We start from the raw sequence: 43,042 nt of genomic DNA, 5'->3' as shown, positions 1-43,042 counted from the left end.
CTGTTGTCCCAAGTTCTGCACAGCTTCCTTGGCCTTCGTCCATTGTCACGAGACTCGGCTCCCTCTTTTCCCCTTCGCAGGTCCTTTTTGACGACGCGGCAGGATTCACTTGATGTTGCGGCCTGGGTTGTCGCTCGCCCGGTCTCTGACCGGTACTTTTGTCGATGCGCTTTTACACACAGATTTCACCATGCGCAAGCATCCTAGCTACAAGGGTGGCTTGGCCCCTCCCTTGGTTGGACTTTCACCAACTAGATAATGCGTGCCTCTGGGCACGCCAACAAAAAAAGCACACACCGCGCTTTACGCTACGGAGTGTGCTTCACCCATCTATTACAGATGTATACAGTCAATCTATGAAATTGTAACGCTATCAGCTCTTGTAACAGCCTACATGCTACTACTTCTGATTAAAGCATACATCCGAGTTCAGGACAATGCCTTGCTTGTAGAGTTATTAACAAATTGCTGACTGCACCAGCACTGCACCATGAGCTACACTTCACTGTACTGTCCTGACGCGTTTATTCAGCAAAGCGCTATTACCCTACATAACCCGACTCTGATTCGTGCTGTCGCAAATCGACTACGGTGCAACGTTCAAGATCGGGAAGCTGAACTTCCTGCCCACTGCCCGAGGCTGCGCTCATTACCGCCAGTTCAATTCCTCCACAGGGCTGAAGTCGCTCCACGATAGGCACAGTGAGATCCTGGGAGACATGATCAATCACAGTTACCTTTACTGGAGAGCTTACAATCCATGAACGAATTTTGAACATTCGGATAAGCCATTCTACCTGATGCTCGTGGTTGGAAGTCATGATAATATAATGTTCACGCTGGCTGCCGGCTTTCTGATCTTCATCAGAAGCCTTCAGGAAGGTCGAATGCCATATATAAAGCAGTCGGACCGCGACAGCAGCCATACCGTACGCGAGCACAATCCATAACAGCTGCAGTGTCATGGAAGCCACCTCCTCCTATGCGACAATATATGCTCTGAGGTAAGGAGGTGTTACAATTCAGCTCCGCGTAGTACCCTAATTACAGGGTAACCCAACCATATTTGATAGAGTTAATAACCGCTTGCGTGCGATCATCGACCTCCATCTTTTGCAGAATACTGCTGACATGGTTCTTCACCGTCTTCTCACTGATGAAGAGGAATTCGCCGATCATCTTGTTGCTCTTGCCTTCTGCCATGAGTCGTAGCACTTCTGCCTCACGACGTGTAAGCGGGTTGTTGTCGCCAGCGACGAATTTCACGCCTGCTTCCTTGGTGTTCCCTTCCGCCATTGCGCCAGTCTCGTTCAGGTAGGTCATGCGCCGCAGCTGCATGATCAGCTTACCGGTTACCTTAGGGTGGATAAAGGCGTAGCCTTCATGCACCGAACGAATAGCGTTAATTAGGGACTCTGCCTCCATATCCTTCAGGAGATAGCCATTGGCTCCTTTGCGAAGCGTCTCAAATACATAGCTCTCATCATCATGAATGGACAGAATGATAACTTTGATATCCGGGAATAGCTCGCGAAGCTTCTCGGTCGCCTCAACACCGTTCTCAAGCGGCATGTTAATATCCATGAGCACGATATCTGGCTTTTCCTCATTGCAGAATTCCAGCACCTGAATACCGTCACCGCACTCGCCGATGACCTCAATGTCCTCCTCCATATTTAGGATACGTTTTAAGCCTTCACGAAATAGCTGATGATCATCAGCTAGTAGCACCTTGATTGCTGTAGTCTGGATGTTCTGATTTTCCATGTGTTACTCCTTTCCCTTCTCTACGTTGGTAGGGATATGAATGACGATCTTGGTCCCCTGATTCTCAGCAGATTCGATCTCCATTCTCCCTTCTAGCAATTCAACCCTTTCACGCATGCCAATCAGTCCAAAGTGGTTATGATCTTTGCCTTTTTGTTCAAATAGCTCTGGCTTGAACCCTAGTCCGTTGTCCTGCACAACAATTTTGACCAATTGTGCCTGATATGTAATTTCGACTAGTACGTGGGTTGGATATGCGTGTTTGGCAGCATTGGTGAGGCCTTCTTGGACCAAACGGTAAATGGCCGCTTCCATCGCAGAAGAAAGACGGTGTTCCTTGCCCCTTGTCTCAAAGATGGCTCTGATCTTGGTCTTGTCCTCAAAATCCTGAACATATTTCCGGAGAGTAGGGATCAAGCCCAGATCATCCAGTGCCATAGGACGTAAATTGAATATGACTTTACGCATCTCTTCCAAGCTGGAACGAACCTGCCTCTTTAGATCTACTATTTCGTCCTGGACCATCTTAAATTCCTGCTTGGCAAGCATTCTTTCTACAATTTCCGTCCTAAGAACTAGATGAGCGAGCAACTGTGCGGGTCCATCATGAATTTCACGTGAGATCCGTTTGCGTTCTTCTTCCTGGGCCAGAATAATTTTCAAACCAATGAGTTGCCGATTCTTGGCAGACTCAATAATCCTGGTAACCTGCCCTAATTCCCCAGACAGGTATTCCAGTACGACGCCCATTTGGGAACCAATCGTCTCGGCACGCTCTACAGAAGCTTCGACGTTCTTCACCCGTTTTTGGAGATCATCTCGTCGGGCCTTGAGATACATCTCCTTCTCACGGTAGATCATCACATCCAGCTGCAGCTGAGTGGCCTTCTCATAGGCCGTCTTGATGTCTTCTTCTGAATACCGAACAAAGTCCCGGCTGACCTCCGTCAGCCGGATTCGCGAGCGTCGGTAATTCATTTCCAGCTGATCCACTTTTTCAAGTGTCTCTGCCGTTTCCTTCAGAACAGCCTTAAGCTCTTGATTTAACGAGACCAGCTCTCCGCGAGCCGCGTCCATAATTTCGAACATTTGATACTTGCTGTTCTCCATAACCTGGAGGGCGTTTTTAATTACGCGGTCTATGACATCGGCTTGAAAATCCACGAATTTAATCTCCAATCCTAGCTTATCAGGTATATATCATACCATATCATGATTGGATGGTGACGGTCTTAGTGTTTTGTTCCCATTTTACAGTCAGTCCAAGCTGCTCAGAAACTAAACGAAGAGGGACTAAAGTCCTACCATCTAGCACAATTGGAACTACATCGGTAGTTTTGCTTTTTCCATTAACTACATATTTCTTCTGTCCTACAGTCAGATCGATCAGTACTCCACCACGGATGACTGTGATTCGTTGTGCGGACGAATTCCACTGTGCCTGCCCACCGAAGGCATCAAGCACATACTTGATTGGCACATAAGTGGAGCCCCCCCGCTGGATTGGAGCCGAATCGATGGATACCTGTTGCCCATTCACGGTCATGGATCTCTGTCCAATGGACATTTGAGCCGTACCTGTCTTGAGTCCTGCAGTTCCCACCGCTCCAGGTGCATTCAAAGTAATATTGTCAAAGGCCACCGTGCCCGTCTTGGCGCGCTCATCTTGGCCTTCTTCCACATTTACAACATACAGACGCTTCAGCTTGGCAGGATAAGCAATTCCTGAACCACTCAGATCCACACTTATCGTCTTCCAGCCTTCCCAATCAATGACTTTGGCAAGATCCAGATATACAGTCTGCCCGTTGGCATCCTGTACTTCTGCGCGGAGCCAGTTCAGGCTCATATCTCCCATGACATCCAGCGTCATCCCTGTGGCGCCTGATGTAATCGTTTTGCCAGAGGTACCATTCAACTGTGCGTAGGCATACATTTTACCACTGCCAGCAGTCATATCGTATTGTAGCTCAAGTACCTTGGAGCTCGACTTCTCGCCACTTCCCGGAACGATGGATACACTTCCTGTCACGCCTGCTGCATTGGTGGTAAAGTCAATTGGATAATTTACATTCTCAAAATTCTCCCAAGTTCCACTACTGCCGCCTGATGTCAGGACGACTACTGCACTGAAGCCGTCATAACGTCCAATGGCATAGCCTGTCTGAGTCCCAGCATCTACAGAAGATACCGTAAGCTGATCACCCTTCACACTGCCTTTGAAGCCGACGAATTCCCACTTCAGCGCATCAGCAGCAATCTGGACACTTTGGCCGCTTGTCGTCTTCGCTGTGACAGGCACTGCAATGGCAGCACCAGCCTTAAGCTCTCCTGTACCGCTGCCTGCTGTCAGCGAGGAGATTTCTTCAGCTCCCATTACCGTTACCTTCATGGCGGCACTTGCTGAGCCGCTTGTTGCCGTGAGCGTTGCGGTGCCAGGCTTCACGCCTTTGATCACGCCTCCGCCCGTAGCCAAAATATCAGAGTTGCTAGACTTCCAGCTCACATTGGTAGCAGCTACATCGTAAGGGTTGTAGTACGTGTCATAGCCTTTGAGACTATAGCTGCCGGTCTGACCAATCAGCAGTGTCCTGGTTCCTCCCACCGTGAAGCCCTTGAGAGTGCCCTTTGGTGCCTCGGTATATACACCCAGTCCATTCACGATGCTTCGCTGCTGCTTTCCGTATTCGGTATCAAAGGTCAGCGCTGCCGAGGTGTCACCAAGCGGACGAGTGACCATAGTTGTAGAGCCCCCACCATCAAGGTTGAGCCCTTTCCATACACCAATATCCACCATAAAGGATTGCAGCTCACTCAGGGACATGCCTGTGCTGCTATTATTTTTCTCTACGGCAATCAGGTACACATAGCGCTGATCCTTGGAGTATCCTAGTGCTGTGCGCGCGCGGGTACCACCAATACTTGATACACTGCGGGAAAACGAGGACTTCTTGCCTTCATTCACAAGGATGGTGTGTCCACCAATCATCGTCTGTAGCGTTGAGGGATCTACCAGTTTGCCTGATGATTTGATCTTGAGTTGATAGTTGGTGCTAACACTCTGTCCGACAGCCAAGTGCTGACGCACATACTCAGCAGCCTTACCATGGGTCCGTAGAATATATCCACCTTCAGGTACTGTCACAGGCAAAGCCGAATTCTCGGAAATCTGCGTGATGACTCCGTTCTCGACCAGCACCTCTGTTGGCGTCGTGGAGCTGTTGGTAGGCCGCTCCAGCGCTTTCCATGCGGATGTATAAATAAACATGGTGTTCGAATGGCTGTAGCTACTGCCAGAGGTCTCTGGCGTGTAGGCCACCTTATTAATACCGCTAAGCGGGAAGGATGACCCATCCTGTGCAGTCAAGGTGCCTTCAAAGGTAAACTGCTCAATCATTAGCTTGTTGTCTTTGCCAGCAGCAAACGCATACATGCCCGAAATATCCGACGGAGTGGACATCAGCTCACCATCAGATACCTGACCACCAATCGGCGCACCTTCACGTGAGGTATTAAAATAATCCCCGTTAATTCCTGCTACAGCCCCTGTCTCCTTGGCCATGCCCTCTGTGCTTTGTCTGGTTGTGAATTGACCGTTCTTACCTGTCATCACGTCAAGCTTAACGTATGGATTATTCATATCCACCCGGACGACATCAGCTAGAGCCGTTCCGGAGGAAGTCTTGTATTTGTATTTCATCAAAATAGCCCCAGAGGTAATGATCTCTTCGCCAGTCTTCACCGCTGAAGCCGCACTGACAGTAGAGCCGCTAAGCTCAATCAGCGGGTTGACCCCAGTCATTCCCGCAACGGGACTAACCCACAATATGCCTGCTATGGATACGATCGCTATGTTCTTGATCGTTCTCTTTCCTGACCATCTCGTGTTACCTCGTTGTAAAGCCATATAGATATAAACGCTCCCATCTTATCCTGATTTTAGCCCTTTCATTCATCTCTATCATACAAGATTTCGCTCTCTTAATTATAGACTGTAGATTATTAGAAAAGTTACGGAAAACTTCTATTTTTTGATTAGTCATTGCTAGTTCTTTCTTTATTTTCTTGCAGGTTTCTGAAACTTCAAAAGCAAGACAATTGACAAACGCCCAATCCTCCTTCTATAATCACCTTGAACCAATGAGTTCAATACATACTGATTAGTTCAAGCATGAACAACGAATAGCTCCTGCATTCGATTCAGTTAGGAATAAAGAAGACTAGGGGGACAACAATCATGAAAAAACATCGCATGGCCTGGCTTGGTGTTGCTGCCATCAGCCTGATGGTTGCAGGCTGCTCCAGTACAACCTCTGATGGAGTAGAGAGCAGCAATGTGCGAACAACGATAGTGGGACTTGAACAGGTAACAGAGGAGCCACTGAATACTGCATATGATCTCTCCGGGACGCTGCAAGCTTTTGAGGAGCGTGCACTATCCTTCGAGTACGGAGGCAGAGTAGCTGATGCTTCATTTGAAGCAGGTAGTCCCATCCAGCAAGGCGCTGTACTAGCATCCATCGCAGAGGCCGATTACCGACTACAGCTAGAGCAGGCTGACGCAGCCATTATGGAGGCCGAGGGAGCATTATCCAGCGCAGAAGCCGGCATTCAGACTGCTGCAGCTTCGAGATCCTCTGCGGAGGCACGTGTAGCCAATGCTACAGCCAGTGTACGCAAGGTCAAGAATGGTGCACGTACACAGGAAAAAGCCCAAGCCGAGGCGGTAGCTGAGCAGGCCAAACGTGCCTATGAGCAGGCCAAACTACAAAAGGAGCGAATCCGCCAGCTTCTGCAGGCAGGTGCAGCTTCAACAGCTGACTTTGAGGCGGCTGAGCTGGGTGAGATTAACGCCCAAAAAGATTGGGAGAGAGCGCAAAGCTCACTGTCACTTATTTTGGAGGGTGCGACCAGCGAGGATATCGATGCTGCTAATGCCGTGCTACAGGAGGCAAAGGCAGGACTAGGTGTAGCGGATGCTTCCTACCAGCAGGCACTGGCGGCCAAGACTCAGGCGTCCGCAGCCTATGAGAAGGCTATGACTGCGAGGAAGCAAGCAGAGCTGGCCCTCTCCCGTACAGCCTTAAAGGCCCCCTTCCATGGCGTAGTGCTGGAAAAGCTGATTCAGCCAGGTGAGTTGATGCAGGCTGGTCAACCCGTGTACCGTGTAGGCAATATTGATCAGCTCAAGCTGCTCCTGCCTGTGCCAGATTCGGAGATCCAGCAGTGGAGTAAAGGTCAGTCCGTAGAGGTCAGTCTGTACGACAGCACTAGAACAGCCAAGGTATCCCAGATCTCAGCCGCCACCAATAACGGAACCGGAACAATTAATGTTGAATTGCTTATTTCCAATCCCGAGCATGATTGGCTCCCGGGTCAGGTGGTGAAGGCTGCCTCCCAGACATCAGGACAGAAGGGAATTCTCCTCCCTGCCGAAGCTGTCATCAGCACAGGCGACCAGCCTTATGTATTCAAGAGTGAGAATGGAACTGCCGTCAAGACACCAGTTACGCTAGGTAGCCAAATGATCAACAACCAGCTGTCGATTGTCTCTGGACTGCAGGATGGAGATCTAATCGTCACCAAAGGAGCGACCAAGGTGTTCGAGGGGGACAGCCTGAATGAGGCGGAAGGAGCAACCCCATGATTGAATACTTTGTAAAGAAACGAAAAATCACCCTGCTATTCTTCGCCATAGCTACCCTTGTTGGTTTTATCAGCTTTGCAAGTCTACCCAAGCAGGAAATGCCGGATGTTACCGTCCAACAGGCCCTCGTTACTACCATTTATCCGGGGGCATCTCCGCAGAAGGTGGAGCAGAGCGTGACCAAGGTACTTGAGAAGAAGATCAAGGAGGTCGCGGATGTCAAGACAATCCGCTCTACCTCCGGGAATGGATACTCCAGTATTATTGTCGAATCACAAAAGGATGCCGTTCCTGCAGAGGTCTGGGATGAGATGCGCAAAAAGGTACAGGATGCCAGCGCTGACCTACCATCAGATGCAGAGGTACCCGAAATTGATGATCAATTAACTCAGGCCTTCATCGGGTCCTACGCCCTGACTAGCGAGTCCAGAGAAGCACTGTTGACCATGAAGGATACCATGCTTATTTGGGAGGACCAGCTTCGTACTGTAGAAGGAGTATCCAAGGTGACGATCTCTGGCATTCCCGACCAGGAAGTACGTATTGAGATAGACACGCAGAAGCTGGCTCAGTACCAGCTCTCTTGGGCGCAGGTAATGCAGGCCATCCAGGGCCATATGGACCGAGTGCCCACAGGCAATCTTGACTATGATCAGCGCAACTATCAGGTAGTAATCCGCGACACGACAGACCCGGAAAGACTAAATGCTGTTCAGATTGCTCGCTCCGAGAGTGGGTCACCTGTATATTTGCGGGATATAGGGAACTCTACCCTGTCCTTTGATAAAGATGAGCAATTATCCTACGTGGATGGTAAGGCTGCCATTACGGTACAGATTCATGCCAAGAACGGCACAGACATTCCATCCATGAATGAGCGAGTAGAGCACAAGCTTAATGAACTGACCTCCTCTCTGCCTGAAAATATAACCTTTGAGACCGTATTCGCGCAGCGAGATAAGGTAGCGGACATTTTTGCCGATCTCACCAAGGAGACTATCATTGCCATTGCGGCAGTCGTCCTCATTTGTACAATGGGGCTTCATCTGCTGACCTCCTCCTTCGTCGCCATGGCGATTCCGATCTCGATTGCGATTGCCATGATTTTTGTTCCGATGCTCGGTGTCACCTTGAATCAAATTTCGGTCGTAGGACTGATTATTGTTCTGGGCATTCTGGTAGACGATGCGGTTGTTGTCAATGACAATATCGAGCGACGATTGACGGAGCTTGGGGAAAGCCCCAAGGAGGCAGCGCTTAATGGTACCAAGGAAGTATCCGTATCCATTCTGACTGCTACACTGGCAACCATATCTGCCTTTGCCCCATTACTCTTCCTGAAGGGAGACGTCGGTGCTTTCATTAAGCCCATTCCTATCGTCATTTCACTCGCAATGCTGGCATCCATGCTCATGTCCTTTACCATTATCCCGATCTTCCGGGAATGGTATGAGAAGCGCCGGAAGCGTGTCGAACTGAATGGAAAGCCTAAGCCGGCAGGTCTGCTCGGCAGACAAATTCAAGCGCTGAATCAACTGTACTCCGGGAAATTGATGCCGAAGGTTGTCCAGCGTCCCCTGTTGACTGGCCTAGCGGGCTTATTAGTGGGTACAGCTGCCTATGGATTGGTTCTATTCACACCAATAGAGCTGTTCCCGGAGTCAGAGGACCCACATATGGCGATTAATCTGACCATGCCAGTCGGCACCTCATTATCGGAGACACATCGCATTGTGAAGGAAGCAGCTGAGTGGGTGCAGGAGCAGCCAGAGGCGAGTAAGGTAACCTTTACCGCTGGCGGAAATGCGCCTATTGCCTACAGTGACCTTACAGGAGGCGGCAATATTAACGATGGTAATGTATATGCTCAGATAGCCGTTTTGGGAAATGAGGATTCGTTTGACCTGAAGACAACTCCTCAAGCCTGGCGGGATCAGCTTCAAGACAAATATCCAGACATTCGAGTCAGCACCTACGTGCCTCGACTGGGTCTGCCTGTCGGCAAGCCGATCGCTGTGAGAGTATCCGGAAGTGATATGCAGCAGTTGCAGCAGTTGGCTCAACAGGTCAAGGAAGCAATAGCTACCATACCCGGAACGATAAATATCGTAGATGATACCGGGGAGGACCGCCATGCGCTGGAATTCGAAGTGAATGAGCAAGCCATGGATAAGTACATGGTAAGCTACAAGGACCTTACCAGCACCATGATGCTATTAAATGAAGGTCTACCTGTCAGCAAACTGGATAAGGGCAGCGAGCTGATTGACATCAAGCTGTATTTGATACAGCCCCAAGCTGACCCGAACGTACTATTTCAGCAATTGACTGTTCACAACGCGGCAGGCACCCCTATTCCATTAGCTCAGCTTGCCGAAGCCAAGCCAGCGTTTGCTACCCAGCAGATCAAACACTATAATATGGAAAGAACGATTACGGTTGAAGCAGATTTAACGGGTCGTACAGCCACGGAGGTTTCCAACGATGTGAACCAGAAGTTGGCAGCTATCTCCTTCCCTGACGGCTATAAGTGGCAGCTCGGTGGAGAGACCTCGACGCAAAATGAAATATTTGCCGATCTGGGAACGCTGTCTATTATCGTCCTATTCTTAATCATCATTCTGATTACTATGCAGTTCAATTCATTGTCCGTGCCACTCATCATTATGACGACTGTATATCTGGCAGCAGCTGGAGGAATTATTGGCTTGGCCATTACTGGCATGCCAATCGGCTTCATGAGCATTATGGGCGTAATTACACTGGCTGGAATGGTCGTTCGTAACGGTATTGTTATGATTGAGTTTATTGAGGAAGAGCTTCATCGAGGCACTCCACTGGAGCAGGCCGTCATCGCCTCGGCAGCAGCTCGCTTCCGTCCTATTCTGCTAACGTCATTGACGGCTATTGTCGGAATGATGCCTATTGCCTGGCTGGGAAGCTTGCTCTTCCGCCCATTGGCCTATACAGTCATGTTCGGCCTGTTATTCTCTACAGTGCTGACCCTATTCGTAGTTCCTTCCCTGTACCTGATCGTAGCCCGTCTGAAGCAACGGTGGAAGGTCTCACGCAAGCTCAAGGCATCTGACCAAGCGTAGTAAGGTTGGTGCAGCAGAACTAATGCGGTAGGATCAGTGCAATAGACCACAAGAACGTGAGCTTGGGTCAGGTCTATATGTCAGATCACTAATCTACAGGAGGTACCGCATTGGATAGTAAAAGAGAAGATATCATCCAAGCAGCGATTTCTTTATTTTCCAAAAAGGGATTTGCAGCCGCGTCAGTGGAGGAGATCGCCAGAGAGAGCGGGATGGCCAAAGCCTCCTTCTATAAATATTTCCAAGGAAAGCATGAGTTACCGCTCGTTATTCTGGACCAATTCGCCACAGAAGTTAAACATGGTATCAGAGCTATTCATAGTCAAAATAACTTAGATGCACGAGAGAAATTGTTTCGGATAGTGAAGCTGTACCTCGATCAAATCATAGCCAACAAAGTTCATTTAATGGTTCACATTGATCCATTCTCCATGGCTGACGGATGCGCTATGGACGAGGCAACCCAGAGATTGCATAAGAATCTGCTGGAGTGGCTGCATATTAATTTGTTAGAAGTATTCGGCTCTGAACTTAAAGATAACGTGTGGGACATCAGTTTCATTCTGATGAGTCTCGTGTTTGAATCCATTCGATTTTTTGGCGATCTGATGGATGATCAGACAAGTGAACGATTGGCCTTGTTTGCATTTTATGTGCTGGAGATCTTAATAGAAGGCATGAAAACAGGTCATATTGAGCCCTACACACTATGGGGAAACAAGGGCTGGTATGAAACCCCGGGAGCGGACAATCCCTTGCATGATGGTCGTGAAATCGCCGCGATCTTCGATCAGCTTGCTGACGAGATTCGCCAGAGTCGATTGTCACCAGCCGAAAAGGATGATTATGCAGAGATTTTGGAGCAGATTAAAAAGGAAACCCGTGCTGAATCCCCTTCTTCACCCTTGTTAAAGGCCTTAATTGCATACCTGGAGAACTATGAAAAGCTGGTGAAATACTGTTCCCGGCTACGCGATCTCTTGTTACCAGAGCAGCCTTAACAGATCCATTAGCAATTTCTATTCAATATAGCTTGAACTAGAGATGTTAAAAGGTCAAATCAAGAAAGTTCAGATCAAGGGTTCAGATCAAGGTAACACTCGACCCTATCAGCTTGTACCCATTTCAATAGAATAAGGGACACCCTCTTCATCAATTGATTTGACGAAAGGGTGTCCCTTTTTCATTTCATATAATATAGCTCTATGCTACTTATAGATATGGTGTTACAGACCAGCTTGCGACTTCAGGAGCTCCGCTTTATCTACGCGCTCCCATGGAACATCCAGATCTGTCCGGCCAAAGTGACCATATGCAGCAGTTTGTTTATAGATTGGACGTCTCAGATCCAGCATGCGAATGATGCCAGCTGGGCGAAGGTCAAAGTTATTGCGAACAAGCTCAACGAGCTTTTCCTCACTAATTTTACCTGTTCCGTAAGTATCCACGTTAATGGAGACCGGTGTGGCCACTCCAATGGCATAAGCCAATTGAATTTCGACCTTGTCGGCCAATCCAGCAGCAACCAGGTTCTTGGCAACATATCGCGCTGCATAAGCTGCAGAGCGGTCTACCTTCGTTGGGTCTTTACCTGAGAAAGCACCGCCGCCATGACGTGCATAACCACCATAAGTATCCACGATAATTTTACGCCCAGTTAAGCCAGCATCGCCTTGTGGTCCGCCGATAACGAAGCGTCCTGTTGGGTTAATGTAGTATTTTGTCTCTCCATCTAGCAGTTCAGCAGGCACTACAGGCAGAATGACCTTTTCTTTGATATCCTGTTGAATTTGCTCCAGCGTAATTTCCTCAGCATGTTGGGTAGATACTACAATCGTATCAATACGCACTGGCTTGCCATCTACATATTCCACTGTCACTTGTGTCTTGCCATCAGGACGGAGATAATTAAGCGTACCGTCCTTACGAACTTCGGACAAACGACGGGCAATCCGGTGGGACATAGCAATAGGCAATGGCATAAGTTCTGGAGTCTCGTTCGTCGCAAAGCCAAACATGAGCCCTTGGTCTCCAGCACCGATGTTTGCTGTTTCTTGAGCCACTTCTGCAGGATCGCGGTGTTCCAGAGCAGCGTTAACTCCCTGAGCGATGTCAGGGGATTGTTCATTCAAAGACGTTAACACGGCACATGTATTGTAATCGAAGCCGTATTTGGCCCGAGTATATCCAATATCCTTGATAGTATTACGTACAATGGACGGAATGTCCACATATTCAGATTTGGTACTGATCTCACCAATAACCAATACAAGTCCAGTTGCTACGGATACTTCACAGGCCACACGAGCATTCGGGTCATTGGTCAAAAATGCATCAAGTACAGCGTCTGAGATCTGATCACAGATTTTGTCCGGATGTCCTTCTGTTACGGACTCGGACGTAAACAAATGACGGCCTTTTACAGACATTAAGTCAACCTCCTACAAGAAATAATTAATATCAACATCACACAGCTTCATATGTTCGATAACGCTTATTTTCAAATACAAAATATAATCGTTATCACAATGCGTATGTGTATATGCTCAAGCTTGGTAATAAAATGCATAAGGCAATGGTCTTCTTATACAATGCTCCTAAGCATGTCATGGTTCTTGCCTATCGTAACATAATGAGCAAAATTTACAACTTATACACGCCTACAAAAAATGAACCTTTTCCTGTCGGAAAAGGTTGCGTACAAGCCTCAAATTTCATATTAGCTTATTTGGTACAAGGTGTCAATTTATACGAGGTGAATGAATCCTTTAATGAATATCTGGATATTCTTAAGAAGAGATAGGTGATTTGGACCATTCATGTACTTTTAATTATAGATAATGTATTTTCAATTAAGCTTGTAAAGCTCCTTCTCAGCATTGCTAACCAGACGCTTGGTGATCTCGCCACCAATGGAGCCATTCTCACGAGAGGTTAATTGTCCCCATGGGATATATCCACCTTGGCTGCCTTGTTCAGATCCGAGCTCCGATGCGAACTCAGTATCCATCCCACCAACATTTGCTCCTACTACTGGATATCCAAATTCGGCGGCAATTTCATATTTGAGTTCATTAAGCATTTGCCGACTTGCAGGTACTACTTGTCTTCTGCGTCCCCCTGCCATATACTCACCTCCATCATGTAGTTGATGAAGTTATTGTGCCGATAACAAACAGGATTCAGACAAAGAACTTATTGGTTAAGATGGCTAAAACATTAATGTGACTCTTACTGTACACTGTATCCGCCTCTTACCATTACGACAATACCATTGGTCTCGCCTTCTTTGACTTGAATACCACGGTCATCTCTTGGGAAGGATATAAGATGATTATTCATAATTGCCTGATTGTGAAAAATCTCCTTGCCATCTGTAATATCGATTGCGCCACTGGAATCCATACTATATACGACTGCACGGCCGTTTCTCACGATGAATTCTGCACCAGCCTTTGCAAGCAGCTTTTTACCTGGCGTCAACTCTACTACTTTAATGGCTTCCCCTGAGGATGTATTACCATTGGATGCTCCGCCTGAAGCTGCACTATTAGAGCTGCCGGTCTGTGCTGGTGTTGGTGTCGTAGTTGCTGGTGCGCTAGACGATCCGGCTGAGCTGCCATCTTTCAGTGCATTGGCGATCTGCTGATCTACATAGCTCTTCGTAACCACTGGATCATCTGCAGTTCCAGGTTGGCCTCCGCTGGAGGCTCCATCTACGGAGCTATTCATGACGGTGCCTGCTACAATGCCTCCACCGATCAGGAACGCCGCTAATGTAATTTTATAAGTCGATTTCATAAAGTCCTCCTTACTGCCTAGCTATGTGTATTACAGTGATGTGTCCCTCTGTCAGCCCTTTTAACTACAAATCTATGCAGGGAGGGATATTCTCTAATTAACCTAACTATAAAGGCAATCCACGGTTTGGACAAGAAAAAATCCCCTACATGAGGGGATGATAGCGAGTACTTTTATTACTTTTCATACCATTCCTGCGTAAGAAAACACCTTAACCTGAGGCAGATGCAGAAGCACCACCGGATGCTGCCCATGGTTTCTCATAGGCCAGCTTGAGGTTGTCCAGTCCGATAACAATGGACACTTCTTGGTTCTTTAGCGACTCCAGTTGCAGCTGTGCCTGGAACACTTCATATTCGGTAGCCATGCCAAGATCATAACGCTTCTTCACGACATTCAATGCGTTCTCTGCGGTTACTTTACCGCTTTGCAGTTGAGCATATTGTGTCTCCAGCTCTTTGATCTTGTTGTACATACTTCTCACACCATCTTCAAGTTGCTTTTTGGTATCAGCAGAAGTAATTTTGGCCTTTTCAATGTCAATCTTGGTGTTGTCATACGAATTTGCAGTCGAGCCTGTGAATACGAAGTAGTCAAAGCTCAAATTAGCCGATTCTACGCCTCGCTCAGCAAGCCACACAGCTGGACTTCCCGTCACGACCTGGCTAACTTTGGCTTCAAGATCACTCTCGAACACACTGAACTCAGGAATGTCTACGATTGCATATCTTTGATCAGGCTTATAGCCAATTAAAGAATTCAACTCACGGAATGAAGTATCCAACGTTTTTTGAGCCACTTCTTGAGCGGCTTCTTGTTGTTGTACCTTAGAGGTTGCCTGCGTGACATCAAAGTCACTAGCCATATCATTGGAGCGCTTAACTTGTACAATGCGCAGACTTCTTTGTGCATCTTCAAGATTCAAGTCAGCCAAACGCTTTGCTTCCAATTTGCTGATAATGTCATTATAAGCACTCTTGACTTGGTAGTTCAAAGCGTCTTTAGCGATCTCTAGATTTTTCTGAGCACTGGAGTAGGCAATTTGCATCTGTGAATAGGCATTGTATCCAGCATTCACCTGCTCACTTACAGCGCCGCCCTGTGGTTGAGGTATGAAATCAATACCGTCCGCAGCATCATCTAGCTTGTTACTTTGCTGTTGTAATGCGGCTTCTTGAGTCTTCAGCTTATTACTACTCTTAATAGCCATTGCTACAGCATCTTCAAGCTTCAAAGGCTCCGTATTGGTCTCATAAGTAGCTTGCGTAGTAGGTGTTGGAAGGTTATCAGAACTAGGTGTAGTTCCTACTTCGCCTACAGGAGCTGTAGTAGACTCCGTCGTAATTTCAATCGTTGAATTGGCGGCATTCCAATTTACTTTGGCGCCTAACGATTCGCTAACAAATCGTAATGGCACGAACGTAGAACCGTTAACGGACTGTGCAGCTACATCCAGTCGAATGGATTCTCCGTTTTTGTAAGCTAAATTTGAGTTCTTCTGCAAATTCAAAGTATCTGTACCTTTAATTGCAGTAATCTTACCTGTAGCAGCATCATATCTAACTTCAGCGCCGATTCCCTCAAAAATAGAGCGAAGCGGAACAAGTGTTAAGTCATTGCTCTTAAATGGTTGCTGTGAAAATGACTGCTCAACTCCGTTAATAAGCACGCGGATAGGAGTCGTTGCCGTTTGTGCCGATACAGCTCCTGCTACTGCAGAAGATAGCAGCAACGTCGACAAAAAAGCAGAGCCTAAACGTTTCATGTATGGTTACCTCCGGTCTTTCATTATTGAAAAAAGGGTTCCATAAGGAACCCCTTTTTCGTTATTTAAGAATAGATGAGAACTAATTACTTAACAGTAATTGTTTTAGCAGTCTCGTCGTAAGCTACGTTAGCGCCCAGAGCTTGACCTACCCATCTGATAGGCAGTACTGTACGGTTGTCTTTAGTTACTGCTTTAACATCCATAGCGATCACAGAACCGTTAACGATCAGTTGGTTTGTGTTCAGTTTGATTTGTACTACACGGTCACCTTTAAGCAGGGTAACTGTGGAAGTAGCTTTGTCAAACAGGATGTTTTGCGGAGTAACACCCAGAGCGTCAGCAACGTAACGAACTGGCAGGTAAGTACGTCCGTTTTCGCTGTAAGGAGCTACATCAGCAGTTCTAGTTTCACCGTTCACGCTGTAGGAAGTGCTTCCCAGTGTGAATACAGTTTCAACAGCAGATTGATCAGTTGGAGCTGGAGTTGCAGTGTTAGCGATCGCTACAGAAGCAACTGGCTTGTTGTTAGCCCATCTTGTGTAAACTTCTGTCTCGGATACTGCGCTACCACGAACTTCAACTACTACGTCGCCTTCTGGTACTGTACGATCCAGTTCCAGGTTAACGCCGGATACTTTGATTGTGCTAGCTGTGTCGCTTTCGGAATCAACAGTGAACCACAGTTGGTTACGGTCGCCGGAAGTTCTCACGTTAGTGATTACAGCATCGCCACCAGTTACTGCAACAGTTGGAGTACCGTTGAAGTATACGCCGTATGGCAGATCCAGAACTACTCTTCCATCGTCTTTCAGAGCGCCAGCTTGACCTTCAGTCAGCGTGAACTCGGAAGCAGCTTGGTTAGTAGCACCGATCTTAACGTTTGGCTTGGAAGCAGCAGTTGCGCTCAGTGGGGAAACAACTTTAGCAACCAGTACATCACCAGTTACGCCGGAAGTACCACCGAAAGTTACTTTCAGGTCGCCAGTGAAGTCACTAGCCAACGCGATTTCGATATCTTCGAAGTCCAGCTCAGCACTGTCAGTTCCGGAGGAAATAACAGTGTACTTAGCCGTACGACGGTCAGTACCAGTGTATCCATCGAATTTCAATGTGATGTCTTCGTTCTTGATTGTATCTTTTCCACCTGGAGCTTCAAGTCCACGGTAGTCAGGGTTAGTAACTACACCATTTTGGTCGTAAACTGCTTCGAACACGGATTGCCATGCAGCACCCTCAGGCAGTGTCAATTCAACTGTACGGTTGTTGATCAAGCTTTCGCCAATGTTCTCTTTCAGAGTGATGTCAGCGATTTCTTGCTCAGCTTTACCAGCAGTCAGGGTAGGAGCATCAGTTGCAGTGATGCCAGTACCGTAGTCGCCGTAAGTACCGATTTTTGCACTAGACACGTTAGTGTTAGTTTTACCGGAGATACGAGCGGTAATGTCGCCAGCTTTCAGAGAAGTGCTGTTGTCAACTTCAAAGTTGAAAGGAATTTCGAACTTTGTATTTTGAGTGGAAGCAGCACCAGCGTACTTGATCGTCAGTTCACGATCGTTGTCGCCTTTAGTGAAACGCAGACCAGCAGCATCAGCATTACCGTAGATACGAGTTACGTTTCCACGCAGCTCAGTCCAAGTATAACCGTTAGGCAGCTTGATTTTGATCTCAGTGCTGCTGTCGAATGTACCAGCAGTTGGCTCTTCGATTACGATTGTTGGTGTGAACTTGTTGTTGGAAGTATCCAGGCTCTTGAAGGACAGGTTCACGTCGCTGGAATCATTCACTGTACCAACTACTGCTTTACCAGCAGGGAAAACACTGTTAGTTGGAGCTTGGAATTCAACTTCAGCTGCACCGTTCTCGTCATCGCCTACAACCAGCTTACCAAGACGCAGTGTGAAGATCGCTGGGTCACCAGTTACTTCAGTAGTTGGTCCGTTGTAAGTTACAGTAACACGGTCGGAGTCATTCACTTGAGCAGAGAATTGTCCTTCTGTTACGTTAACATTGTTGCTAGTGTTCAGGCTAACACCGTTGCTGAAAGAACCAGCAATTGGGAAAGCGGAGAAATCATAAGATTGGTTACCTACAGTGTTGTAAGTAGATCCAGTTGCGCTGATCTCTGGCAGGTCGTATGGCAGAGTGATAACTACTGCATCGCCAGTTTTCAGTGTAGTACCTTCAGTAATTGTGAAACGAACGGAACCGAATGCACGGTCGCCATTGTCACTAACTGTAGGAGCATTAGTTGCAGTGATTGTGCCGTTACCAGCAGCTTGAATTGCAGTTGGAGCAGTGATAGCTGCTACAGGTGCTGCTACGCCAGCTACGAGAGCTGCAGTTGCAAACACGTTGATCATCTTTTTGTTAAACTTTGTCATAACCTTTTTTTCTCCTCCTTGAATATCATGCATATCCATATTCTTTTCTTTGTGTCGGATCTTGTCACTCATCAGTCGTTACACCTCCTTTCCGAGCTTTACCTAACCCTTATAAAATGATATCTGTGACAATATCACAGAAGCTTGGAATCAAAATTCATAGAAAGCGTATGGCCACAACTTACTCCAGTATTATACAATGCGATGACATTGTCGTAAAGAAGTTTTTTAGCGTTTTTTGTCTTTACGAATTTGTAACCCATTGTAACCTCTCTGTACCATACTCACACAATTAGACGTGAGCAGGTTCTAAAAAGTTGCGTCTTTTTTAAAAAAATTTTTCAATGTTTTTAAAAAATTATGTACCATGCTTCCTTTAGTCATAATTATACTATTAAACCTATTCTATCGTCACCCAACAACTTTTTCCTATTAACCCTAATTTGGACAAGTGATAGACGCTAGAAATAGTAAAGCAAAGACCGAACAAAGATGACTGCCTCCCCTCATACCAGCATATGCGGAGAGACAGTCGGACATTCTATTCTTTATTGATTTGAGTTCACAATATTGACGGTTGCCCCATCTGTCAGCATACTGGATCCTTTAGTGACAATCTGCTGTCCGGCAGTAAGACCTTCACTGACTTGAACCTGAGTGGAACTCTCTGCTGCCGGCTTAATCTCTACACGTTTTGCAACAGTTCCTTCTATTATAAAGACATACTTCTGACCAGACTGCTCCACAATGGCACTCTGAGGCACCAACAAGCCCTGCTCACCTTCAGTCCTAAAATACACATTCGCGATCATCCCAGCCTTCAGAGCCCCACTATTATTGGGGATAGAAATCTCCGCAGGGTATGCACGCAGATCATTGTCCATAACGGAGCTAATAGCCGTCACTTTCGCCTCGATCCGCTCATCTAATGATGCAACTCCTACAGTAACCGGCGAGCCCAGACTAATTTTCTGGATATCGCTTTCTGATAAGTTGACTTTCGCCAAAATAGGGTTGGTATTCGCAATCGTAACAACAGCGCTCTGACCTACCATTTGGCCGGTTGTGCCATTAACAGCAGCTATACTCCCCGAAATGGGGGCCTTCACTGTAAGGTCAGCAAGCTGGCTACGTGCAGTATCCAGAGCGGCTTTGGATTGATTGGCGGAAGCACGTGCCACTTCAATTCCAGCTCTTTGCTGCGCCAGTTGGTAGGACTTCTGAGCATTGTCGTAACTGGTCTGCGCGCTTTCTAAGCTAGTCTGTGCATTGCTAAGCGCAATTTGAGCGTTGTTCAGTGCACTTTGAGCCTGTCTCAGGCCCGTTTGTGCCTGCTCCAGCTCAGATTGAGATACAGCACCAGCTGCATGCAACTGCTGGGTACGCTGTGCAGCATTCTGCGCATCTCTCAATGCACTTTCTGCATCAGTAACTCCATTTTGCGCTTGTCCAATTGCACTTTTTTGTTGGGTTAGACCACTTTTCGCCTGATCTACTGCTGATTTAGCCTGCTGTACAGATTGCTGATAGCCGCTTTCTGCCTGTTTCAAGTTCGCAAGAGCGACCTGATAAGATTCCTCAGATTGTCTGATACTGTCCTGCGTATCCTTAGGATCCAGTGTGAACAACACATCTCCCTGCTTTACTTGTTGACCAATCTTCAGGTTAATACTTTGAATTTTGCCACTAACCTTAGGAGAGACCTGTACGGTCTCATTTGCCGCGAGATTGGCGATAATACCAGCCTCATCATTAATGCTACCTTGCGTCACCTGTGATGCCTCAACAGATATCGCTTGTGACTCCTCAGGAGCTGCAGCAGGAGGCTCTCCTCCTGTGCAACCCGCCAAGGCTACCGACAGTGCTAAAGCAGATAATAACACAATACTTTTCTTCTTCACGGTTCCCCCACCTCACTTAAACCTGAACACTGCGTTTAAGCAGCTTGGCTTCTCTTTTTTGCTGTCTTTTCAGCTTACGATTTTTGCGTTTCTCAATCATATTATCAAATATCAAGTATACAACTGGAATCAGAATCAGTGTAATGACAGATGCAAATGACAAACCAAAGACTACAACGACTGCCATAGGTGCCATCGTTTCATTACCAGATCCAGTTGAAAGCATCATCGGCAACAAAGCAAGTACAGTCGATAACGTCGTCATCAAGACTGGCCGCAAGCGTTCCGAGGAGCCCATGAGAATAGCTTCCTCTCGCTCTATGTTCTGCTGACGAAGCTGGATGATGAAATCGATCATAATGATCGCGTTGTTCACCACGAGCCCTGCAAGCATGATATAACCAGTAAAGGCCGTGATACTTAGACTTGTACCTGTAACAACCAGACCAATGATTACTCCAATGAGTGTCGGTGGAATGGAGAACATGATAACGAACGGTGTGAACAAGGATTCGAACTGTCCAGCCATAACCATGTAGATCAATACTACGGATAACAGGATTGCAATACCCAGGCTAGTGAAGGATTCCATCATCTGCTCCTGCTGACCACCACCAGTATCCACAGTATATCCTTCTGGTAGCTTCAGATTATTGAGCAGTGTAGTTACCTTTTGGTTAATCTCGACTGCATTGGCATTTGCGTCAGATCCTGCTGTTACTTCTACTTGTCTGACTTGATTATTACGAGTAATCGTCTGTGGTACGTCTACACGCTGTAGCGTGGCCACAGACAGCAAAGGCACATCAATGCCCTGTGCAGTCGTAATACGTAGATTCTCCAGGTAAGAGAAGTCCTGCTGATACTCCTTCGGCAAAGCAATCTGGACGTCAATCTGATCGTCACCCGTGCGGAATGACGTAGCTACTGACCCATTAAATGAAGTACGGACCGTAGAGAGAATCTGCGAGGCAGATAGACCATACTGTGAAGCAACCTGCTTGTTAACAAGCACCTCGTATTCTTCCCGCACCGCATCAAGCGAGCTTGTAGCATTGACTACCCCTTCAATTTTACTCACTTCATTTACCAAGTTATCTGACAGCTCACGCAGCACATCAATGTCATCACCTTGCAGGTTAATCTGGACGGCTGAACCTGTCGCCAGGCCCGAAGTAGCATCAATGGTGATGTCTGCTTCTGGAATTTGATTCAGCTTACCACGAAGTTCACTAACTACTTCATCCGTGGAACGCAGACGTTCATCCAACAACGTAACGTTAAAGCTTGCTGTATTTCCTCCTCCAGCGCTGAAGCCTCCAGAGTTACCTACGGTAGCAGTTACCATTTCAAGCTCGGCAATTTTCTGTATTTCGGCTTCAATCTGTTCAACGACCTTCTCGGTCTCCTCAAGCTTCGTTCCGTTAGGCATCTCCACGCTGATGGTGAATTCACCCAGATCCTCTGACGGGATAAACTCAGCCTTAACGAAAGGCATCAGCATCCCTGCACCAATGAACATCAAAATCGTAATAGCAATAATCGATTTACGATGACCAAGACTCCATTTCAATATTTTGGTATAGAATGTCTTAAATTTCTCAAATCCGATATTGAACCAAATGATCGGGTTCGCTCCACGGTATGTACCGGAAGTGTAGATCGACTCGTCAGGCACCTTAGGAAGCCAGATGGAGCTGAGCATTGGAACGATCATCAGTGATACGACCAGAGCTGCAATATGCGAGAAGATAACCGTCAGCGCCAGTGGCTTGAACATCTCACCCGCAATACCATCTACGAAGACAATTGGCAGGAACACGACGATCTGAGCCAAAGCGGAGGCCATAACCGCATTACCTACCTGCTTGGAGCCGTCAATCGCACCCTGTAGCATGCTCTTGCCTTCATGTCTTTGCCTGAATATATTCTCAATAATTACGACGGCAAAATCGACAAAGGAGCCGAGTCCGAGAAGCAAGCCACTAAGTGAGATGATATTTACAGTCTGATCTGTAAAGTACATCATCATGAATGTTGCAATAAAGGAAATTGGGATAACTATAGCTGCAATAATTGTAGAACGCGGACTGTTCAGGAACAAGAGCAGCACTGCCGAAGCAATTACCAGACCCAAAATCGCATGCTCTACAAGCAAATGCACAGAGTCACTCACTGGTACTGAAGCATCAGTTACGAGCGTGAGTTCCGTACCTGCAGGTAGCTTATCTCTAACTGAATCGAGTTTGTCCTTGACTGCGCCAGCAATCGACAAGGTATTGCCTCCTGAGGCTTTTGTGACGCCGATATTAATACTCGGCTTACCATTGAAGGTGGAGATGGATTCAACATCTGCCAGACCATCCTCGACGGACGCGATATCCTTCAATCTCACGGTTCCGCTACCTGCTGGTATCAGCGTTTCTCCAATTTCAGAGACGGCCTGATATTCACCCTGCACGCGAATCTGTACTTCTGTATCGCCCCGGGTAACTGCTCCGGCAGAACCAGACAGATTGTTAGCAGACAACATCTGGCTTACCTGATCCAGTGTGATGCCATAGCCCTGCATTTTGCCCGGGTCCAGCGTAATCCGAATCATACGATCCTGACCACCAGCAACCGATACCGACGCAACTCCGCCAATTCTCTCGAGTTCAGGCTGTATCGTCTCAGTAGCGATACTCTTCAAGGTGTTGATATCCATATCGCCTGTGTAACTCAAATTGATAATTGGCGTTGCATTCAGGTCGATCTTCAGGATACGGGGAGAGTTCGCTGAGTCCGGCAAGCTACCTCTGACTGAGTCAATCTTGTCGCGAACATCAAGCAACGCCTGATCCAGATCAATCCCCCAATTGAACTGAATCATAACCATGGAGGAACCCTCCGACGACTGTGAACTGATGGTATCAACATTTTGGACGGATGCCAGACTACCCTCAATCGGCTTCGTGATTAATTCTTCGACTTCACTCGGTGTAGAGTTCGGTGCGCTGGTAACAACGGCCGCAATCGGCAGGTTAATATCAGGCATCTGCTCCACTGGAAGTCTTAATGCGAATATTCCGCCTCCAATTAATAGGGTCACTATCAACATGAATACAGTGACCGGACGACGGATGGAAAACTGTGACATCTCACCACTCCCCAATTACTATGAATCTGCTCTGGTTTTTTTACTACATCTACTGGTATTACGCCAGTAATACAAGCAGGTTTCAGTTTGGCTCTAGATAAAACGTATTTTTTTATAATAGTTACATTTTAAAATAAAATACCAAAAAAAAACCTACATTTGAATTCATTATTGCACAGGTTTGTACACCCGGTCAAATGGAGATATCCCCCGGTTAGAGGATGTAAGAAAAACTTAATATTGATGAGTCTTCTTAGAAGTCAGACCGCATTTAGTGGAAATTTTTCTTGCAATAATCGAGTGTTTCAGCTCGGCTGAAAACTACAACATCCTATCATCTAAAAAAAGCTTCCCTTTATACGCCTCAGCCATCTGGCATGAAGCGTATAAAGGGAACGCTAGATTACATCTTAGGAAGCAATTTCTTATCAATCATGACTCTCGCCATAATAATCGCGGCATCTCCGCGCAGCGTCAACGCTGTAGGATTGAAATTAGCCCCAGCCTTAGGGTCACTAGCATCGATCGGTGAGCCTGCAATGAGGCCCTTCTTCGCGATAGCCAGAACAGAAGGCTGTGCGTAGTAGTCAATGGAGCTCGCATCCTTGAAGTATTTCGTCAGATCCTTAGTGACTTTATCACGGTTGGTTTCGAGCTTCAAGTCAAGCGCCTTGGCAATGATCACGGCAGCATCCTGACGAGTAATCGGGTTCTCAGGACCGAATGTTCTTGGCTGAGAGCCTTTTACGATACCCGCACGAGCAGCTGTCTCAATATATCTGAAATCAAACAATGCACTTGGTGTAACGGTCGTCAAAGAGCTGCTTACATCATCAAAATGCTTCGCTCCACTGTAGTTCAGAGGAAGTTGCAGTCCTTTAACAATCATTGCTGTGAACTCGCCTCTTGTAATGTACAAGTCTGGTCCAAAACGGTTCACAGGATCAACAGGGTTCATAACACCCTTCGCATACATCGTCTCCAGGAACTCTCTGGCATAAGCATGTCCGATAATATCGGAGTAAGTCTCGCCTACTTTTCCAACGACATAGTATCCGAAGCGATCAAACGGAACTTTAACGGTATTTTTCTTGTCATCCACTACACCGCCAATATTCTGCCAAGCTTTGATGTCTGGATCAAAACGGAACACCGTTATTCCCTTACCTGCATCCTGAGCAACACTGTCATCGTATTTCAATGTTAGTGTAGCCGTCTTGGAAGGCACGAGCTCATTTTCAGGTACACGGTTATAGAAGCTCTTGATTGGAGTATTTTTGTTCAAGTTGTTATCCAGCAATTGATACGGATCAGCACCATATTTCACTGGATCATAAGCATCTGTGAAAATATCGTCAGCCGTACCTGCATCAACCCAGTATACCGGACTAGATTTGATGAATTTTTCAGGGAAGCCCTGACCGAAGAATCTCGCTCCATCAGAAATCAGGTCCTGAATATCTCTCAAGTCAGCTTCTGTCTCGAACTCATGACGGTCTACCACACCATCTGTGCTATTCGCAATGGCAAAATACAAGGTATGACCAGCGAAAACTTGGTTCTTAAATTGCGCAGGTTGGTCATAATCACGACGGATTAAGCTGGTTCCTCTCGGGAATGCCAGAGTTACATCACCATCAAAGATTTTATGGGACGTCTTCATAGCTTCCATGTACTGTGCACCCGGAATGTTCGTTGGTACATATCTCACGGTGAAGGTCTGGTCGACCTTCTCGCCACCCGAGGTTACAGTTACTGTCACTTTAGTGTCCGTGTTCGCTTTCAGCCCTGTAACAATGGCTTTCCATGCGGAAGGATAGTTAACCGTACCATCATAATCGGAATCAAATCCTGTTTGTTCTGCAACCACCTTGTTGACAACAACAGATTCTGCATTTCCTGCATCAACCACAACTTCTACGAAATTCTGATTCAGAATACGTTTCTCAGGCAGTGGACGCAGCAGCGTAAAGCCAGTAGTTTGCCCCGACACCTGCAGACGGAATGTAGCAGATGGGCCACCTTTTCCGTTATTGTACAATGCGATGTTGTAGACTACAGCAGATCCGTCTTTTGGAATCTCCTGATTGCGCAAGATGAAGCTGAAATACTTCTTGTCTGGATGGTAGTACACAAGCAAGTTATCAATAGCTTTGCCAGTATTGTAGACAAAGCTTTTGTTATTAGCCGAGATAAACTCGTCATTCAAAGTCCATGTCGTAGTACTTCCACCGGATGGAGTAATCTCGAGAATGTAATTATTGCGATTCGTAACGAGATCTACCTCGGATTGTACATCACCCTCCGATTTGCCCAGATCAACGAGTTGGAACGTACCAAAGACGTTCATTGTTCCTTGACTTGTCGTGTATTGGTTATCATTCACCTTGATGAAGTTCTTGTCTGTTGTCTTAGGTGCGATATCCTTATACTCCGGTACGCTTCCAAGTCCACTAACTACGGTATAAGGCAATACGCCCTGTGTACCCGGGAATGGAATAACTGGAATATTGGTCTGTGCAAATACAACATTGATCGTATTCTCATAGGAACCGTTCGCAGAACGATACACCAGCTTGATTTCATTGTTACCGACATTCAAGGCACCTGCAGCCTTGGCATTGTCAGCAGTGTTCAATGTAAAGCCACCTGTAGTAGGGCTAAGCTCCACTTCTACATTGTTAATGTAGAGGAACAAGTTCTTGTTAGTACCTGTGTACACTACACTCGACGAAGATGGAATATTCAACAATTGACCTGCAAAGTTACCCATAGCCGTCAGCTTAGCCGTATCGGTATTGCCCTTGGATGTATCGAGCTCAATACGTTGTCCATCATAAATGCTATTGAACTTGGCAAATGGTCCATACAGAAGGTTCACAGTTGCATCTACAGTTTTAGTAGGGTCTGAACCTACATAGAAACTCAGATTGTTCGTGCCTTCCTTCGGCAGAGTTGCCAGGTAACCAATTACTTTTTGCACGCTAGTAGATTTACCATTAATAACGCGAGTCTCTGTGCTCTTCAGAGATGCTGGTACTACCAATGATCCTGTAAAACCAGAGATTGGTGACAGCTGAGGATCACCTGTACCGTTCACGATAATGAACTCCATACCTACCGGCAAGGATTGAACATCCGTTGTCGTATCCTTCATGGAGGTTCCTGTTAAAGTTTTGGCTGAATTAATTGCCGCATTATCATTCGCGTTAATTCTTGTCAGCAACTGTGAATTGAAATCTGGCAGATAATTTACACTGTAGATATAAGGAATCGTGCTGTTCCGCAATGTGAAATGGAGTGGAGTGGCAGAAGAAGTCGTGCTATCCGCATAATCCACAGCCAGTCCCACTCTTGTACGCTTATCAAAGCCTACGCCTGCCGGAACGGTGCCGCTAAAGGTATAGGTCTTGTAGCCGCCTGTAACTCCAGCATCCACGGTAGTCATAGCAACTTCTGTAGATGTCAGATCCGCGTTGCTGAAAGTACCTTTGACTTGACTAACAACCGGGAAGGTACCTCCGGTCGGAACAAGTACTTTACCAGAGATCTGAACTCCTGTATCTGAGGATACTGTGAAGTCTGGCGATGTAGACAGATCTGCCGAGGTGTTACCATCTCGTTGCAGCACTACATCATAGAACTCCGGATTCCCTGTATAAATTGTAATCTCTCGATTAGCCACTACATTTTGTGTAGCGTTGAATGCTTTAATGGTTACATTATTGCTCCCTGGAGCCAAGGTAACTGATCCAGTAAATGTGTAGTTATTAAAGCTGGACACATTATAGGTTGTATTACTCAAGTTTGAAGATAAAGTAACACTTGTTGCATTTGTTGCAGTACCTTTAATAATGACTCTTACCGAATCAGTACCGGTATTATTTTCATCAACCAGAACCGTGGTAATTCCTTCGGGAAGAGCTTCGGTCTGATCACCGAGTGTAGCTGTCAGATTGGACAGCTTGGGACCATCCTGATACTCGATATAGATGACGTCCTGCATGTTGGAGGAATTTTGATTACTGAAGAATGTAATCTTGTTCAATCCAGAGTACAGCTTTAGATCAGTTACAGTAATATTGGAGCCTGCAAAAGACAAGCCTGTTCTAAGATTTTCGGATTTGTTATTCGTAGCCACACCATTAGATAGCTGAACTACACTGTAGGAGATCGAATTGCTGCTTACTCCGTTAATGGACCCTTTGAATGTAACACGCTCTGTGGTTACAATTTTGGGCAAATTCATGTCATAGCTCTGGTCAGGGAAGATGAAAAACGTCCCCGCAGCACTTGCCGATCCCATCCAGCCTGCCGGCAAAATGCCAATGACCAAGGCAACCGTCAAAAGCATGGAAAATATTCGCTTCAAATCATTATCCTCCTTCAGTCTGTCGCACCTTAGGTACGCATTGATACATATTTTCTTTATCGGCAATAAACATGCATAATTTTAGGAATTTCACAAAAAAGAGAGAGGAGAAGTATGAGAAAATAAATAGCCAAAATGCAAAAAAACCTGTAGAACAGAGCTTAGCTCTACTCCACAGGTTGCTATTTATGATCAAATTATAATTTCGAACGCTGCGATTCTGGCTTTACCTTCAGACGCAGCAGCATATTAATGATAGGCCGCTTTGTTTTGCCGACGAGCCCGATAATCTCTGCACCAAGCTGCAAAAAGAACATCATGATACAAATCACCACGAACGTTACCCAGTTCGCTTCGTATAATGCCGCAGACGACTGAATCACAGCCAGCACACCGAAGAAAGCAGCAATGCCGTAAATGATCAATACCGTCTGTCTGTGACTAAAGCCAAGCTCTCGCAGGCGGTGATGCAGATGCCCTTTATCAGGTGAGAAAATCGGCTTCTTCTGCAGCTTACGACGAACGATCGCAAAAAATGTATCCGATAATGGCACACCGATAATGATCAGCGGAGTAATAAAGGAGACTACAGCAATCTGCTTGAAGCCTAATAGCGATAGCATCGCAAGACAGAAGCCCAGAAACAAGGAGCCTGTATCACCCATGAAGATCTTGGCCGGGTGGAAATTAAAGAACAGGAATCCAACGATACTGCCCAGCAACACCAGACAAAGCATAGCAACCGCAATGTTGCCCATAAGCAGGGACATCACGAAGATCGTACTGATAGCGATCCCGGAAACGCCAGCAGCCAAGCCATCCAGCCCATCAATGAGATTAATGGCATTCGTTACGCCCACAATCCAGAAGATTGTTAGCGGTATAGCGATCCATCCCTCAAGGGAGGAGTAAGAATCAGCAAATGGGATATTTACAAAATCCACACGAATATTAAAAGCAAATACAACCATACAAGCAATAGCAATCTGTACGACGAATTTCAGCTTCGCATTCAGATCAAAACGGTCATCAAGTGCACCGAGTATCGTGATCATCGCTCCACCAACCAAAAACGCCTGAATGAAGTTAATATCCCGGGTCGTAAGTACGCCGTCAGGAACAAATGGAAGCACAGCCAGTATCCCGATAATGAAGGCCAAGAATATAGCCATTCCACCTAGTCGAGGCATAACCCTCGTATGCACCTTGCGGGCATTCGGGACATCCACAACGCCAACCCGAATAGCAAACCTCTTAACCAGCGGTGTCAGGACTAGTGCTAGTACAAGTGCAGCGATAAATCCAATAATATAGATCGGTAACATTTGATCATTCGACCCCCAATTTTAAAGCGAATCCTCTTCAATTTTTAACCAACACATCACATCAACTGAATCGGACCCAACCGCATTGAATTATACTCCGAACGATTCCAAATACCAACCTTCGTTTTATGGCAATTTAGGCGGTTTTAGACGCAAATTCAGGCTATTTACCTAGCTTTCGTCATGTTTTCTTGCTCACGCAGCACTTTCATTGCGAATTTCGGCAGCGCAAGCATTCTTTTATAGCGGCTAGGCTCCTTCATTAGACGATACAGCCATTCCATACGAAGTTTTTGCATAATCTTGGGTGCACGTTTGGATTTTCCAGAGATCACATCGAAGCTTCCACCAACACCCATCATGACCGGAACATTCAATTCCTGCTTGTAACGGCTGATCCACGGCTCCTGCGTATCGGCTCCACGAGCTACGAACAACAGGTCCGGTTCAGCTTTCCGAATATGCTCAATAACCCCTCGATCCTCATTCGGTCCAAAAAAACCGTCTCGAAGCCCACAGATCACAACTTCGGGATAAAGCTCTTTTAACCGCGATGCCGTTGCTTCAATCACTTCGCTGGTAGACCCCAGCAGATACACCCGCCATTTGTAGCTTTCACCGACGCGAAGCAATTCATGTAACAAATCAAAACCTGCTACGCGCTCAGGCACGGGACTTCCCGCCTTCTCGGCCGCCCATACGACGCCTGTCCCATCCGGAACCAGCAATTCTGCATTCTGCATGACTTGCATGTATGACGGGTTCTCCAGGGCTGTCATGATCATAATGGGATTAGCCGTAATCACTTGATGTACTTGTCTGGATTGTATAGCCTTTGTTAAATACTCCACCGTATCCTTCATGTTCATCCGGGATACTGACAACCCGAAGATCGATATGGTCGGCACTTGCTCTGACTGTCTCACTGTTCCTTCACCCTTTGTTCCTCAAATAATGAACGATTCGTTCCGCCGGTCTGCGTGCTTCTTCCTGCAGTTCACGAATCTTGGCTTCCCTGCTTCGTATCCATTCCGAAGGAGATTGAAGGATACGCTCTGCCTCAGCTGCAAGTTGTTCCGCCGTAAGTGTAGCTGTAGTCCCAACAGGTTCGCTATCCAAACGCTTCAGGAAATGATCAATCTTCGGATCATACGATATTCCAAGCAGAGGAATGCTGCGAGAAGCCGCATAGATCAGACTGTGCAGACGCATGCCTATCACCAGATTACAACGACTGACCTCCAGCAGCATTTGCTGCGGATCCAAGACATCCTCGGCAATACTGATCTGACTGCTCCCTTCACTAAAGCTCCCTACCTGTGCCATGACCTCACGCGATGCTTCAACATCGTCCGGCAAATGAAATGGAAGCAAGCGAATATGCACACGCTGACGCTCCCCCAATTGGCGAAGCCCGCGTGCCAACGTGGACAATTCACGACGTTCCTTATCCCAATACCTCACCGACACACCAATCGTCGGCAGAATGCTCGACTCACTGACCGACACAGCGTTCGTATTCTCTGGCAAGGGTAGACCCATGACCGGATCAGGTACGACCTCAATGCCACTTCGTGCCATACCCATACTGGAAAGTAGATCTGCAGATTGCTCATCCCTGACCGAGATATAAGCGGCTTTGCGGAACACTGATCTGATCAGTGGGTGAAAAATTTTACGCTGTACAGGACCTACTCCCTGAGCGTAGATGAAGGTCGGTTTCTTGGCCCACTGTGCTAGCTTGAGGACACCCAGATAATATGGAATCGTCTTGGGGCTGGTAACATCCTGCAGCAGACTCCCCCCCCCACTGATCAAGCCGTCACTATGCTGAATGGCGCTCCGTACCTCAGCAAGCTTCATCCGGTGAACAGCCTTGACGCCGTACATGCTTGTAGTCCATTCAGGATCAATCGACAGGACAACAGGCTCAATGCGGACACCCGCTTCCTCACCAGCACGCGCTAACGCAGTCAGGACGGATTTGAGGACGGCCTCATCTCCGCTATTGCGAAAACCGTAATACCCGGAGATGACTATTGTTTTAACAGGGGCGACCATTTCCTCCAACCCCTTTCTAGCAGCTGCCATACTCCAATGCCGATCAAGCCGATAATCAAGCCCAGCACCAGGCCCAGCACCCCACGAATCAACGACAGATCTGCAGGGGAATGAATATGCGCGAACGTATCCACCATCGAGAGCTGACCAATCACAGCAATAATGAGGACATAGATCGCTTTTCTATATTTCAGGGCAATAAAGGTCCCTGCAATGAATATTGGATGAGCCATCAGGAACTCTTTATTTCTAGGACGCACGCCAAATGTACTCTCCAGGAATGTACGGAAGCTCATTTCCAGAGATGAGACAGAACCGGCATTGCCCGTCCGTTTTAGGTAATACCATACAACAGCACCAACAACGGCTAACAGAATAACCATTAGAATCGTTACAGGCTGACGGAGAAGCTTCGGAAGCTCAGTACGTATGGACATGCCACGGTAAAAGAAAATATATATCGCCACAAGCATAATAGGTGCCAGATGGAGTAGGCTTACACCTCTGAATTGATTAAGCACCAAGCTGTAGCTAATGTTATTCAGCAAGGCAATGACGAAGGGTGCCCCCGCCAAAGAGAGAAGAGAAGTCCAGATGTACATGGTCAAGGACTTGCTCAATCTGCGACCAGCTGACAATTCTGGTTCATTCGCCTGACTCTTGCTAATCTGTCGAGCAGCCAGTACCACAGCAATCGTAGGTGCACTAATTGCTGCAAGCAGTGCAATCGCCTGCTCCATAAGCGCTGAGTTCAAGACATATAGCCCCGCAGAGCCGACGAGACCAGCTGCAAAAGCCGGTATTGTCAGGACAGGCACAAAGAACGACACCATTAGAGAGATCAAGGCGATTGCACCTACAACTGCGCCCAGCTTGAAGTAACGCTGCCCGGCTGAATCGCTAACCTGGAAAGCTTCAGCTTGTCCAAATGTGAAGCCATTATTTTCAATCCGCTGTATAGCGTTACCTGGAGCTTGCAAAGTATGAACAATATTATCCAGGGAATCCTTGATTTTGGCTTCTGACACATTACGCGTTACGCCTGGATTCAGATACATGATCCGAATATTACGATCCTTCGCAGCAAGCGCAAAACGGTCTGCCAATGTCTCAATATCCAGAGCAGAATCAGCCTGGCTCAAGGAATATAGGCGAGCAACATTATAGTCAGTCAGATAAGCCAATTTGTTGAAGCCCAACTGTGGTTGCTTCAAGTTCTCGATGGTTGCCAGTCCAATATCATATTTGTTCAATAGCTCGGCAAAGCCATTTAAGCTGTTTTTATTGGCTTGTTCAGCGAAGCCTTTTACCGCATCACCTTCAAACAAAATACGTTTTACACCAAACTGCTGGAAAGTCGCGAGCTGTCTCTCCATCCTCTGTTGGTCATAAGGCATACTGTCGTTCAGCCGCGGCATAATGAAGAAGCCCTTGGAGCGCAGGTTTTCCATGGCAATCGGGTCCGCTTGGGTCGGCTTCAACGTAGCATCCTCTGGAGCAGCCTCAATGATCAGACCCGGCAGACCATTCAGCTCCCAGCGCTGTACTGGAATGTCCAAAGTACTGAAGGTCTCTTCTATTAATGGAGTAAGCGCTTGTCCGTTCTCGTTGCTGGTGAACAGCACATATGTAAAATTCCGACTCGCCTCCACCGGCTGATTCATCAGTCTGGAAGCATCCTGCTCGTTATAGATTACGAGACGTCGTGCTTTTCGAAAATCCTCCAGCGTGCTCTCGTAAAGAGACATCGTAGTAACTCCTGCATCATGCAATCTGTCCAGCTGCTGATCCAGGAACTCCAGTGGACGGGCCTGATAAGAGGCCACATCTGTCAAATTCCTATAATCCATTGCGATTTCCACAGTCTTGGAGGATCGCTCCGTTGCCAGCCTGTCCACAATTACAGGAATTGAGGCCGCAAGCCCCAGAATGACTATAATCCATAACCATTTACGTGTAGCGATATTCCAACGTTGCCATTTCTGAACCACCAAAGTACCTCCTCATCATTGCAAAACCAATACACTGTGATACATATCTTCCTAATAAACAGGCAACCTCTCCGGCTTGCAGCTCTTGCCGTATGAGAGGTTGCCGGAACACAATGTAATTATTAAAAATTTTCTTGAAGCTAAAAAGATGATTTAAGCATCCACCCGAGACATGACGGCTTGCACCAGCGAAGCAATCTTGCTCTCCGCATCAGGAATGGATGTTCCGCGGACAGCAAAATACACCTTAATCTTCGGCTCGGTACCTGATGGACGCAAGCAGAACCAAGACCCATCCTCCAGCATAAATTTAAGTACATTTTCCTTAGGAAGACCATTCAAGCCCTTGGAGTAATCCAATACTTCCTTCACCTTGATCCCAGCAATCTCCGCAATGGATTCTGTACGCCACTGAGTCATAAGGGATTGAATTTGAGCTACGCCATCCTTGCCTTTAAGTGTACGAGACTCCAAGCTCTCAAGGAAATAGCCGAACTTCTCATACAGCTCCTCCAATACATCGTACAGCGTTTTTCCTTGCGTACTATAGTAAGCAGCAGCTTCCGCAATCAGCATAGATGCAAGTACCGCGTCCTTATCACGTGCATAGTTGCCAGCGAGATAACCATAGCTCTCCTCGTAGCCAAACAAGAAGGTATGATCTCCACTCTGCTCAAAGCCGTTCATTTTCTCACCAATATATTTGAAGCCAGTCAGCGTATTAAATACAGTGGCTCCAAAATGCTCAGCAATAACTGCTCCCATTTCACTGGTTACAATCGTTTTGACGACGGCTCCATTAGCAGGCAGCTTGCCAGCCTCCTGAAGCTGATTTAGCAAATAGTATATCATAATTGCCCCGGACTGATTCCCTGAGAGCACTACGTATTCACCTTGCTTGTTCTTCACCACGGCACCCATGCGGTCCGCATCAGGATCTGTTCCGATGAGCAGATCGGCTCCGACCTTCGTACCAAGCTCAATAGCCAGCTTGAACGCATCGCGTTCCTCTGGATTTGGAGACTTCACCGTAGAGAATTCTGCATCTGGCTGCTCCTGCTCTGGAACGACATGCACCTGCTCAAAGCCGACCTTCGCCAGTACATCGCGAACCGGGATATTACCCGTACCGTGCAGGGGCGTAAAGACCAGCTTGAAGTCCTTGCCTGGGCCGTTCGCAATCAGTTCACGATTCACACTCACCTCTGCGACGGTATCTGTGAAGGCTTGATCCTCATTCTCTCCCAACCATACGAGCAAGCCTTGGGCCTCAGCCTCCTCCTTGCTGATTCTACGGATGTCAGCAAACGAAGGCACCTCGCGAATGTATTGGATAACCTGCTCCGCCTCATGAGGAACAAGCTGTCCTCCTGAGCTGTTATAGACTTTATAGCCGTTGTACTCGGGCGGGTTGTGACTTGCAGTCACGACGATCCCCCCAGTAGCCTGCAGGTGCCGGACACTGAAGGATAGCTGCGGCGTAGAACGCAGGGAAGGGAATAACTTAGCGACGATACCGTTACCAGCCAGCACCAGAGCAGCTTCCAAAGAGAATTCAGGTGAGAAATGACGAGAATCATGAGCAATGACCACCGACGGCTTGCCTTCCCGATCTCCGTGTTGCTCCAGAATATAACGTGCCAATCCTTGCGTCGCTCTGCCGATAACATAACGATTCATCCGGTTGCTACCTGCACCGATTACACCACGGAGGCCCCCAGTACCGAATTCCAGCTCTTTATAAAAACGATCCTCCAATTCCTTGGCCTGACCACCCAGTTCACGAAGCTCCTGCTTCGTAGCCTCATCGATTACCGGGTCTTGAAGCCATTGCTCCAACGTCTCCTGAGCTTGTGTGCTTAATTGTTCCATGTGTAATACCCCTTCCCCACGAATAGAATTAATCTCACCATGACTATGTATTGCTGATGGTTGGATATTCCTTATGCAATCTCCTTACAAAGGGTCAGACAAAGCGAACATGATCTCTCCCTCAGCGACTACCTTACCATCTACCGAGGCTGTCGCCTTTCCTTTCCCTATGGAGCCCTTGGATCTCGTGATTTCTACTTCCAGCTTCAAAGTGTCACCAGGTACGACCTGTCCACGGAAGCGGAAGCCATCCAACCCTGCCAGGAAGCCGATCTTCCCGCGATTAGCTTCCAAATGCAGCAGAGCAACTGCTCCGACCTGTGCCAAAGCCTCTGTAATAAGAACGCCAGGCATTACAGGATATTTGGGAAAATGGCCTATAAAATGCGGTTCATTCATCGTTACATTTTTAATGCCTACTGCCCGTTTACCTTCTTCCAGCTCAATAATGCGGTCCACCAATAAGAAAGGTGCCCGATGCGGAATAATCTCCTGAATCTGATTGACGTCCAATTGCTGTGGTTGCACCATAATACGTTAAAGTCCCCTTCCAATCTATAGAATGCTTATACTTAGCCGAACATACCTGCTTTCCACAAGCTTTGCTCAGCAACCTTCATTTAGAACTTAGCTTTTTCCAATGGACTGCATAAAATTCAGCTAAAGCGGTAACAACTATATCTATCCTTACACTTTCTGCAGGAGTGAAGGTTGAGATAAGGGGCTTTTTCCACCGTTTTCCACACGGGAAACGGGCGTGAAAAGGCCCTTTTGTCTGCTTGCGATAAAGTCCCCCATCATTATACATTTTTCGAGTGAAAAAAGAAAACTCCGCAAAAGCACCATTTTCTCTACTTCCTATGACCACAAGCTATTTAAACAAGACAAGAAAAAACCGCCTTCAAAAAGCAAGGCGGTTCTTTGTTACGCCAATTACCTTTAGCGCAACTCTCCTATTCTGTCCAGCACGCGCTTAATCATGACCACTGCCTGCGCACGTGTCGCATTGCCTTTAGGCTGAAAGGTATTGACATTAATTCCTTGAATTACTCCACTTTGGACAGTCTGCGCTACAGCTTCCTTATAACGGATTTTCGATGCATCACGGAATTTCGTTAGTGCCTGCTCTGGTGTCGCAGTTAAGGAAGTATTAACCTCACCATATTTAAGGGCACGTACCATCATTAATGCCATTTCCTCACGGGTGATAAATTGATTTGGTCTAAAAAATCCGTCAGGATACCCAGTAATAATTCCAGCTTCATTGGCTGCTCCAATATATCCACCTTGGTCATCCTGATTCACGTCAGGATAAATCTTAGCTTCCTCCAAGTTAGGTGCCAGGTTCAATGCCTTAGAAATATATTCTGCAAATTCAGCTCGTGTAATATTACGGTCAGGCTCAAATGCATTCGTATTGCTGCTTCTTGCGCCAATAATACCTTTTGAGGTTAGAGCATCGATCTCTGCCTTGGCCCAGTGCTTGCTGGTGTCCGTATAGTCAGTAGAACTAGCCTCTCCACCCGAGGCACTACTCACACCTCCACTTGCTCCGTTACTAGATCCGGAATTAGTGGAGGCATTGTTCCCTGATATTAGGCTCACCCCACCAATAATCAACCCTTGCCCTCCTGCTGCTGCTTCTGTAGTTCCCCCAGCATTTGCACTGCCACCAGAGCCCTCCGATTTATTCGGGTCTGCATATCCGATTAGAATAAGCTGGCCATTAGCCTTTGCAGCCCCGGAGGATAAGAGAATCAGCCTTTTATTGACCGTGTCATATCGAACCAGTGCTGTCTGATCCGCACTTCCTAAATTGATGATGATACGTAAATAAATTTTTCCAATGTGCGACAAATTGATGATCGAATTGGAACGATTGACATCCACTCCGTCCAGTTTACCATACTCATCTGTCTCGCCAGAGTTTGCCGTCCCCGATATGACAATGACTCTGATCTGTATTGCCTCTTGCATAAGCTTAGCCTGACTGCCGTTGATTACAGGTGACACGGACAACTGATCAGGAGATACAAATTCTATTTGAATAATAAGATAAAGTGTATCTAAGGTGTCCACACTTAATGCACCGTTCCCAAGTGATCTGGCAATCTCTGCAAAAGGTAGCTCCTTCAAAGGAATCTCATACATCGCTCCCTTGTACTGCACCGCGAACACAGAACGCTTGCCACCATCACCTGCTTCCTGCCAAGCCCTGTACACTGCACTTACTGGCACAACCAACTCCGCTGACCCTTCCGTGTCAGGCACGTTAAAGATCAATGGCTTGATCGACTTGTTTGTTCCCTGGTTCTCATGAATTTGGATCACGAAGCGCAGCGCTTCCTCAAGCTGTCCTCTGTGAATCATATATCTTGTAATCGCGTTACCGCTGCTAGAGTTGACTTTAACCCCTTTGGCAGTATTTATGTTCAATACATAGCCGCCATTTCCGGACAATGCACCTGAGTTCGCTGTAACAAATGATGGCTGTTTCGGGTTACTTGAGGCAACAACTGCGTTTTCCGCAGTCACCTCATATTCCACGAAAATCGTAATCTCATTACCGTTCACATCAATTATCGGATCTGAACCCTTGTTGAAGGACACCTTCAGGTGGGTGCTTGCCGCTACAGGAACCGACAAGGTCAGGATGATTTGATTCCCTGAAATTTTGGCTTTCGTAACTGTACGCTTGGTGCCATTCGCATAAATGGTGAACTGCTCTGGCTTTAACACGGCCGCTCTCAATCTGTTGGGATAAGTAATGATAACCTCACCACCAGCAGCTGAAATGGATTGTGGCCTTAATGTTGGTGAATTACTGCCTCCACTTACAACCACTGCTTTATAGTTGTCGAACCCGACAAGCGAGTACCCCGTCCCCACAATGGCACCACTGCCCTTGGGGTTATAAGATATCGACAATTCATCGTCAGATGAAGGCTTGACCCGTAGCACTAGATAAAGATCATTTCCGCTTGTATACACTCTGGATACCTGTAGCCGGCTCTTCTTCAGCATTACTTTAAAGCCTGATACAGGAAGATTGTCACGCTCTCCAAGGAGCACATTATAACGTAGTCGAATGACGTTATTCTGAACATCAACAGACTGAAGTTCGGGCTTCGTGAGCGTTTGTTGAATCTCTGGACTGCTGTTGCTTTGAGTCTCAAAGACAGTTTCAATTGTTTCCGTGTATTTAGCGCCTGTCAGGGAATCAATTACAGCCCCTGATTGGATCGTTATCAGATATGTACTTCCCGGGTTAAGCGGTTGTACGGGTGTAATCCTCAGGGATTGACCCACCGTCTCAATCACACTCTCTACCTCTGCGGAGCTGCCTTTCACCCTCAAACGAATGCCCTGCTTATCGCCGATATTGATCTTCTCATTAAAGTAAACTGCAATTTGATAATCAACCGGGATGTTCCAGGCCTTGTCAGGAGGTGTAACCGCTACTAGCTGCAACGGTGTCGCTTCATCTACTGAAGGACTGGTAATCGTTTGTGGAGAAGCGCCCTCTACTGTAAATGTCCAGGCCTCCTTATCAATAATCCCCTCATAAAAATTTCCTTTATTATTTTTGAAGGCATTATCAGTGATCAGCACATAATATTTCTGGCCATATTCCAGTCCTTCTACGCCCCATATCACTCGCATCTTATCAGACGAAAGATAAAGTTTGGCGCTATTAACACGCTCATCGAATACCACGAAATCATCTGAAGCCCTCTTTACATACACCCTACCTGTTGATTGCTTCATAATAGGTTGATCGAAGGTCATTGTGAAGTCTATAACTGTACCAGTTATACTGTTGCTAACTGGTGTCTGTTCAACGACGGTCGGTGCCTCCCCAGCCGCCAGCGCTCGGCCTGAAATCCCCAGATTCAGCACAAGGTGAAGTAGAAGCACCATCGCCATTACTAAAGATATTTTTCTATTCATGTAGTACTATCCCCTTTCAATCTTCAAAACAAAACATCCTCATTATAACACCGAATCCAGAATATAGGATGCATATATTCAAAGAAAGACTCCCTTCTGTTGATCGAATATGCAAAACTAATCGATCCTACCAAAGGAAGTCCTCATTTGAAAATAAGTATATTAAATTAGAGCATTACAGCGTGCTACATCTAAGGCGCAAATACCAAATCAAATACATGCTTCCAGGTGTTCAGATCGAGCACCTCTGCCAGCTCCTGCTTGCCTAAGACCACATATCCTGTAACCATACCTCCAGCTAAAGCGATCACTAGGAGCAGTGGTATAATCAGTAGCCGCAGGAATCTCCAGCCCGAAGCCTTTACCGGTGCAGGTTGTTTAACCTCTTCTGTCATCATACCAGCCTAAGCCCGCAGGCTGTTCGCCAAGCCCATCATAGTGTCACTGGAGGTAAGAGCTCGTGAAGCCATCTGATACATACGCTGTGTCTGAAGCATTGTTGTCATTTCCTCCGTCAGATTGACGTTGGATTGCTCCAGCACGCCTTGACGGATTTTTGCATTTTCAGGGATCGTACCGGCTGCTTCAGCTCCAAATACGTCATCCTCCGTTATACCGGCACCCAGCACGAACATATTACCGTCTCGCAGCTCAAGTCCCTGAAAACGTTGCACGTTCACGAACTGAATTTCCTGAAGGGAATAATCGTCTTCGCCTTCGATCCGTATAATCACTCGTCCTTGCTCATCAATAGCCACCTTGGAGCCAACCGGAGCAGTGATCTCATTACCGGTACGATCCAGTACACGATGTCCATCGGCGGTTACGAGCAGCACTTCGTTGCCTTGGGGATTCGCCGGATCAGGTACAAAGCTGAAGCCACCGTTACGTGTCCACGCCTTCTCACCATTGGCATCAATGGCAAATAATCCATTTCCCACAATCGCAAGATCCGTCGGATTACCTGTTTCCAGCATGCTACCTTGCTCCAGATCCTTGGTCGTAGCTGCCATCTTCACGCCAAAGCCGAGGTTGTAGCCAAGAGGCATTGCGCGCCCCGTCTGACGGTATGTCTCGGGCTGCTGCTGAACACGGGACAATACGTCTTCAAAGCTACCCTCGTCCTTCTTGAAGCCTACTGTATTCACATTTGCTACGTTGTTCGCAATCATATCGAGTCTTTGCTGTGCGCTGGACATCGTTACCATTGCGCCAATCATGGAGTTATTCATCGTCTACCTCCCTTTATACACGACCTACGTCATTGACGGCCTTCTCGAGACTCTTATCGTAAAATTGAATAACACGTTGATTCGCCTCATACGCTCTCGCTGCAGCCATCATATCAATCATCGACTGGGTGGAATCTACATTCGAGCTCTCAACGAAGCCTTGCTTGAGCTGAACGTTATCTTCTTCTCCCAGATAGCGTGCCACAGCTCCGTCACGATCATCCAGCCTGAAATTACCGTTACCTTCTCTCACAAGCTGATAAGGTCTGTCGATAATGCTAATACCGAGTGTTACCTCTGTCGGCTGACCATTCGCATCCAGCACCTCGCCGCGGGAATTCACCTTGAAATCCGAGGTAGGGCCCGTCACCATAATGGCCTCTCCATTCGTATCGGCCACTCGAAAGCCCGTTGACGTTACCAGTTGTCCATCTGGAGTCACATTGAATTGCCCCCCTCGGGTATACCGCAATTCGTTGTTGGCGTCAAGGACGGTAAAAAATGCCTGTGGCTTGTACGTCACTTCTCCGTCTGCATTCACGAATTTCCCGGTGGAGTCGAAAGCCATTGGCTCATTCGTCGTCGGGTCCAGCAATTCGAGGTTGGCTTCCAACGCAAAATCCGTATCCTGTCCGCTTGCTGTAACAATCCCCTCGACATACGGGGTAAGGCTCTCTTCCGCGAATACGCCAGTATTCAGCCTACCGATGGTACGGTTCGGATTATCGGAATGACCACCCATCATGGAAATAAGTACCTCAGGGAAAGCCCGTTGTACGCTATATTCCTGTTTATATCCGGGAGTATTCATATTCGCAATATTCTGCGTAACGGTATCATGACGACGCTGCTGGGTCATCATCCCGGCAGTTGCGGTGTATAATCCTCTTAGCATTCTGGCGCACCTCGCATAATCTATAGTGGAAGCGTCTTGCAACGCTTGTAAAGATAAAAGTCACACATGTATCTACAATTGTTTATCGGCAGGTCAGAACTTTTTCTTAACCACTTGATCAAGATTATTCAGCATAATTCCAGTTCCCTTAACGACACAATGCATTGGGTCCTCTGCGACAAGTACGGGTACGCGCAGCTCTTGAGCCAATAGCTCGTCCAAGCCGTTAAGCAATGCTCCCCCACCTGTCAGAATTACGCCACGATCTATAATATCAGCAGACAGCTCAGGAGGTGTCCGCTCCAGTACCGATTTTGCTGCAGCTACAATAGCCGTCACCGGATCTGTCAGAGCATCTTGTACTTCCTCCGCTGTGATGGTGATGGTCTTCGGAAGACCTGTCACCATGTCACGTCCACGAATATCCATCTCAGCTTGCTTACCTTGCGGGTGCACTGTCCCAATAGCGATCTTGATATCCTCCGAGGTGCGCTCCCCAATCAGGAGCTTGTACTTCGTTTTGATGGACTTCATAATGGCTTCATCGAACTTGTCCCCTGCCATCTTGATCGATGAGGCTGTCACGATGTCGCCCATAGATAATACCGCTACATCTGTTGTTCCGCCACCGATGTCCACCACCATGTTGCCGCTAGGCTCAAAAATGTCCATACCTGCGCCAATCGCAGCTGCCTTCGGCTCCTCCTCGAGAAATACCTCTCTGGCTCCGCTCCGCTCCGCTGCTTGACGAATCGCCTTCTGCTCAACAGAAGTGATATTCGTCGGCGCACAGATCAAGATGCGCGGATGACTGTACCAGCTCTTGCCGCCTACGCGGCTGATAAAGTACTTGAGCATGGCCTCCGTAATCTCAAAATCAGCGATAACACCATCACGCAGCGGTCGAATCGCTACGATATTACCAGGTGTCCGTCCTACCATCCGCCGGGCTTCTTCACCGACAGCAAGGACCCTCTTGGTATCACTTTCAATCGTCACGACAGAGGGTTCGTCAAGTACGACCCCCTTTCCTTTCACGTGTATAAGCACGTTGGCCGTGCCGAGATCGATTCCGATGTCCTTGCTAATCATATAAAGAGCCCCCAAAGTAATATTTTAAAAAATGTCGACAAGAAACGGCAATTGTATGTATTAAACGAGTATTACATGTCATAATTCGATCTTGTACCATCTTTTAACATATCATACTTCAGGGGAAGTATTCAATGGATTTGTCAGCTATACCTTATCAATTCACTCAATTATTTCAGGATTTGGCTGACACCAGCACGTCTCTTTTCTTACTGCTCGTTTTTTTGTATTTAATCTTGGTCGCCTCTCCTCCCCGCAGATGGCGGATCGATTTATGATATTCGAGAATATGCTTCACCTGATCCGCTAGGTCCGGATTAATTTCAGGTAGCCGCTCCGTCAGGTCCTTATGCACCGTGCTCTTTGAGACACCGAATTCCTTGGCGATGGTTCGGACCGTATGCCTTGTTTCCACGATACAGCGACCGATCTTGATGGTCCGTTCCTTGATGTAATCGTGCACGCTCCCGCCTCCCTACTGTGGATAGTTTGGTACATTATATGAGTGGCGTGCCTAGATATTCTTGCTTTGGCGGTGTGACAAGCATCGGGAGGCTCTTTTATTTTGCGAATAGCATCAAGGAACACAGTGATGAATACTTATACATTTCCAAAAAAAAGCCCCTCACCATCATGTGTGCATGGTGAGGGGACTTTCCTGCATGAACGTAGATATGGTAATGCATGACGCTTCATACGGCCTTGCGATTGATTTATATCACTTTGTTGATGGACAAGCTTAGAAAGCT

28 protein-coding genes (1 of these 28 cut by a window edge) are annotated in these 43,042 nt (G+C 47.0%); 3 read left to right on the top strand and 25 right to left on the bottom strand.

From position 1 onward, the window contains the following. Nucleotides 1-542 precede the first annotated feature (542 nt). The 4 genes from D328_RS28460 to D328_RS0106590 all read right to left on the bottom strand — a co-directional run bounded on the left by D328_RS28460 (nucleotide 543) and on the right by D328_RS0106590 (nucleotide 5,674). Nucleotides 543-965: a hypothetical protein gene (locus D328_RS28460; protein ID WP_018884185.1), complete on the bottom strand. Its 423-nt coding sequence runs from the start codon at nucleotides 963-965 to the stop codon at nucleotides 543-545. Nucleotides 966-1,044: 79 nt separating this feature from the next. Then, a complete protein-coding gene (locus D328_RS0106600; protein ID WP_018884184.1) occupies nucleotides 1,045-1,767 on the bottom strand; it encodes a response regulator transcription factor in 723 nt (240 codons plus the stop codon). 3 nt (nucleotides 1,768-1,770) lie between these two features. After that, complete coding sequence (locus D328_RS0106595) at nucleotides 1,771-2,931, bottom strand: sensor histidine kinase (RefSeq protein WP_018884183.1); 1,161 nt, start codon at nucleotides 2,929-2,931, stop codon at nucleotides 1,771-1,773. Nucleotides 2,932-2,977: 46 nt separating this feature from the next. Further along, on the bottom strand, nucleotides 2,978-5,674 hold the full coding sequence (locus D328_RS0106590; protein WP_018884182.1) for a stalk domain-containing protein: 2,697 nt from the start codon (nucleotides 5,672-5,674) through the stop codon (nucleotides 2,978-2,980). A gap of 330 nt (nucleotides 5,675-6,004) precedes the next feature. Between D328_RS0106590 and D328_RS0106585 the strand changes: the two genes are divergently transcribed. The 3 genes from D328_RS0106585 (at nucleotide 6,005) to D328_RS0106575 (ending at nucleotide 11,513) form a co-directional block, all read left to right on the top strand. Then, nucleotides 6,005-7,414, top strand: a complete 1,410-nt coding sequence (locus D328_RS0106585) for an efflux RND transporter periplasmic adaptor subunit (protein ID WP_018884181.1) — start codon at nucleotides 6,005-6,007, stop codon at nucleotides 7,412-7,414. Then, on the top strand, nucleotides 7,411-10,512 hold the full coding sequence (locus D328_RS0106580) for an efflux RND transporter permease subunit (RefSeq protein WP_018884180.1): 3,102 nt from the start codon (nucleotides 7,411-7,413) through the stop codon (nucleotides 10,510-10,512). Before D328_RS0106585 ends, D328_RS0106580 begins: the two co-directional genes overlap by 4 nt. Before the next feature lie 110 nt (nucleotides 10,513-10,622). After that, nucleotides 10,623-11,513, top strand: a complete 891-nt coding sequence (locus D328_RS0106575) for a TetR/AcrR family transcriptional regulator (RefSeq protein ID WP_018884179.1) — start codon at nucleotides 10,623-10,625, stop codon at nucleotides 11,511-11,513. Nucleotides 11,514-11,738: 225 nt separating this feature from the next. On the opposite strand, the gene metK is transcribed toward D328_RS0106575, so the two are convergent. The 21 genes from metK to D328_RS0106460 all read right to left on the bottom strand — a co-directional run. Continuing rightward, the gene (gene metK, locus D328_RS0106570; RefSeq protein WP_018884178.1) at nucleotides 11,739-12,941 is read right to left on the bottom strand and encodes a methionine adenosyltransferase; all 1,203 of its coding nucleotides are present in this window, start codon (nucleotides 12,939-12,941) and stop codon (nucleotides 11,739-11,741) included. Nucleotides 12,942-13,360: 419 nt separating this feature from the next. After that, nucleotides 13,361-13,639 (bottom strand): alpha/beta-type small acid-soluble spore protein, encoded by a 279-nt coding sequence (locus D328_RS0106560; protein ID WP_018884176.1) that lies wholly within the window; start codon nucleotides 13,637-13,639, stop codon nucleotides 13,361-13,363. Nucleotides 13,640-13,743: 104 nt separating this feature from the next. Further along, a complete protein-coding gene (locus tag D328_RS0106555) occupies nucleotides 13,744-14,313 on the bottom strand; it encodes a hypothetical protein (protein WP_018884175.1) in 570 nt (189 codons plus the stop codon). A gap of 211 nt (nucleotides 14,314-14,524) precedes the next feature. Further along, nucleotides 14,525-16,078, bottom strand: a complete 1,554-nt coding sequence (locus D328_RS0106550; protein ID WP_018884174.1) for a stalk domain-containing protein — start codon at nucleotides 16,076-16,078, stop codon at nucleotides 14,525-14,527. 86 nt (nucleotides 16,079-16,164) lie between these two features. Continuing rightward, a complete protein-coding gene (locus D328_RS0106545; RefSeq protein ID WP_018884173.1) occupies nucleotides 16,165-18,534 on the bottom strand; it encodes a copper amine oxidase N-terminal domain-containing protein in 2,370 nt (789 codons plus the stop codon). Nucleotides 18,535-19,010: 476 nt separating this feature from the next. Next, complete coding sequence (locus D328_RS0106540) at nucleotides 19,011-20,363, bottom strand: efflux RND transporter periplasmic adaptor subunit (RefSeq protein WP_018884172.1); 1,353 nt, start codon at nucleotides 20,361-20,363, stop codon at nucleotides 19,011-19,013. Nucleotides 20,364-20,379: 16 nt separating this feature from the next. Beyond that, nucleotides 20,380-23,502 (bottom strand): efflux RND transporter permease subunit, encoded by a 3,123-nt coding sequence (locus D328_RS0106535; protein WP_018884171.1) that lies wholly within the window; start codon nucleotides 23,500-23,502, stop codon nucleotides 20,380-20,382. Nucleotides 23,503-23,905: 403 nt separating this feature from the next. Then, entirely contained in the window at nucleotides 23,906-27,874 is a 3,969-nt protein-coding gene (locus tag D328_RS0106530; RefSeq protein WP_018884170.1) for an S-layer homology domain-containing protein, read from the bottom strand. Between the two features lie 197 nt (nucleotides 27,875-28,071). Further along, entirely contained in the window at nucleotides 28,072-29,199 is a 1,128-nt protein-coding gene (locus tag D328_RS0106525; protein ID WP_018884169.1) for a glycosyltransferase family 4 protein, read from the bottom strand. Nucleotides 29,200-29,366: 167 nt separating this feature from the next. Further along, nucleotides 29,367-30,068 carry a WecB/TagA/CpsF family glycosyltransferase gene (locus D328_RS0106520; RefSeq protein ID WP_081625232.1) on the bottom strand — a complete coding sequence of 234 codons (702 nt, stop codon included), beginning with the start codon at nucleotides 30,066-30,068 and terminating at the stop codon, nucleotides 29,367-29,369. A 64-nt stretch (nucleotides 30,069-30,132) separates the two neighbouring features. Then, entirely contained in the window at nucleotides 30,133-31,260 is a 1,128-nt protein-coding gene (csaB, locus tag D328_RS0106515) for a polysaccharide pyruvyl transferase CsaB (protein WP_018884167.1), read from the bottom strand. Continuing rightward, entirely contained in the window at nucleotides 31,236-33,251 is a 2,016-nt protein-coding gene (locus D328_RS0106510; protein WP_018884166.1) for a DUF5693 family protein, read from the bottom strand. The genes csaB and D328_RS0106510 overlap by 25 nt, the downstream gene beginning before the upstream one ends. A gap of 153 nt (nucleotides 33,252-33,404) precedes the next feature. Continuing rightward, the gene (locus tag D328_RS0106505; RefSeq protein WP_018884165.1) at nucleotides 33,405-35,123 is read right to left on the bottom strand and encodes a phospho-sugar mutase; all 1,719 of its coding nucleotides are present in this window, start codon (nucleotides 35,121-35,123) and stop codon (nucleotides 33,405-33,407) included. An 84-nt stretch (nucleotides 35,124-35,207) separates the two neighbouring features. Continuing rightward, nucleotides 35,208-35,654: a 3-hydroxyacyl-ACP dehydratase FabZ gene (fabZ, locus tag D328_RS0106500; protein ID WP_018884164.1), complete on the bottom strand. Its 447-nt coding sequence runs from the start codon at nucleotides 35,652-35,654 to the stop codon at nucleotides 35,208-35,210. 408 nt (nucleotides 35,655-36,062) lie between these two features. After that, nucleotides 36,063-39,074: an S-layer homology domain-containing protein gene (locus D328_RS30175; RefSeq protein WP_081625227.1), complete on the bottom strand. Its 3,012-nt coding sequence runs from the start codon at nucleotides 39,072-39,074 to the stop codon at nucleotides 36,063-36,065. 191 nt (nucleotides 39,075-39,265) lie between these two features. Then, a complete protein-coding gene (locus tag D328_RS0106485) occupies nucleotides 39,266-39,472 on the bottom strand; it encodes a DNA-directed RNA polymerase subunit beta (RefSeq protein WP_018884161.1) in 207 nt (68 codons plus the stop codon). 6 nt (nucleotides 39,473-39,478) lie between these two features. After that, nucleotides 39,479-40,306: a flagellar hook-basal body protein gene (locus D328_RS0106480; protein WP_018884160.1), complete on the bottom strand. Its 828-nt coding sequence runs from the start codon at nucleotides 40,304-40,306 to the stop codon at nucleotides 39,479-39,481. 13 nt (nucleotides 40,307-40,319) lie between these two features. Continuing rightward, nucleotides 40,320-41,201, bottom strand: a complete 882-nt coding sequence (locus D328_RS0106475) for a flagellar hook-basal body protein (protein WP_026281034.1) — start codon at nucleotides 41,199-41,201, stop codon at nucleotides 40,320-40,322. A 93-nt stretch (nucleotides 41,202-41,294) separates the two neighbouring features. Next, complete coding sequence (mreB, locus tag D328_RS0106470) at nucleotides 41,295-42,293, bottom strand: rod shape-determining protein (protein ID WP_018884158.1); 999 nt, start codon at nucleotides 42,291-42,293, stop codon at nucleotides 41,295-41,297. Nucleotides 42,294-42,468: 175 nt separating this feature from the next. Further along, entirely contained in the window at nucleotides 42,469-42,756 is a 288-nt protein-coding gene (gene spoIIID, locus D328_RS0106465) for a sporulation transcriptional regulator SpoIIID (RefSeq protein WP_018884157.1), read from the bottom strand. A 285-nt stretch (nucleotides 42,757-43,041) separates the two neighbouring features. Then, a protein-coding gene (locus D328_RS0106460; protein WP_025681505.1) for a M23 family metallopeptidase crosses the window boundary here: on the bottom strand, nucleotide 43,042 shows a 1-nt sliver of it. 728 nt of this gene lie beyond the right edge of the window; only 1 of the gene's 729 nt is visible here; its start codon lies beyond the right edge, outside the window — the gene reads right to left on this strand; its stop codon straddles the right edge of the window (only 1 of its three bases is visible, at nucleotide 43,042).

It is taken from the genome of Paenibacillus massiliensis 2301065 = DSM 16942, from assembly GCF_000377505.1.
GTDB lineage: Bacteria > Bacillota > Bacilli > Paenibacillales > Paenibacillaceae > Paenibacillus > Paenibacillus massiliensis.
The sequence above is the reverse complement of the archived record's forward strand: the minus strand, read 5'-3'. Positions and strand labels throughout refer to the sequence as shown.

Excerpts from the sequence above, each read along its gene's own strand:
- D328_RS0106525 (WP_018884169.1), bottom strand. The coding sequence starts at position 29,199 with ATGTTACCGATCTATATTATTGGATTTATCGCTGCACTTGTACTAGCA.
- D328_RS0106555 (WP_018884175.1), bottom strand. The coding sequence starts at position 14,313 with ATGAAATCGACTTATAAAATTACATTAGCGGCGTTCCTGATCGGTGGA.
- D328_RS0106580 (WP_018884180.1), top strand. The coding sequence starts at position 7,411 with ATGATTGAATACTTTGTAAAGAAACGAAAAATCACCCTGCTATTCTTC.
- D328_RS0106475 (WP_026281034.1), bottom strand. The coding sequence starts at position 41,201 with ATGCTAAGAGGATTATACACCGCAACTGCCGGGATGATGACCCAGCAG.
- D328_RS0106485 (WP_018884161.1), bottom strand. The coding sequence starts at position 39,472 with ATGATGACAGAAGAGGTTAAACAACCTGCACCGGTAAAGGCTTCGGGC.
- D328_RS0106535 (WP_018884171.1), bottom strand. The coding sequence starts at position 23,502 with ATGTCACAGTTTTCCATCCGTCGTCCGGTCACTGTATTCATGTTGATA.
- mreB (WP_018884158.1), bottom strand. The coding sequence starts at position 42,293 with ATGATTAGCAAGGACATCGGAATCGATCTCGGCACGGCCAACGTGCTT.
- D328_RS0106505 (WP_018884165.1), bottom strand. The coding sequence starts at position 35,123 with ATGGAACAATTAAGCACACAAGCTCAGGAGACGTTGGAGCAATGGCTT.
- D328_RS28460 (WP_018884185.1), bottom strand. The coding sequence starts at position 965 with ATGACACTGCAGCTGTTATGGATTGTGCTCGCGTACGGTATGGCTGCT.
- metK (WP_018884178.1), bottom strand. The coding sequence starts at position 12,941 with ATGTCTGTAAAAGGCCGTCATTTGTTTACGTCCGAGTCCGTAACAGAA.
- csaB (WP_018884167.1), bottom strand. The coding sequence starts at position 31,260 with ATGGTCGCCCCTGTTAAAACAATAGTCATCTCCGGGTATTACGGTTTT.
- fabZ (WP_018884164.1), bottom strand. The coding sequence starts at position 35,654 with ATGGTGCAACCACAGCAATTGGACGTCAATCAGATTCAGGAGATTATT.
- D328_RS0106560 (WP_018884176.1), bottom strand. The coding sequence starts at position 13,639 with ATGGCAGGGGGACGCAGAAGACAAGTAGTACCTGCAAGTCGGCAAATG.
- D328_RS0106590 (WP_018884182.1), bottom strand. The coding sequence starts at position 5,674 with ATGGCTTTACAACGAGGTAACACGAGATGGTCAGGAAAGAGAACGATC.
- D328_RS0106550 (WP_018884174.1), bottom strand. The coding sequence starts at position 16,078 with ATGAAACGTTTAGGCTCTGCTTTTTTGTCGACGTTGCTGCTATCTTCT.
- D328_RS0106520 (WP_081625232.1), bottom strand. The coding sequence starts at position 30,068 with ATGAACATGAAGGATACGGTGGAGTATTTAACAAAGGCTATACAATCC.
- D328_RS0106600 (WP_018884184.1), bottom strand. The coding sequence starts at position 1,767 with ATGGAAAATCAGAACATCCAGACTACAGCAATCAAGGTGCTACTAGCT.
- D328_RS0106545 (WP_018884173.1), bottom strand. The coding sequence starts at position 18,534 with ATGAGTGACAAGATCCGACACAAAGAAAAGAATATGGATATGCATGAT.
- D328_RS30175 (WP_081625227.1), bottom strand. The coding sequence starts at position 39,074 with ATGAATAGAAAAATATCTTTAGTAATGGCGATGGTGCTTCTACTTCAC.
- D328_RS0106480 (WP_018884160.1), bottom strand. The coding sequence starts at position 40,306 with ATGAATAACTCCATGATTGGCGCAATGGTAACGATGTCCAGCGCACAG.
- D328_RS0106585 (WP_018884181.1), top strand. The coding sequence starts at position 6,005 with ATGAAAAAACATCGCATGGCCTGGCTTGGTGTTGCTGCCATCAGCCTG.